Consider the following 46,123-nt stretch of genomic DNA (forward strand, 5'->3'; position numbering starts at 1 on the left):
CGCAACCCGATACGACAAGACCGCAGAGAGCTTCCTGGGCTTCGTCGACATCACGTCGATCCGCCTCTGGCTACGCCATTTGTCAACATGACCTAGTGCGGGAAAACCGCACGCGCCATGGTGCCGGAAACGCCAACACTCCACCAGGGATAAGCCCCGGACCCAAATTGCGCCTCTTGCGATTTTCCTTCGCCCCAGCATCCCCAGAAAGGCCATTGCCGGGGCAGCACCATCAATCGGAACCTGTCAACAAACACTGACATGCGCCGGTCGTCATATGTTGCGCGGATCTGACAACTCCCTTAATTCTGCGAGTATGAAAGAGTCCGGCGCCCCCATCCGTCCTTTCCCCGCATCAGGCGGAGATTGCGCGGCCATTCTCGAGGCCATCGACTGGGACGCCCACCCCCTGGGCGAGCCCGCAAACTGGCCGGTCGAGCTCAAGACCGTCGTGCGCACCTGCCTGACCTCAAAGTTCGCCAGCATGGTGCATTGGGACGACGCGCTCTTCACCTTCTACAACGATGCCTACGCGACGGCGATGGTGGCTTCTCCCTCGGCGGAGCCGTTGATTTTCTCTTCTCGATCTTCGTCGCCATCCCCCGCGGCCTCATAGACGCGGCCCCCTACCTCTTCATTGTCTTTATCGCCGGCGGGCTCTTCCACGTCATGACCAAGTCCCGCGCGATGGAGAACTCCATCGGCACCATGGTCAAGCACGTGGGCATCGAGCGGCGTGGCCTCATTATCTGGCTCGGCACCTTCCTTTACGGGCTCTTCGGCATGGCAGTCGGCTTCGAGAATAATATCGCGCTCGTCCCCGTAGCGATGATCATCTCCGCCACCCTCGGCTACGGCAACGTCGTGGGGGTCTGCATGGCCGTGGGCGGGATCGGCGTCGGCTTCGCCCTCTCGCCGATCAATCCCTATACGGTCGGCGTCTCGCAAACCATTGCCGAGCTGCCGCTCTTCTCGGGCGCATGGCTGCGGACCCTGCTCTGCCTTGCCGCCCTCTCGCTGCTGGCGCTCTACATCACGCTCTATGTAACCCGGCTTGACGATGCCAAGCCCGAGGCCAACGAGACAGACACAGGCGCCGGCCTCGATGGCAACCTCTCCGAGTACACGATGGGCAAAGGCGACAAGACCATCATCGGCGCCTTCGCGCTCGGCATCGTCGTGATTGCTGTCTGCTCCTACCTCGCCGGAACGGGCACGCTCGGGCGGCCTTGGTACATCAACGAGATCGCAGCAGTCTTCCTGGTCATCTCGGTTGTCGCGGCCGTGGCCTCGGGCATGGGCGCCAACGAGTACGTCGCAAACATGGTCGAGGGAGCTTCGAAAGTCACCGGCGGCGCACTGGTCATCGGCCTCGCGGCCTCGATCAAGATCATGCTCGAGGACGGTGGCATCATCGATACGATCATCCACGGTCTAAATGCCACAGCCCAGAACGTGAGCCTCGTGCTGCTGGCCCCCATGATGAGCATCATCCAGGGCATCATCAACTTCTTCGTGCCCTCGGGCTCGGGGCAAGCCCTGGTGACCATGCCAATCCTCGTCCCTCTCGCAGACCTCACAGGCATGTCGCGCCAGCTCATGATCCTCGCCTTTCAGACCGGCGACGGGCTGACAAACCTGATCGTCCCCACCTCCGGCGGCACGCTCGCCATGCTGGCCCTGGGGGGCGTGAGCTACCCCAAGTGGATCAAGGTTTTCATGCCCTTCATGATCATCGTCTACGTGCTCTGCTGGGCCGTCCTGATCCTCGCTCACTACATCGGCTACTAGTCGCGGCAGCACGCGGATCGGCAGCGCTCGTAGGCGGCGCCGCCGATCCCGACGAATGCTACCCGGTCCACACTCCGGCTCATTCCCACATCAGGAAAGTGACGTTTGCGAAGTGGACAACGAGAGTGGGGAAGCCCCTGTACGTCCGTCGCAAACGGGAGGGCGACACAACATTACTTCGCGACGCCGCTGCATCCGCCCCCGTCGCCGGGCCGTCCGCTCGCACGGACGGCCCCAGGGGATATCAACACCCGCACGGATCGCGCAGGCTACAGGAAGGTCAGGCCGAGAGAGATGATGACACCGCTCACGACCAGATGAAGGGTGCAGAACCCCATGATGTCCTTGGCCTTCAGCCCGGCGATACCGAGGATCGGCAGTGCCCAGAAGGGTTGAATCATGTTTGTCCAGGCATCGCCCCAGGCCACCGACATTGCCGCACGCGCGGGGTCGACGCCAAGTTCGGCGGCGGCCGGCAGGATCACCGGGGCCTGAACGGCCCACTGCCCGCCCCCGGACGGTACGAAGAAGTTCACGACGCCCGCGCTCAGGAAGGACCAGAACGGCAGGCTCGTCTCGGAGGCGAAGGAAACCATGCCGGACGAGATCGATCCGGCCAGTCCAGAGTCCACCATGATCGCCATGATCCCGGCGTAGAAGGGAAACTGGATGACGATGCCGGCGCCGCCCTTGATGCCCTCGTTCAGGCTGGCCAGCAGGTTGCGCGGCGTCCCGTGCAGAAGGATGGCGACAAACAGGAACAGGAAGTTGACGATGTTGAGCGTCAGCGCACCGCCAGAGACGAAGTAGTCGAAGAGGAAGGCCAGCCCCGAGAGGCCGATCAGCCAGGTCAGGATCCGGCTGCCCTCCATCCGCTCTGCGGGGGTGTCCCCCTTGGCAACGGGCGGTTCGGCCTCTTCCAGCTGCTTCGGATCGACATAGACGCTTTCATCGGGCGTCGGCAGCATTGCGCGGTTGAGCAGCGGCACGGCCACGAAAAGACACAGCACGATGGCAAGGTTGAAGCCCGAGAAGATCGTCTCGCCCGTGCCGATGATGCCGATCATGTCCTGGAACGGGTGCCCCTCGGTCGCGACGGCCAGTGGCACGGAGCCTGCCAGCCCGCCGTGCCAGACGATGAAGCCGGAATAGGCCGAGGCGACCAGCAGCCGGTAGTCGACCTTCACCTTGCGCGCGACTTCCTTGGCGAAGAGCGCGCCGACGACCAGACCGAAGCCCCAGTTGAGCCAGCTTGCCGCCAGCCCGACGTAGCTGACCAGCATGATCGCCGCGGCCGGCGAACTGGCAAGACCGGCCAGTTTCTGCAACCCGCTCTTCACCAGCGGCGTCGAGGCCATCATGAAGCCCGTGACCAGCACCAGCAGCATCTGCATGGAAAAGGCGAGCAGCCCCCAGAAACCGCTGCCCCACATCTCGACCACGGCGAGGGGCGTCTGGCCCTCGATCGCCATGGCGGCGATCATGACGATCAGGGTCAGGATGACGACGAAGATATAGGGGTCGGGCAACCAGCGCTCGAAGAGGCGCACGAGTGGGCGCGACACGGCATTCAGCATGGGTCTCCTCCAATCCGGTGAACACGGGGCCGCCGTGCGGCCTCCTCCTGGTAGACGAACTGTGTCTCGAACCACCGGTGGCAAGGAATCGGCGTTCGACGGGATCGCGATACCGACAAGCCGGCAATGCCGACTTCCAGAAGATCCTTCTTGGCGATTGTCTGGCCTCCGAGTTGCATCTCGTCAGGCGGCCAAACTGCTCATTTCCGAGGTAGCATCGACAGGCGCGGGACATGGGGCCGCCGGTGCGGGACTTCCTATCTCAGGCCGAATGCGCCCAGTCCCAGTAAAGCTCGCGAACCTTCCGGGTGATCGGTCCGATCTGGTAGCTGCGGTCCTCGAACCCGGTCACGGGGGTGACCTTGTTGAGGTTGCCCGAGAGGAACACCTCGTCCGCCTGCTCGAAGTCCTCGAAGGTCAGCACCGTCTCCTGCACCTCGTAGCCGTCGGCGCGCAGGTTCTCGATATGCCGGGCCCGGGTGATGCCCGCCAGGAAAGTCCCGTTCGCCACGGGCGTGAAGACCACCCCGTCGCGCACCATGAAGGCATTGGCGCTGGCGCTCTCGGCCACGTTGCCCAGGGCGTCGGCCACGAGGGCATTGCCGAAGCCGCGAGCGCGGGCCTCGGCCAACATGCGGGCGTTGTTCGGGTAGAGGCACCCCGCCTTGGCGTTGACCACGGCATCCTCCAGCACAGGCCGGCGGAAACGGGTCCGGCCGAGGGTGGTCGAGGCGTCGTCGGGGGGCATGGGCATCTCCTCGAGGCAGATGGCAAAACCCGTCTCATCGCCGGTGGGCACGATCGAGGTCTCGTCCCCGTGGATGCCCCAGTACATGGGGCGGATATAGATCGGCGCCTCGGCGGGGTAGGCCTTGAGCCCCTCGCGGACGATCTCCATCATTTCAGCCACCCCGACGGTGGGATTGAGCATCAGCGCCTTGGCGGAGCGGTTCACGCGGGCGCAGTGGGCTTCGAGGTCTGGGATGAGGCCGTTCACGTGCCGGGCGCCGTCAAAAACGGTGGTGCCCAGCCAGGCGCCGTGATCGGAGGCGCGGATCGTCGTGACCTCGCCCTCGTGCCATTTGCCGTCGAAATAGGTGCGGATATTCGTGCCCGTGGCCATGCCTGTCTCCTTGCTGCGGGCGCAGGGTATGGGCCGGGGGAGGGAAGGTCCAGACGAGGGGCCGGGATGCGCCGGGGTGCCGGGCCGAGGTGCCGTTTCAGAGAGCATCCCGAGGGTGTCTCGGGCCGGGACACCCTCGCGCCCACGCAATTTCAATGGGTTAAAGAGACGGATTCACCATTTCTTAGGTTTGTCCCCGGGACACCGCAGCAAACAAGCTGCGCCGACCACCCCCGGAAAGGCCGCTCGATACGGGCTGCCCACGAGGATCAGCCGCGACGTCACCGCCGGAAGGAGGGCGGGCCGCGTCGCCGCGGCGCGCGCAACAGCTCCGCCACCGAGCTGCCCTTCCCGACACCGGCTGCGAATGTCCGAAGCGGCCAGAGCGGCATTCAAGCCTGCACGCGTCAGACCCCGAGCCGGTCTGGCGGCTGCGCGCGGGGTGCTATTGCAGGTCGGCGAAAGCCTCGTGAAGGCGGCGACCGGCTTCCTCGACGCGGGCACGGGGCGTGGCGAAGTTGAAGCGCAGGTAGCTTTCGCCGCCCTGGCCGAAGGTGCCGCCGTGGTTCACGGCGATCCTGGCCTCCTGCTCGACCCGGCGGGTGAACTCGGCCTGCTCCATCCCCGTCCCCGAGAAGTCGACCCAGGCGAGGTAGGTGCTTTCCATGGGCATGGAGATCACGCCGGGGATGGCGTTCACCATCTCGTCGAAGATCTGCCGGTTGCCGTCGAGGTAGGCGGTCAGCTCGTCTACCCAGGCGGCGCCCTCGGGGCTGTAGCCCGCCGTCACCATGTGCAGCCCGAAGCTGTTGGGCGACATGCCCAGCGCGCCCATGCGTTTGGCAAAGCGGGCGCGCAGGGCCGCGTCGGGTATGATGACGTTGCCCGTATGGGCGCCGGCGATGTTGAAGGTCTTGGTGCAGGCGGTCATCATGACCAGCCTGTCGGTCACGCCCGCGTCGAGCGTGGCCATGGGGATGTGCCTGTTGCCGGGCATGACGAGGTCGGCATGGATCTCGTCCGAGACGAGGATCAGGTCGTGGCGCTTGGCGAAGTCGGCGACGCCGCGCAGCTCGGCCTCGGACCAGACGCGGCCGCCGGGATTGTGGGGCGAGCAGAGAACGACCATCTTCTCGCGGCCCGTCATCTGGGCGTCGTAGGCGTCGAAATCCATCCCGTAGCGGCCGTCGACGAGGCTCAGCGGGCATTCCACCACTTCGCGGCCCGCGGCTTCGATCACGCGGGCGAAGGCGTGGTAAACGGGGGTGAAGAGCACGACGCCGTCGCCGGGTTGCGTGAAGGTATCGACGCACATGCCGGTGCCGTTGACGAGGCCATGGGTGGTGAAGATCCAGTCCTCCTCGACTTTCCAGCCGTGGCGGTTCTCCATCCACCAGAGGATGGAAGCGGTATAGGCCGAAGCGTCGCCGAAGTAGCCGTAGAGACCGTGGTCGGCCATGGCCTGCACGGCGGCCTGCACCACCTCGGGCGGGCGGAAATCCATGTCCGCCACCCACATGGCCAGCCCGTCCTCGGGGGAGACGCCGTAGATGGTCTCCATCATGTCCCATTTGGCGCTGTGGGTGCCCACGCGGTCGATGATCTCGTCGAAGCGGCTGGTCATGTTCGTCCTTTCTGATCCCTGCGCGGACGCTACCGCGTGGCGCGGCAGGTGCAAGGGCACGGGCCCCGAGGGGCGCAAAACCGGTTTCCCCTGCCTGCGTTGCGGCTTAGGTTGCGGGCAACATCGCGAGGATCGCCATGACAAGCCCTTCCGGACGCCAGCGACTTGGCGTCAACATCGACCACGTCGCCACCCTGCGCAACGCCCGCGGCGGTGCCTATCCCGATCCGCTGCGCGCGGCCAAGCTGGCCGAGGAGGCGGGCTGCGACGGCATCACGGCGCACCTGCGCGAGGACCGGCGCCACATCCGCGACGCCGACATGGAGGCGCTGGCCGCCGAGCTTTCGGTGCCGCTGAACTTCGAGATGGCGGCGACGGCGGAAATGCAGGCGCTGGCGCTGAAGCTGAAGCCGCATGCCGTCTGCATCGTCCCCGAGCGGCGCGAGGAGCGCACCACGGAGGGCGGGCTCGAGGTGGCGGGCGACCAGACCAACCTCGCCGACTTCGCCGCGTCGCTGCGCGACGCGGGCTGCCGCGTTTCGCTTTTCGTCGCGCCCGACCCGAAGCAGATCGAGGCCGCGGCCCGCGTCGGCGCGGCGGTGGTCGAGCTGCACACCGGGGCCTACTGCGATTTCCACGCCGAGGGTGACTTTGCCGCGCGTGATGCCGAGTTCGAACGGCTCAAGGCGGCGGCGGCGCAGGCGCATGCGCTGGCGCTCGAGGTGCACGCGGGCCACGGACTGAATTACGACAACGTCACGCCCATCGCCGCCCTGCCCGAGGTCATGGAGCTGAACATCGGGCATTTCCTCGTGGGTGAGGCGGTGTTCCTTGGCCTTGGCCCCGCCATCGCCGAAATGCGCCGCCTGATGGACGAGGCCCGCGCATGAACGTCAACTACGTCCGCTACGGCGCGCTCTACTTCGCGGCCATGGTGGTTCTTGCCGGTGTGTCGGTGATGATGACGCGCGTGCTCGGCTTTGGCTTTCCCTCCGGCGCGGCGAGCATCATCCCGCCCATGGCGGCCGCGCTTTTCGAGGGCCAGCAGGCCGGCCGCGCCGGCGCGCGCCCCTCGGGCCGCGCGCTCTGGGCCGTGGCATTCGCCATGACCGGCGTGGCGGTGCTGATCAACGGCGCCATCGCGGCGATCTTCCTCAGCATGGCGGAAACGCGGGCGCTCCTGTCGCAGGTGCCGCTGCGCTATTTCACCGGCATCGCGGCGCTGCTGATCGCGGCGGTGTTGCTGGTGAACCGGTTCTTCTTCGGCATCGGCTTGAAAAGCGGGCTGGCGAAGGGGACGAAATGATCCTCGGCGTCGGCACGGATCTTGCCAACATCGACCGGATCGCGGGTACGCTGGAGCGTTTCGGCGACCGCTTCCGCAACCGCGTCTTCACAGACATCGAGCAGGCCAAGGCCGAACGCCGCGCCGACACGCCGGGCACCTACGCCAAGCGCTGGGCCGCGAAGGAAGCCTGTTCCAAGGCACTGGGCACCGGGCTGCGCATGGGCATCGCCTGGAAGGACATGTCGGTGACCAACCTCGCCACCGGCCAGCCGGTGATGCACGTGACGGGCTGGGCCAGGGACCGGCTGGACGCCATGACGCCTGCCGGCCACGAGGCGATCATCCACGTCACGCTGACCGACGACCACCCCTGGGCGCAGGCCTTCGTGGTGATCGAGGCGCGCCCTCTCAGCGACGATACGCCAGCCTGACAAGGGCGCAGTCGCCTTGACAGGCCTGCCGCGCCGCCGCATGTAGCCCGCAGCTAAAAAGGGGCAGGACCATGGCGAGCGACACGAAAAAGGGCGGCGGCCTGTGGGAGACGATCAAGACCATCGTCTACGCGCTGCTGATTGCCGGGGTTTTCCGGACGCTCTTCTTCCAGCCCTTCTGGATCCCCTCGGGGTCGATGAAGGACACGCTGCTGATCGGCGACTTCCTTTTCGTGAACAAGATGGCCTATGGCTATTCCTACGCCTCCTGCCCCTCGATCATCATGCCGCGCTTCGGCATCAACATCGACGCGCAGGACATCTGCGGGATCTTCGACGGCGACAACACGCGGCTGTTCGGTTCCGAGCCCGAGCGCGGCGACGTGGCCGTGTTCCGCCATCCCTCGACCGGGCGGGATTTCATCAAGCGGGTGATCGGCCTGCCCGGTGACACCGTCCAAGTGCGCAACGGGCTGCTCTACATCAACGGCGAGCCGGTGCAGGTCGAGGAAGAAGGCACCTTCGACGAGGTCGCCGCGCCGCAGGGCCCGCAGCAGCTGCGCCCGCGCTGTGCCAACGGGCCGGTCGGTCCGGGAGGCACCTGCACCAAGGAGAAATTCGTCGAGACCCTGCCCAACGGGGTGGAGCATTCGATCCTGAACATCACCAACCAGGGCTCGGACAACACCGCCGTCTATCACGTGCCCGAGGGTCACTACTTCATGATGGGCGACAACCGCGACAACTCCTCGGACAGCCGCGTGCCGAACATCGCCGGCGGCGTCGGTTTCGTGCCGCTGGAGAACTTCGTCGGCAAGGCGAACCGGGTCATCTTCTCGTCCGCCGGACGGTCCATGCTGTTCTTCTGGACCTGGCGCGCCGACCGTTTCTTCGAGAAGATCGAGTGAGCCTGTCGGCCGACCTGCGCGCGCTTCAAGACCGGCTGGGCCACGAATTCGCCCGGCCCGAGCTGCTGCGCCGGGCGGTCACCCACAGTTCCATGTCCGGCCCGGGCCGCGAGGACAACCAGCGGCTGGAGTTCCTCGGCGACCGGGTGCTTGGCCTCGTGATGTCCGAGGCGCTTCTGCGCGCCGACGGCCAGGCCCGCGAGGGGCAGCTTGCGCCACGCTTCAACGCGCTGGTGCGCAAGGAAACCTGTGCCGACGTCGCGCGCGAGATCGACCTTGGCGCCGCGCTGAAACTGGGCCGGTCCGAGCAGCTTTCGGGCGGGCGCCGCAAGATGGCGCTGCTGGGCGACGCCATGGAGGCGGTGATCGCGGCGGTCTACGTGGACGGCGGGTTCGAGGCGGCGCAGGCGATGATCCTGCGGCTCTGGGGCAAGCGCATCGCCAGCGTGGAAGAGGATTCCAAGGACGCCAAGACGGCGCTTCAGGAATGGGCGCAGGGCCGCGGGCTGCCGCCGCCCGCCTATGTCGAAACCGCGCGGTCGGGCCCGGATCACCAGCCGGTCTTCACCATCGAGGTGCGGCTCGAGACCGGCGAGACGGCTGAGGCCACCGCCGGATCCAAGCGCTCGGCCGAGCAGACCGCCGCGCAGACGCTGCTGCAGAAGCTGAACGCATGAAGCCCGATACCGCCGGGGCGCTGTTCATGGTGCTGGCCATGGTGGGCTTCGGCATCGAGGACGCGCTGTTCAAGGCGGCGACCTCTTCGGTCTCGGCCGGGGCGGGCACCGTGGTCTTCGGGCTGACGGCGCTGACGCTTTCCGCGCTCGGGGCCCGGCACGCGGGCGTCGAGATCTGGCCCCGCGCGGCCTTTCGCGGCTGGCTTCTGGTGCGCAATATCTTCGAGGTCTGCGGACGGCTCTTCTTTGCGCTGGCGCTCGCCTACACGCCGCTGTCTACCACGTCCGCCATCCTGCAGGCGGCCCCGCTGGTGGTCACGCTGGGTGCGGCGCTGGTGCTGGGCGAACGGGTCGGCCCGCGCCGCTGGGCCGCCATGGCGGTGGGCTTCGCGGGCGTTCTGATGATCCTGCGACCGGGGCTCGACAGCTTCCGCCCCGACGCGATCTTCGCGCTTCTGGGCATGGTGGGCTTTGCCGGCCGCGACCTCGCCACCCGGGCCAGCCCGCCGCATGTGCACGCGGCGCAGCTTGGCGTGCTGGGCTTTGCCGCCGTCGCGGTGGCAGGCCTCGTGATCCTCGCCTTCGAGCCCGCGCGGCAGGCGCCCGATGGGCGGGCGCTGGTCCTGCTGCTGATCACCGGATGCGTCGGCGTGCTGGCCTATACCGCCCTCACCCGCGCCATGCGCACCGGCGACGTGTCGGTCGTGGCGCCCTTCCGCTATTCGCGACTACTGGTTGCGCTGGTGCTGGCTTTCGTGCTGTTCGGCGAGCGGCCCGATGCCATGACGCTCGCGGGCGCGGCACTGATTGTTGTCTCGGGCATCTACACGCTCTGGCGGCAAGCGAAGGCTGGCGCAACGGCCCCGACTGCGCTAGATCAGCCGGTCACGGAATCAAAGGACAGGACATGAGCACACGCGCCGGCTTCGTCGCGCTGATCGGAGAGCCCAACGCGGGCAAATCCACCCTCACCAACCGCATGGTGGGGGCCAAGGTCAGCATCGTCACGCACAAGGTGCAGACCACGCGCACGCGCATCCGCGGCGTCGCCATCGACGGCGATGCGCAGATCGTGCTGGTGGACACGCCGGGCCTGTTCCAGCCGCGCCGCAGGCTCGACCGGGCCATGGTGGCGGCCGCGTGGGGCGGCGCGTCGGATGCCGACATCATTGTCCTGCTGGTCGAGGCGCACCGTGGCATCACCGACGGGGTGGAGCGCATCCTCGACGGGCTCAAGGACCAGATGCCGCGCGACGCGACCGTGGCGCTGGCGATCAACAAGATCGACCGCGTCAAGGCCGAGAGCCTGCTGGCCCTGACCAAGGAGCTCAACGAGCGCTACAAGTTCGCGCAGACCTTCATGGTTTCGGCCGAGAAGGGCCACGGCGTGGCGGACATGATGGGCTGGCTGGGCGACAACCTGCCCGAGGGCCCCTGGCTCTACCCCGAAGACCAGATCGCCGACCTGCCGCTGCGCATGATCGCCGCCGAGATGACGCGCGAGAAGCTGACCCTGCGCCTGCACCAGGAACTGCCCTACCAGCTCACGGTGGAAACCGAGAACTGGGAAGAGCGCAAGGACGGCTCGGCCCGCGTCGACCAGGTGATCTACGTCTCGCGCCCCGGTCACAAGGGGATCATCCTCGGTCACGGCGGCGAGACCATCAAGGCGATTTCCACCGCCGCGCGGCAGGAGCTTTCCGAGTTCATGGGCCGCAAGGTGCACCTTTTCCTGCAGGTGAAGGTCCGCGAGAACTGGCTCGACGAGGCGGAACGCTACAGCGAGATGGGGCTGGATTTCCGCGACGGCGGCAAATGAGCCCCCCGCGACTGACGGCCCGGTTCTGGGTGGACGCCTACCTGGCGCGGCTGCGGCTGCACGACATTCCCGCCTTCGTCACCGCCCACGGCGACGACACGGCGGGCGCGGTGCTGGTCAAGCTCGCCACGCTCGACGGCAAGGCGCGCGCCTTCACCCGCCAGATCGACCTGGCAAGCGGCGAGCGCGACTGGCAGGAACTGACCGCGGGCGCCGAACCGGAGGTCGACGCGGCCATCGCCCGCCAGCGGAGCTTCGACCCGGATCTCTGGGTGATCGAGGTCGAGGACCGGCAGGGCCGCCACCTGCTCGACGACCCCGGCCTCTGACCACCCCGCCCTTCTTCTCGCGAAAATACCTCGGGGGAGTCCCGCAGGGACGGGGGCAGAGCCCCCGCCGGTCGGCCCGCAGGGCGGACCGGCCACCCGGCGACGACCCGCCGAAGGCGGGACGGCGCAAGACCTGCGCGGCGCAGCCGCACCGCCCGGGCAAGGCCCTCCGTGAAAGGCCCTTGCCAGTGCCGCGCATCGACACGAGTGTCGCGCCATGGACTGGCGTGACACCGGCATCCTTCTGGCCACCCGCAGGCACGGCGAAAGCTCCGTCATCCTCGAGGTCTTCACCCCCGAGCGTGGCCGCCATGCCGGTGTGCTGCGCGGCGGCGCCTCGCGGCGGATGCAGCCGCACCTGCAGCCGGGCACCCAACTGCAGCTGGAATGGCACGCGCGGCTGGAAGATCACCTCGGCCAATACCGGGTCGAGCCGCTGCGCGGCCGGGCGGCCACGGCGATGTCGGACCGGGTGGCGCTGGCCGGGCTGAACGCCACCTGCGCGATGCTCGCCTTCGCCCTGCCGGAGCGCGTCGCCCACCCGCGGCTTTACGAGAGCAGCCGCAACCTGCTCGACCTGCTGCACCGGCCGGACCTCTGGCCATTGGCCTACATGCGCTGGGAACTGGCGCTGCTCAATGAGCTGGGCTTCGGGCTGGACCTGACCTCCTGCGCGGTGACCGGCGAGACCGAGGATCTGGCCTATGTCTCGCCGCGCTCGGGGCGGGCGGTGACGCGGGCGGGCGCGGGCGACTGGGCGCACCGGCTGCTGCCGCTGCCGCCGGTCCTGCGCGGCGAGGGCGAGGCCAGCGACCGCGAGGTCCATGCCGGGCTGGAGGTCACGGGGTTCTTCCTCGATTCGCACCTGAGCCCGCTGGCCGGACGCCCCCTGCCGGCCGCGCGCGCGGCCTTCCTCGACCGGCTTGCCCGGCGTGCCGAGACATGACGCAACACACGGGCGCCCCCGTGCGTTGGTTGGGCATGATCGCTTCCCTGCCACCCCAAATCCCGCTAGGAGAAGCGCGATGAGATGGAACCTGCCAAATATCCTCACCGTGCTGCGCCTGATCGCGGCGCCCGGCGTCGCGGTGATGTTTCTCTACTTCAACCGGCCCATCGCCGACTGGGCGGCCCTGCTGCTGTTCCTGTCCGCGGGCCTGACCGACTGGATCGACGGGCGCCTTGCCCGCCAGTGGGGACAGGAAACCAAGATCGGCACCATGCTCGACCCGATCGCCGACAAGGCCATGGTGGTCATCGCGCTGATGGTGATCGTGGGCTATTCCTCGATGTCGCCATGGCTTGTGCTGCCTGCCACCGTGATCCTCTTCCGCGAGGTCTTTGTCTCGGGCCTGCGCGAGTACCTCGGTGATACCGGCGGCACGCTGAAGGTCACGAATCTCGCCAAGTGGAAGACCACGGTGCAGATGATCGCCATTGCCGTGCTGTTCAGCCAGGGCGTCTTCGAGCACTACTTCGCCTCGGGCGTGGTGGGCGAGGACCCCGACATCGTCTACGGCGTTCTGGCCGGCGACTTTCCCGATGCCCCCGGCGCCGGCGCGATGATCGTCGCGGGCTGGGTCGGGCTGATCCTGCTGTGGCTCGCCGCCGCGCTGACCTTCATCACCGGCTTCGACTATTTCCGGAAGGCGCTGCCCTACCTGAAGGAGGATCGCTGATGGACGTGCTGTATTTCGCATGGGTCCGCGAGCGGATCGGCCTGCCCAAGGAAAAGGTCGAGACCTCGGCCGCCACCGTGGCCGATCTCGTCGAGGAGCTGCGCGGCCGCGAGGAGCGCTACGCGGCGGCCTTTGCCGATCTCTCGGCGGTACGCGTGGCGCTCGACCAGGAGCTGTCGGATTTCGACGCACCGCTGTCGGGCGTGCGCGAGGTGGCCTTCTTTCCGCCGATGACGGGGGGCTGAACCCATGCGCATCGCCATCCAGGAAGAGCCCTTCGATTTCGGCGCCGAGGCGGCGGGTTTTGCCGACGGGCGGCACGACATGGGCGCGGTCGTCACCTTCACCGGCGTGGTGCGCGACCTCGCCTCGGGCGATCTCGACGCGATGGAGATCGAGCATTACCCCGGCATGACCGAGAAGGCGCTGCGCAAGATCGCCGCCGAGGCGCAGACGCGCTGGGATCTCGGCGACCTGCTCATCATCCACCGCTACGGCCGCATGGCCCCGGGCGAGCGCATCATGATGGTGGGCACCGCCGCGCCGCACCGCCGCGCGGCCTTCGAGGCCGCCGAGTTCCTGATGGACTACCTCAAGTCGCGTGCGCCCTTCTGGAAGAAGGAACACCGCAAGGGCGCGACCGGCTGGGTCGAGGCGAAGGACAGCGACGAGGCGGCGCTTCGCCGCTGGTGAGCCTGCTTGTCCCGCCGCGGGCGTGGTCATAACATCTGACCAATTCGCCCGAGGACCGCGCCCGATGCCCTTTCAGCCCATACAGTCCGAGAAGCTCTCTGCCGCCGTGGTGCGCCAGATCGAGCAGCTGATCCTGCGCGGCATCCTGCGTCCGGGCGAACGCCTGCCTTCGGAGCGCGAGCTGTCGGAGCGTCTGGGCGTGTCGCGACCCTCGCTGCGCGAGGCCATCGCCGAGCTGCAGCAGACCGGGCTGCTGACCACGCGGGCGGGCGCCGGGGTCTACGTGGCAGACGTTCTGGGATCCGCCTTTTCCGAGTCGCTGCGACAGCTCTTCGCGCGGCACGACGAGGCGGTCTTCGACTACCTCTCGTTCCGCCGCGACATGGAGGGGCTTGCCGCCGAGCGCGCCGCCGAGAAGGGCACCGAAAGCGACCTTGCCGTGATCGACACGCTCTACGCGCGGATGGAAGCCGCGCACGGCAAGCGCAATCCGGCCGAGGAATCGCGTCTGGATGCGGATTTCCATCTGGCGATCATCGAGGCCAGCCACAACGTCATCATGCTGCACATGATGCGGTCGATGTACCAGCTTCTGCGCGAAGGCGTCTTCTACAACCGCCAGATCATGTTCCGTCAGCGCACCACGCGCGAGGCGCTGCTGGCGCAGCACCGCGCCATCAACACGGCCCTGCAGGCCCGCGACGGCGCGGCGGCGCGGGCGGCGGTGGAGACGCACCTGAGCTACGTGGAGGCGGCGCTTTCGGCGGATCGGCGTGCGGCGCATGACGAGGGCGTGGCGCGCCAGCGGCTGGAACGGCTGCGGGGCGGCTGACGATTGTCCCCCTCCCCGACCCTCCCCTGGCAGGGGGAGCAGCTTGTGGCGGGTGTGTTTCCGGACTTCGAAGTTTGGTGCGGGTGGCAAGGCCCCCTCACCCTGCCCTCTCCCCCGGGGGGGAGAGGGTGGCCCGGTGGCGGGTGATTGGTCGGGGCGTCAGTGGTGCGGTGCCTTTGGCGGATGTCGCCCCCTCTCCCCCCGGGGGAGAGGGTCGGGGTGAGGGGACTGCGAAGGGCCGCGGCAGTCGCCTGCCGCGGCCTTCAATGTCCCGCTGCCGGTCCGGTCAGTCGGAAGGCAGCTTGTAGGCGATGATGTAGTCGCCGATGGGCGTTTCCATGAAGTGGTGCCCGCCGGCCGAGATCAGCACGTATTGCTCGCCGTCGACCTCGTAGGCGATGGGGTTCGCCTGGCCGCCCGCGGGCAGCACGTCGGACCAGAGCACCTCGCCCGTCTCGGTCTCGATGGCGCGGAAGAGGTTGTCCGTCGCCGCCCCGATGAAGGTGAGGCCACCCGCCGTCACGACCGAGCCGCCGTTGTTGGGCGTGCCGATCTTGATCGGCAGCATCGAGGGGATGCCGAAGGGCCCGTTGCGGCGCGCGGTGCCGAGCGGCTGATCCCAGACGGTTTCACCGGTCGAGATGTCGATGGCGCGGATGCCGCCGTAGGGCGGGTTGGTGCAGGGCATGCCCGTCAGGCCCGAGCGCCAGCCGGCGTTGACCTGGATCGCGTAGGGCGCGCCGATCTGCGGGTCGCCGGCGCCCTCGGCACCGCCGCCACCGCCGCCGTCGGCGTCCTGCCGCTGGGCGATGGACTTCCACCCCTTCTCGTCAGCCACTTCGCGCGGGACGAGGTAGTTGTAGTTGGGGATGTCGTTGTAGTTGGCGATGATGAGGCCGCGGTCGCGGTCGATGGCCACCGAACCCCAGTCCGACCCGCCGTTGTAGCCGGGATACTGGATGTAGGGATCGGTCGAAGGCGGCGTGAGATAGCCCTCGTATTCCGCGCGGCGGAACTGGATGCGGCACCAGAGCTGGTCGATGGGGGTGAAGCCCCACATGTCACGCTCGGTCAGCGGGTCCTTGCGCAGGGTGTGCCACTCGGAAACCGGCTGGCTGTCGGCCACGTAGTCCGGCTCGATCTCGCCCTGCGGCAGGTCCGTGATCTCGCCCACCGGGGTCAGGGGTTCGCCCGTCTCGCGGTCGAGGATGTAGATGTCCCCCTGCTTGGAGGGCAGCAGGATGGCGGGTGTCCCCTGGTAGTCGAGCAGGGTCGCCTGGCTGCCGAGGTCGTAGTCCCAGACGTCGTTGCGCACGGTCTGGAAGTGCCAGACCTCTTCGCCCGTGGTAGCGTCGAGCGCGACCAGCGAGGTGGCGTATTCGTTTTCCACCTCGGAGCGGTTGGAGCCGTAGTAGTCCACCGCCGAGTTGCCGAGCGGCAGGTAGACGTAGCCCAGTTCCTCGTCCGCGGTGGCCGCCGTCCACATGTTGGGGGTGCCGCGGGTGTAGACCTCGCCCTCGGGCGGGCCGTCGCGCATTTCCTCGGGCGCGGCGAGATCCCAGGCCCAGACGAGTTCACCCGTGCGGGCGTCGTAGCCGCGCACCACGCCCGAGGGCGCGTCCTCGGCCTGGCCGTCCTTGACCTGCGCGCCGGTCACGACCACGCCGCGGACCACGGCGGGCTGGGCGGTCACGGCATACCAGCCGGGCACGCGTTCGCCGATGCCCTCCCACATGTCGACCATGCCGTCTTCGCCGAACTCCTCGCAGGGCTCGCCGGTGGCGGCGTCGACGGCGATCAGGCGCGCGTCGATCGTGCCCTCGATGACCCTGGTGGCGCAGGCGTCGCCCTCTGCCTTGTCGGGGTCGGTCCAGAGCGACACGCCCCGGCAGCTTGCGCCGTAGGGGATGGCCTCGTTCGGGACCTCGGGGTCGAACCGCCAGTTCTCTTCGCCGGTGGCCGCGTCGATGGAGATGAGGATGTTCATGGCCGAGCACATGAGCAGGTCGTCGCCGTATTTCACCGGGGTCATCTCGGGGGAGTATTTCCCCTCGGCCGAGCCCTCGGGCATGTCACCGGTGCGGTAGACGAAGGCGCGCTCGAGATTGCCGACGTTTTCCGGCGTGATCTGGTCGAGGGGCGTGTAGCGCTGTGCGCTCGACCCGCCGCCCCAGTAGGGCCAGTCGCTGCCGACCTCGTAGGTTTCGCCCGCCTCGAAGGGGGCGCTGGCGCTTTCCTCGACGGGGGCCCCTTCGACAGAAGCCTCATCTTCGCCTTCGGCGGCGGGATCGTCCCCATCCTCCGAGGGGGCGGCAGCGTTGTCGTCATCACCCCCGGTCGCGGTGTCATCGTCCCCGGCATCGGTGTCCGCCGCGTCGGCAGTGCCTTCGTCCCCGGCATCGGCTTCGGGCGCGGAGGTATCGGCGTCCTCTGCCGACTCGGGGGCGGTCTGCTCGGCGCCGTCCTCCTGCGCGAAGGCGGGAAGGGCCGTCATCGGGCCCGCGACAAGCGCGACGGAGGCTGCCGTCGCCATGAGCCAGCGCCGGGCGTGGGTGTTTTCTTGATTGGCAAACACTGGGTTTCTCCTTCGTTCGGCGGTTCAGATGCGGCTGCGCGTGCGGCGGAGCGCCGGGATGCAGGGCAGCACGAGAACCAGGATCACCGTGGGGGCGACGAGGCGCGGGACGAGGGCCCAGCCGTCCATGCCGACTTCCCAGAAGGCCCAGAGCAGCGTGAGGACCCAGACCACGAGGTAGACCGCCACGGCCTTCATCGAGCCGTGGTTGAGAAGGATGCCGGTGGCGATCAGCCCCGCACCGGACAGCGCGTAGTACCAGCTGCCTCCGAGCAGCAGCAGCCAGATGCCGCCGGCGCAGATGACGACGCCGAACAGGATGCAGACCCAGGCGAGCAGACGCACGGCCCAGCCGGGGCCGCTGCGGGTGCGGCCGGCGCCGTGGGTGTCTTCATATGTGGTCATGAGACGGCCTCACTAGATTGGAATTCAGGGAGTCACGCCGCCGTAAACGGACCTCACGCCAGCGTGTTTCCTCGTGAGCAAATGTCTGCCGACCGACAATTGTTCCTGAAACCTTGCCCCGCGGGCGGGAAAGGTGCGGGCTCATTGCAATTTCCGGGAGAGTTCTGGGAGGGGAAGGCTGGTCCGGGAAGTCGGGTATTCTGGGGGCAGCCGACGTCCCGGACCAGCGGTCTGTGGTGTTCGCAGCAGACCTCCTACGACTATTCCGGAAACACGGAAAGTCCAAGCGGATTGAGGGAAGGCACTCAATGCTGCGGGCAAAAAAATGCCCGGGCGATACCGCCCGGGCCAGTTTTCTCCGATGGTCGTGGCTGACAGGAAGGAGGAAATCAGCCTTTGGAGAATTCGGGGTAGGCCTCCATGCCCAGCTCGGCCATGTCGAGCCCGTTGATCTCTTCCTCTTCGGTCACACGGATGCCCATGATGGCCTTGAGGATGAACCAGACGATCAGGCTGACGATGAAGACGAAGGCGCCGATGGCCACGATGCCGATGATCTGCGTCACGAAGCTGGTGCCGTCGTTGTAGAACGGCACGGCCAAGGTGCCCCAGACGCCGGCGATCAGGTGGACCGGGATGGCGCCGACAACGTCGTCGATCTTCATGCGGTCGAGCATCGGGACAGTGAAGACCACGATGATGCCGCCGATGGCACCGATCCAGAGCGCGCCGAAGAGCGTCGGCATCAGCGGCTCGGCCGTAATGGAGACGAGGCCGGCAAGTGCGCCGTTCAGCACCATGGTGAGGTCGGGCTTCTTGTACATCACCTGCGTCAGGATCAGGGCCGCCACGGCGCCGGAGGCGGCTGCCATGTTGGTGTTCGAGAAGATCCGCGACACGTCGGTCACGTCGCCCACGGTGCCGGCCGCGAGCTGCGAGCCGCCGTTGAAGCCGAACCAGCCGAGCCACAGGATGAACGTGCCGAGGGTTGCCAGCGCGAGGTTGGAGCCCGGGATCGGCATGATCTTACCGTCAGCCGAGTACTTGCCGAGACGGGGGCCGAGCACGAGGGCACCGGCAAGGGCCGCGAAGCCACCGGCCGCGTGCACGAGGGTCGAACCCGCGAAGTCGGAGAAGCCCATCTCGGAGAGGAAGCCGCCGCCCCACTGCCAGGATGCCTCGATCGGGTAGATGAAGCCGGTCAGGACAACGACGAAGATCAGGAAGGGCCAGAGCTTGATGCGCTCGGCCAGCGTGCCCGACACGATCGAGGCGGTGGTGGCGCAGAACATCAGCTGGAAGAAGAAGTCGGAGCCGACCGACGCGTAGTCGAGCGAGGCATCCGCCGCGGCGAGGCCCACGGGCTCAAGCGAGGTGATGGCGAAGAAGGGGCCGAGCCAGCCTTCGACGAGCCATTCGCCCGGGTACATCAGGTTGAAGCCGACGAGCCAGTACATGATCGCCGCGATCGAGAAGAGCGCGATGTTCTTGGTCAGCTGCATGGTCACGTTCTTCGACCGAACCAGGCCCGCTTCGAGCATGGCAAAGCCCGCGGCCATCCAGAACACCAGGAAGCCACCGATCAGGAACAGCAGCGTGGTGAAGATGTAGGGGTTGATGTCCGGCGCGGCGGCGGCTTCGGCCTCCTGCGCCATGCCCAGACTCGGCAGCGCGAGAAGCGCGAGAGCCGGGGCAATCGTCTTGAATGCTTTCATTGTTCCGTGTCCCTTTGTTCCCAATGCGCTCAGAGCGCGTCCGCGTCGGTTTCGCCGGTGCGCACCCGCACGGCCTGCTGCACGTCGAGGACGAAAATCTTGCCGTCGCCGATCTTCCCGGTCTGCGCCGTGGTCTTGATCGTTTCGACGACCTGTTCGGCCATGGCGGCCGAAACCACGATTTCCAGCTTGATCTTGGGTACGAAGTTCACCGCGTATTCGGCACCGCGATAGATTTCCGTGTGGCCCGACTGCGAGCCGAAGCCCTTGATTTCCGTCACCATCATGCCGCGCACACCGATTCCGGTCAGCGCCTCGCGGACCTCCTCGAGCTTGAACGGCTTGATCGTCGCAATGATCAGTTTCACCTTGGTCCCTTTCGGTTGGCGGGCCTCACCCCCGCGGTCTGCCTCAGCAGGAAGGGACAGCGGGGATGCGATTTGAAGGGTTTGCGCCGGACTCCGCCGATCATTGAAGTGGCGATTGCACACAATTTAATCGCACCACTACATCTGCACAAAATATCATCACAATAAATACAGCGAAGTGAAGCGCGCTTGGTCAACATCCGGAACCGGAGTGACTATACTGTCCCGAAGCAAAGATCCGGGCAGGACAGGCAGTACAGATGAGCAGACCCCCCCGCGGCAACGGCCGCCTGGTGGCCGACCGGCGCTACCCGGCGAAAAAGAAGAAGACGCCCCCCAAGGGCCGAAAGCAGCCGACCGGGCGCCGCAGGGCGCCGGCTCGCAAGGCGCGCCCCAAACGCAACCCCATCGCGGCCTTCTTCATCGGCATCTTCGGGTGGTTCTTCCGCCTGACCTGGCGGCTGGCGCTTTCGGCAACGGTCGTGCTTGCGCTGATCCTCGGGGGCTCGGTCGCTTACGTGGCCTCCACCCTGCCGCCGGCCAGCGAGATGGTGGACGGCCGCGCCCGCGGGTCGGTCACCATGCTGGACAGGAACGACGAGGTCTTTGCCTGGCGCGGTGACCAGTTCGGCGGCGCCGTGACTGCCGAGGAAGTCTCACCCCACCTGCGCAATGCGGTGGTAGCAACCGAAGACCGGCGGTTCTACAACCACTTCGGGCTCGACCCGCGCGGCATCGCCAGCGCGATCCGGATCAACCTGCGCGAGGGCCGCGGGCCGTTGTCGGGCCACGGCGGCTCGACCATCTCGCAGCAGACGGCCAAGCTGCTCTGCCTCGGCATCCGGTTCGATCCCGATGAATGGGAGTCCGAATCCGAGTACGTGGCCGACTGCCGCCGCACATCGCTGGGCCGCAAGGCGCGCGAGGCGATCTACGCCATGGCGATGGAGCTGAAGTACGACAAGAACGAGATCCTGACGATCTACCTCAACCGCGCCTACATGGGTGGCGGTGCCTACGGGGCCGAGGCCGCGGCGAGCCGCTATTTCAGCAAGCCGGCCGCGGCGCTGAACCCCGCCGAGGCGGCGATGCTCGCGGGTCTGCTGACCGCGCCGACGACGCTTGCCCCCACCAACGATCTCGAACGCTCGCAGGAGAGGGCCTCGACCGTGCTGCGTCTGATGGCGGATCAGGGCTACCTGACCGATGCCGAGGCCGCGCACTGGCAGCAGACGCCGGCCACCCTTTCGCAGGAAGCCGAAAGCCAGAGCGGCGGGTATTTCGCGGACTGGGTCATGCAGACGGGTCCCGACTTCTTCACCCGCGACACGACCGAGGACGTGATCGTGCGCACAACGATGGACCAGCGGATCCAGGCGGCGATCGAGGACGCCGTGAACAAGGTCTTCGAGGAGAAGGTCCGCGAAGGGTCTGACGCGCAGGTCGCGGTGGTCGTGATGTCGGCGGACGGCGCGGTGCGCGGAATGGTGGGCGGCCGGCGCACCAATGCCTCGGGCGTGTTCAACCGCGCGACCCAGGCGGTGCGGCAAACCGGATCGGCCTTCAAGCCCTTCGTCTACGCGACCGCACTCGAACTGGGCTATTCGCCCAACGACACCATCGTGGACGAGCCCTTCTGCATGAACATCGCCGGCTCCGGACAGTGGTGCCCCGAAAACTATAGCCGCCAGCACTACGGCCGGGTCACGCTGACCACGGCGCTGGAGCGCAGCCTGAACATTCCGGCGGTCAAGCTCTCCGAGGCGGTGGGGCGTGACAACGTGCACCGCGTGGCCTCGGACTTCGGCATCCGCAGCGATCTTGCCGACGGGCCTGCGTTGGCACTCGGCGCCTCGGAGGCCTCGCTGCTCGAGATGACCGGCGCCTATGCCGGTATTCTGAACGGCGGGTCGTCGGTGGGGCCCTACGGCGTGCGGGACCTGAGCCTTCAGGGCCAGGACCAGCCGTTGATGGGCACGAGCGGCGGCATTGGCGAACGGGTGATCCGCGAGGACGCCGCCGGGCAGCTTGTCTGGATGATGCAGCAGGTCGTCGAGGAAGGCACCGGCACCCGTGCCTCGCTGCCCGGCCGCCAGGTGGCAGGCAAGACCGGCACCAGCCAGTCGGCGCGCGACGCCTGGTTCATGGGCTTCACGGCCGACTACGTGGCCGGCGTCTGGATGGGCTACGACGACAACACGCCGCTGACCGGCGTGACGGGCAGCGGACTGCCGGCCGAGATCTGGCACGAAACGATGCTGCGGGTGCACGAGGGCATGGACGCGCGTCCCCTGCCCGCCATCGCCCCGCCCCAGCCCGAGCCGGCCCCCGAACCCGCGCCCCGGACATCGCAGCAACAGCAGCAACCCCGGCAGAACGGCGGCGACAACCTGGTGCAGCAGATCATCCGCGATCTTCTGGGCGGCGGCTGAGGCCGGGAAGATCGGAGCGAAAAAAGGCGCCGGGCCCCTGTCGAGGCCCGGCGCCTTTGCCGTTCAGCGTGGCGATTTGCGCTCAGGAGGCCGAGCGCAGGGCTGCGATCATGGCGTCGATGTTGCCGCCGTTGGCATCAAGCAGCGCGCCGACCTCGGTCCGTTCGGTCAGCAGCATGTTCACGCCCTCGATGTAGAGGTTGAAGAACTGGTCGCGCCCGGAGCGGTCCGAGACGTTGAAGGTGATCCGGAAGGGCGCCTGGCCGCGCAGTTCCGCGGTGCAGTAGACCTCGTAGTAGTTGTTGACCGGCTTCACGCCCGTGACGATGATCCGTCCGCCGATGAACTCGCGGAAGCGGCGCCCGTACTTGCGCGACACATAGGTGATGAAGGCGTCCGAGAAGGCGCGCTTTTGTGCGGCGGTCGCGCGGCGGCCGTCGACGCCCATGGCGTAGGCCGCCACGTAGGAGGTGTCGGCGTACTGGCGGAAGATCCGCTCGAATTCGCGCAGCATCGCCTCTTCGGAGCGGCCCGAGGAGATGACCGCGTTGACCTCGGCCACGAGCCGGTCGATCAGGTTGCGCGCCTCGGGCTCGGTCAGGGCGAAGGCCGCCCCGGCAGGCAGCAGCGCGGCGGTTGCCGCAAGGCCACCACAGACGGCGCGGCGGGTGAAAGAAAGAGGCATCAGAAGCCCTCCGTGTCCAGTGCGAGCGGATCCTCGGGCGCGCCCTCCGCTTCGGGAGCGGGCTCGCCCAGTTCGAACCGCCTGTTCTGGAGATATATGAGCCGAAGCTGCGCGTAGGAGTCCGCACTTTCGTAAAGTACCGAATTCACGCTGTCGGAATATTGCGCGCGCTCCATGACATCGGCGCCGACGCGGACACCCTTGGTCGCAAGCGCCTCGCCCGGTTCAAGCACCCAGACGAAGGGATCGAGGAAGACATCCACGGCCATGCCGACGGTATCGCGCTGGGTCGAGGGGCCGAGCACGGGCAGCATCTGGAAGGCGCCTTCGGGCGCGCCCCAGACGGCCAGCGTCTCGCCGAAGTCGCTGTCATCCTCGGGGATGTTCATCAGGTCTTGGGCCACGTCGAACATGCCACCGAAGCCGAGGGTCGCGTTCACCCCGAAGCGCAGCGTGTTGCGCGAGGCATCGAGCAGCCGCCCCTGCAGCACCTGGTTCACCACCGTGCCCGGCAGCGAGAGCGTATCGGCGACATTGGCGACGACGGGGCGGAAATCCTCGACCACCTGGTTGGGCTCGTCCTCCGTCGTGCCGGTGTCCTCGCCGAAGAAGACGCGATCCACCGAGCGGTTGAACTCGTGCACCTTGCGGTTGCGCGCCTCGTAGGGATCGTGGATGCCGTCGGGGGCCTCGCCGGGCCCAGGCACCGAGCAGGCGGTGAGCAGCGCAAATGCGGGGACCGCAAGGATCGCGCGTCGAAAAGCCTTCATTCGCGGCATTCCTTTCGTCGAAAAAGCTTGGGTAACGGAGGGGTGTTCCGTAAAGATGCATTCAAATTTCACGGGTAAATTCCAGAAATCCGCGCTCCGATTGAACCTATTGTGGCACATCCCCGACCTCACCTACCAGAGCAACCGATCATCCGCCTTTCAAGACCCCGAGTAGGAAAGCCATGAAACCGCCCTCCAGCGCAGGTCCCGACGCATTTCAACGGGGACGCGAGGAACTTCGCGCCGCACGGCGCCCCAACCGACCGTATTTCTGGTTCGTCGGGATATTCAGCTTCTTCGTCAACCTCCTGATGCTCACCGGGCCGCTTTACATGCTGCAGGTCTACGACCGTGTGCTCGGTTCGCGGTCAGAGGCGACGCTGGTGGCGCTTTCGGTGCTGGTGGTCTTTCTCTACGGGATGATGGGCATCCTCGACTACGTGCGGGGCCGGGTGATGGGCCGGGTCGCCGCGCGCTTCCAGTCGGCGCTCGACATGCGCGTTTTCGACGCGGTGGTCCGCCGCTCGACCGTGCAGCCGGACGAGCTGTCCCAAAGCGGGCTGCGCGATCTCGAATCGGTGCAGCGGCTGATGTCCTCGCCGGTGCTGATGGCGATCTTCGACATTCCCTGGACCCCCTTCTTCCTCGTGGGAATCGCGATCTTTCATCCCTGGCTCGGCTACCTCGCCATCGCGGGGGGCAGCTTCCTGATTGTCGTCACGATCATCAACCAGCTGGTGACGCGCAATCCCACGCTGAAGTCGAACCAGGCCGTGATGGCCGCCGAGAAGACCTCCGAGCAGATCCGCAGCGAGGCCGAGATGGTGCAGGCGCTCGGCATGCGCCGGGACGCCTTCCGGCGCTGGTACAAGGCCCGGTCGGAGGCGCTGCGGGGCCAGATCGGCACATCGGACCTCACGGGCGGTTTCACGACGCTCACGCGCAGCTTCCGGCTGTTCCTGCAGTCGGCCATGCTGGGCCTCGGCGCCTACCTCGTGCTGCAGGGCGAGCTGACGGCGGGCGCGATGATCGCCGGGTCGATCCTGATGGGCCGCGCGCTGGCGCCCATCGAGCTGGCCATCGGCCAGTGGGCGCTGGTTCAGCGGGCGCGCAAGGGCTGGAGCAACCTTGAACAGTTGCTGACCGAGATGCCGCCCGAACCCGAGCGCACCGCCCTGCCGAAGCCGCGCGCGAAGATCGACGCGCAGCAGCTCACCGTCATCCCCCCGGGCGAAAGCCAGGCCGCGCTGCGGCTGGTCTCCTTCACGCTCGAGCCGGGACAGGCGCTCGGCGTGATCGGGCCCTCGGGCTCCGGCAAGTCGACGCTGGCGCGCGCCCTGACCGGGATCTGGCGCCCGGCGGGCGGCAAGATCCGGCTCGACGGGGCCTCGCTCGACCAGTACGGGCCCGATGTGCTGGGCACGCACCTGGGCTACCTGCCGCAGCGGGTGACGCTGTTCGACGGCACGATTGCCGAGAACATCGCGAGGCTGGCCCCCGAACCCGACGATGCCGCCGTGGTCGAGGCCGCCAAGAAGGCCGACGCGCACGAGATGATCCTGAAGCTGCCGCATGGCTACGACACGCGCGTCTCTGCCGCCGGCGGGCGTCTGTCCGGTGGTCAGGTGCAGCGCATCGGGCTGGCGCGTGCGCTTTACGGCGATCCCGTCGTGCTGGTGCTGGACGAGCCCAACTCCAACCTCGACAACGAGGGGTCCGAGGCCGTGAACCGCGCCATCCGCAGCTTCAAGGAACAGGGCAAGTCGGTGCTGATCATGGCCCACCGGCCCGCCGCGATCCGCGAGTGCGACGTGCTCCTGATGCTTGAAGGTGGCAGCCGGACGGCCTTTGGCCCGCGGGACGAGGTGCTCAAATCCGTCGTCCAGAACCACCAGCAGATTGCCCGCAGCACCACCGCAGGAGGTGTCCGATGAGTGCCCCGCAAGACAACAGCTACAGCCTGCGCACGCCGATGATCGTGGGAATCCTCGCCCTCGTCACGCTTGTCGGCGGTTTCGGGACATGGGCCGCGACCACGAACATCGCGGGCGCCATTGTCGCCGGCGGCTCGATCGAGGTCGACCAGAACCGTCAGGTCGTGCAGCACCCCGACGGCGGTGTCGTGTCCGAGATCCTGGTCGAGGAAGGCGACGAGGTCGAGGCCGGCGACGTGCTGATCCGCCTCGACCCGACGCTGCTGCGCTCCGAACTGGCGATCACCGAGGGCCAGCTTTTCGAGCTGATGGCCCGGCGCGCGCGGCTCCAGGCCGAAAGGGACGGCGAGGACGAGATCGTCTTTCCCGACGACCTGCTGGCCGAGGCCGAGACCAACGAGGAGGTGCGGGAACTGGTCGAGGGGCAGCGCAACCTGTTCCAGGCCCGCCGCGCGAGCGTCAGCCGCGAGATCGAGCAGCTTGGCAAGCGCAGCGAGCAGATCGACGAGCAGGTCAACGGCATCGATTCCCAGCGCGAGGCGCTTGGCGAACAGCTGGCCCTGATCGAGGAGGAACTGACCGACCAGCAGTCGCTGCTCGACCGCGGGCTGGCTCAGGCGAGCCGCGTGCTGGCACTTCAACGCGAACGCGCGCGGATGGCAGGCACCATGGGCGAACTGACCGCCCAGCGGGCCCAGTCGCTGGGCCAGAGCACCGAGATCGAGATCGAGATCCTCAAGCTCGACACCGCGCGGCGCGAAGAGGCGATCACCACCCTGCGCGACCTGCAGCTGCGCGAACGCGAGCTGGCCGAGGAACGCCGCGCCATCCGCGAGCGGCTGAACCGGCTCGACATCACCGCGCCGGTCTCGGGCGTGGTCTACGGCATGACGGTCTTCACCCCGCGCTCGGTCATCCGGGCCGCCGACCCTGTGCTTTACCTCGTGCCCCAGGACCGCCCGCTGGTGATCGCCGCGCAGGTGGAGCCGATCCACATCGACAAGCTCTTCGTCGATCAGGAGGTGAGCCTGCGGTTCTCCTCGCTCGACCAGCGCGCGACGCCCGAGCTGTTCGGCGAGGTCACGCAGATCTCGGCCGACGCCTTCGAGGACGAAGGCTCTCGCATTCGGTACTACCGGGCCGAGATCGTCCTGAAGGAGGGCGAGATCGACCGCCTGCCCGAGGGTTCGACCCTGATCCCCGGCATGCCGGTCGAGGCCTTCATCCGGACCGAGGACCGCACACCGCTGGCCTATCTGGTGAAACCCTTCACCGACTACTTCGCCAAGGCCTTCCGCGAAAGCTGATGAAGCCCTGCCGCCGCCGGGGGACGGGCCTTCCCCCCGGCGGCGCGCCCCGCTAGCGTGCGCGCGAATCCGCAAGGGAGTGCGCCATGACCAATTCCATCGAAACCCGCCTGTCCGAACTGGACATCACCCTGCCCGACGCACCCGCGCCGGCGGCCAACTACGTGCCCTTCGTGCAGGTGGGTCAGACGCTCTACGTCTCCGGCCAGATCAGCGCCGACGAAAACGGCCTCATCACCGGAAAGCTGGGCGCCGAGCTCGACGTCGAGGCCGGTGCCGCCGCCGCGCGGCGCTGCGCGCTGAGCCTGCTGGCGCAAGTCAAGGCGGCCTGCGGCGGCGATCTGGGCAAGCTCAAGCGCGTGGTAAAGCTCACCGGCTTCGTCAACTCCACCCCCGAGTTCACCGACCAGCCCAAGGTCGTGAACGGCGCCTCGGACCTGCTGGCCGAGGTCTGCGGCGATGCCGGGCGGCACGCGCGCTCGGCCGTCTCCGCGGGCTCCCTGCCCATGGGCGTGTCGGTCGAGATCGAGGGCATCTTCGAGATCGACGCATGACACCCCTGCCCCGCGCCTTCGTGACCCGTCCGATCGCGCACCGCGCCTACCACGCGGAGGGCCGGCCCGAGAATTCCCGGGCCGCCATCCGCGCGGCGATCGAGGCCGGCTACGGGATCGAGATCGACCTCCAGCTCAGCGCCGACGGGCAGGCCATGGTCTTTCACGACTACGACCTCGGGCGCCTGACCGGCGACAGCGGCCCGGTCCGCCAGCGCAGCGCCGAAGAGCTGTCGCAGATCACCCTCACCGGCAACGGCGAGGGCATCCCGACGCTGTCCGAGGTGCTCGACATCGTCGCGGGGCAGGTTCCCCTCCTGATCGAGGTGAAGGACCAGGACGGCGCCTTCGGGCCGGACGTGGGCCCGCTCGAGGCCGCCACCGCCGCGGCGCTGGAAAATTACAACGGCCCCGTGGCGGTCATGTCCTTCAACCCGCATTCCGTGGCCGAGATGGCCCGCCGCGCGCCGCAGGTGCCGCGCGGGCTGACGACCTGCGCCTACCGGGCGGCGGATTTTCCCACGATCCCGGCGGCGCGGCTCACGGAACTGGGAACGCTGGGCGAGGTGGAACTGCTTGCGGCGGGCTTCATCAGCCATCAGGTGGACGATCTCGACAACCCGCGCGTGGCCGAGCTGAAGGCGGCGGGGCTGGCGGTGCTGTGCTGGACCGTCCGGTCGCCCGAAGTGGAGGCAGAGGCCCGGCGCGTGGCCGATAACGTGACCTTCGAGGGCTACCCGGCTTGACCCCTGCCCTCGCGGGGCCAGATCCTGTTCCGCGAGGAAGCCCATGACCGACCAGAGCGCCACCCCCACCGTCACCGTCTCCACCCTGTCGAGCCTGAGCCAGATCTCGGAACAGGAATGGGATGCCTGCGCCTGCCCCGAGGCGGCGGACGGCGGACGCCCCTACGACCCCTTCACCACGCACCGGTTCCTGAACGCACTGGAGGAGTCCGGCTCGACCGGGCGCACCACGGGCTGGGAGCCGCATCACCTTGTCGCCCGCGACGGCGAGACGGTGATCGGCGTCGCGCCGCTTTACGCCAAGAACCACAGCCAGGGCGAATACATCTTCGACCACAACTGGGCTCATGCCTACGAGTGCGCGGGCGGCGACTACTATCCCAAGCTGCAGATCGCGGTGCCCTTCACCCCCGCCACCGGGCGGCGCTTCCTGACGCGGCCCGGCTACGAGGTGGCGGGCATGTCGGCGCTGGTCCAAGGCGCGGTGCAGATCGCGGCGGACAACGACCTGAGTTCCGTGCACGCCACCTTCTGTACCGAGGCCGAGGCGCTGGCGGGTGCGGAAATGGGCCTCATGCACCGGGTCACGCAGCAGTATCACTGGCTGAACCGGGGCTACGCCGATTTCGACGCCTTCCTTGCCGACCTGAGTTCCCGCAAGCGCAAGAACATCCGCAAGGAGCGGCGGCAGGCGCAGGATTTCGGCGGCGAGATCCGGATGCTCACCGGCGACGATCTGAAGCCCGAGCACTGGGATGCCTTCTGGCGCTTCTACCAGGACACCGGATCGCGCAAATGGGGCATGCCCTACCTGACGCGTGCCTTCTTCGACCTCGCGCAGGAGCGGCTGCGCGACGACATCGCGCTGGTCATGGCCGAGCGCGAGGGCCGTTACGTGGCAGGTGCGCTGAACTTCATCGGCCGGCGGGCGTTGTATGGGCGGTACTGGGGCTGCGTCGAGGACCATCCCTGCCTGCACTTCGAGGCCTGCTACTATCAGGCGATCGACTTTGCCATCGCCCGGGGGCTCGACCGTGTCGAAGCGGGGGCCCAGGGCGAACACAAGCTGGCCCGCGGCTACATGCCGGCGCAGACACATTCGCTGCACTGGGTGGCCGACCAGGGCTTTGCCGAGGCGATCGCGCGCTACCTCGAGGCCGAGCGGCAGGCGGTGGGCGAGGATATCGAGATCCTCACCTCCTACGGGCCCTTCCGCAAGGAACACAGAGAGGAACAGGAATGAGCGACAAACTGACCGGAGCCGCCCGCGAAGACGCCCTCAAGCCGCTTCTGGACAACGGCTGGGCCGTGGCCGAGGGCCGCGAGGCGATCACCAAGAGTTACAAGTTCAAGGATTTCGTGGAGGCCTTCGGCTTCATGACGCGCGCCGCCATGACCGCCGAGAAGATGGACCACCACCCCGAGTGGTCGAACACCTACAACGGCGTCGAGGTCACGCTGACCAGCCACGACGTCGAGGGCCTGTCGCCCCGTGACGTGAAGCTCGCCAAGGCGATGGACGGCTTCGCGGAGTAAGCGTCGCCAGAAGGTGACGGGCGGGCGCCGGACCGTGGTTTGGCGCTCGCAACCATTGTTCTGAGCGATTTATGCCCGCAGCCCCGCAGAACCTCCGAGCGGAGGGCGCGGGTTGCAAAAGCGCCGAACCGGGGGACGGTCCGGCGCTCGCCCGGCACCTTCGGTGCTGTTCGGGCGGGTGGGCGCCTGTGGGCAGACGCCCGATCCCTCACATCGCGGCCAGCAGGCCCTCACCGGCGGAGGTTTCGCAGGTGCCGGGGCTGTCCTCGACGTGCAGCAGGCTTAGCGTGCCGTCCTCGACCAGCATCGCGTAGCGCTTGGAGCGCGTCACGAGGCCCGCGGGCGGCGCGGTGAAGTCCATGCCGATGGCCTGCGTGAAGGCGGATTCCGGATCGCCCAGCATGGTGATGCCCGCCTCGGCCGCACCGGTGGCCTCGCCCCAGGCCTTCATCACGAAGGGATCGTTGACCGAGATGCAGATGATCTCGTCCACGCCCTTGGCTTCGAAGTCGCCCTTGGTGCGCATGAAGCTAGGCACGTGGGCCGAGTGGCAGGTGGGCGTGAAGGCGCCCGGCACGGCGAAGATCACGACCTTGCGGCCCTCGAGCTTTGCGCCCAGGTCGACCTGTTCCGGCCCCTCTGCCCCCATCGCGATCAGCGTGGCCCCGGGCAGCTTGTCCCCTTGTTGGATCGGCATCTTGTTCCATCCCTCCGGATTTGCGTTTCCTGTCACCGGGAGTATAGGGGCAGACGGGCAAAGACAAAGGGGACGCGCATGACCGACGTGGTGGTGATCGGGGCCGGACAGGCAGCGGCCTCCTGCGTGGCGCGCCTGCGCGCCAAGGGGTTCGAGGGCACAATCACCCTGATCGGGCGCGAGGACGTGCCGCCCTACCAGCGCCCGCCCCTGTCGAAGGCCTATCTTCTGGGCGATATGGCGCGCGAACGCCTCTTCCTGCGGCCCGAGAGCTTCTACGCCGACAACGACGTCTCCCTGAAACTGTCGCAGGAGGCCGCCTCCATCGACCGCGCGGCGGGCACGGTCATCGCCGACGGCGTGGCCTATCCCTACGATCACGCGGTGATCTGCACCGGCGCCGTCCCGCGCCGCCTGCCCGACACGCTGGGCGGTGATCTCGACGGGGTCTTCACGATCCGCACGCTGGCCGACATCGACGCGCTTGAACCCCGCGTGCGCGCGGGCGGCCGCGCGCTTGTGGTGGGCGGCGGCTACATCGGGCTCGAGGCGGCGGCGGTGGCCCGCAAGCTGGGGCTCGAGGTCACGCTGATCGAGGCCGCCGACCGCATCCTGCAACGCGTCGCCGCGCCCGAAACCTCGGCATGGTTCGCCGACCTGCACCGCGCCCACGGCGTCGACCTGCGCGAGGGCGTGGGCCTGAAGACGCTTACCGGCGAGGATGACCGTGTGACCGGCGCGGTGCTGACCGACGGCACGGAGCTGCCCGTCGACGTGGTGATCGCCGGCATCGGCATCATGCCCGACACCACGCTGGCCGAGCAGGCGGGGCTGGAGATCGACAACGGCATCGCGGTGGACGCGCAGGGCCACACCTCGGACCCGGCGATCTGGGCGGCGGGGGACTGCGCCTCCTTCCCGCTGGGCGACACGCGGATGCGGCTGGAAAGCGTCGGCAATGCCGTCGAGATGGGCGAACTGGTGGCCGACAACATCATGGGCGCGGGCCGCGACTACGTGGCGAAGCCGTGGTTCTGGTCCGACCAGTACGACGTGAAGCTGCAGATCGCGGGCATCGGCGCGGGCTGCGACCGCGTCGTGGTGCGCGAGGGCGAAGGCGGCGCGCGGTCCCACTGGTATTACGCGGGTGACAGGCTGATCGCGCTCGACGCGATGAACGACGGGCGCGCCTACATGGTCGGCAAGCGGCTGATCGAGGCGGGCAAGTCCCCCGATCCACAGGCCGTGGGCGACCCGGCCAGCGACCTCAAGGCGCTGCTCAAGGCATGAGGATCGTCGGCGGGGACTGGCGCGGGCGGCGGCTGGCGGCGCTCGGCAAGGGCGATCCGGGGGCGCACCTGCGCCCCACCTCGGACCGCGTGCGCGAGGCGCTGTTCAGCATGCTCGACGGCGGGCGCTTCGGCGATCCCATCGACGGCGCGCGGGTGCTGGACCTTTTTGCCGGGACCGGCGCGCTGGGGCTCGAGGCGCTGTCGCGCGGCGCGGATCACGTGACCTTCGTCGAGACCGGTCGCGTGGGCCAGCGGCTGCTGGCCGAGAACATCCGGACGCTCGATTGCGCCGAGGCCTGCCGCGTGATGAAGGCCGACGCCACCCGCCTGCCCCCGGCCGAGGCGGCCTGTTCGCTGGTCTTCCTCGATCCGCCCTACGGCAAGGGCGTGGGGGAAAAGGCGCTGGCCGCGGCCCTGCGCGCGGGCTGGATCGCGCCCGGCGCGCTTGTCGTGTGGGAAGAGGCCGCGCCGCAGGACGCGCCCGGGGGCTTTGCCCCGCTCGACGCCCGGCGCTGGGGCGACACGCACGTGACGCTGCTGCGGGCGACCTGAGCCTCGACTTTCCGCTGCGGCATGCTACCCTTCATGGCATGTTTGCTTCTGCCGCAAGCCTCTTCCTGAGCGCGCCCTCCGTGCAGGAGGACGACACCGGGACGGGACCGAAGCCCCCGCCGGTGCCCGGCCCGCTGCTGATGACCGATTGCATGACGCCCGCCGCCGACGGGACGCTGCTTCTCGCGCTCTGGCGCCGGTGGCACGGCCCGGAGGACTGAGGCGCGGCTGGGCATTCCTATCCCGACCTCGAGGTGCTACCATCTCATTCAAATACGTGAATGAGACAGGGAGCCCCCATGCCGATCTTCACCCCGACCCGCCGCGACCTTCTGCGCGTGGCCGCCGCCATGCCCGCGCTGTCCCTTCCCGCCGTCGCACGCGGCCAGACGCTCGGCCCCGCGCCCAAAGCGGGGCACTTCCGCTTCACGCTGGGCGACATGGCGCTGACGGTGGTGTCCGACGGGCACCTGGAGCTCGACGCGGGCGGGCTTGGCGTGAATGCCGACCCCGAGGAAGTGCAGGCCTTCCTCGCCAGGCACTACCTGTCCACAGACATCCATTATTCCCACACCAACCACCTCGTCATCGAAAGCGGCGACCGCGTGGTGCTGGTCGACATCGGCTCGGGCGACCGCTTCCTGCCCACCGCCGGGCGGCTGCTGGCCAACCTCGAGGCGGCGGGCATCGATCCCTATGCCATCACCGACGTGGTCATCACCCACGCCCACCCCGATCACATCTGGGGCGTGCGCGACGGCTTCGACGAGGTCATCCTGCCCGACGCCACCTGGCACCTCGGCCGGCAGGAGCATGATTTTTGGATGCAGGAAAACCTCGTCCACGAGGTGCCCGCCGAGATGCAGCAGTTCGTGCTGGGGGCGCAGAACTCGATCAACGTGGACGGCGGCGACTGGGCGCTCTTCGAGGAGGGCGAAGAGATCGCGCCCGGCATGCGCATCATCGCCACGCCGGGGCACACGCCCGGGCACGTCTCGGTGGTGCTGGAATCGCAGGGAAAGCAGCTGATCGCCCTTGGCGACAGCATGAACCACGCCTGGACCAACTTTGCCCACCCCGGCTGGTACAACAACTTCGACTGGAACGGCGAACAGACGGTCGCCACGCGCAAGCGGCTGCTCGACATGGCCGCGGCGGACGGGATGGCCGTGCTGGGCTACCACTTCCCCTTCCCGGGCGTCGGCCATGTCATGGCCGAGGGCGAGGCCTACAGGTTCGTGCCCGCCCTCTGGCGCTGGGAATGATCAGTAGGTCGGGTGGAAGCGCCCGGCCGGCGACAGGGTGAAGACCTCGCAACCATCGGCGGTCACGCCGATGGAATGCTCGAACTGGGCCGACAGCGACTTGTCCCGCGTCACGGCGGTCCAGTCGTCGGAGAGCACCTTGGTCTCGGCCCGGCCGAGGTTCACCATGGGCTCGATGGTGAAGAACATGCCCTCTTCCAACACCGGCCCGGTGCCCGGGCGCCCGTAGTGCAGCACATTCGGCGGCGCGTGGAAGACGCGGCCGAGGCCATGACCGCAGAAATCGCGGACAACCGACATGCGGTGGCCTTCGACGAAGGTCTGGATGGCGTGGCCGATGTCGCCGAAGGTGTTGCCGGGCTTCACCACGTCGATGCCCTTCATCAGGGAATCGTGCGTCACCTGGATCAGCCGCTCGGCCTTGCGCGACAGCTTGCCCGCCACGTACATGCGCGAGCTGTCGCCATACCATCCGTCGACGATCACGGTGACGTCGATGTTGAGGATATCGCCGTCCTTCAGCTTCTTCTCGCCGGGAATGCCGTGGCAGACCACGTGGTTGATGCTGATGCAGCTGGCGTGCTGATAGCCCTTGTAGCCGATGGTGGCCGAGGTGGCGCCCGCCTCTTCGACGCGGTTCCGGATATAGTCGTCGAGTTCGCCGGTGGTCACACCGACGTCGACGCGCTCGGCCAGCTCGTCGAGGATCCGCGCGGCCAGTTCGCCCGCGGCATGCATGCCGGCGAAATCCGACTGCTGGTGAATCCTGATGCCGTCGCGTGTCAGACGGCCGTCTGCATCCTGTCTCACGGTGCGGCGCTCCATTCTGTGTCGCAAACTACCTAGTCGCATTCGCCGGATTTTGCCAGAGGCACACCCGGAACGCGGCGTCGCGCCCCGGCGTTGTCGCACGTTGCGCCTATCAGCCATGCGACGATAGGAATGACCAAACGCGAAACGCAAGAATACGGACGGGACATGGACAGCCTCACGACCCTGCTACAGACCGAGATATACAACGGCACGTCGATTTCCGACGTGCTGACCCTCGAATTCCTCGCCGGCATCGTGGGCAACGTGCTCGCCGCCATCGTGATCCTGATCGCGGGCTTCATCGTCGCGGGCTGGGTGCGCCGCCGGATCGAGGCGATCTCGAAGCGCAGCGCGCGGCTCGACGACACGCTCTTTGGCTTCCTCGGGAATATCGCCCGCTACACGGTGCTGCTGTTCACCGCGCTCTTCGTGCTCAACACCTTCGGGGTGCAGACGACCTCCTTCGTGGCCGCCATCGGTGCCGCCGGTCTTGCCATCGGTCTGGCGCTGCAGGGCACGCTGTCGAACGTCGCGGCGGGCGTGATGATCATCCTCTTCCGGCCCTTCAAGCTTGGCGACTTTGTCGAGGTGGCGGGCGCCATGGGCACGGTCAAGGACATCACGCTCAACACGACCGAGCTTGCCAGCATCACCAACGTGCAGATCATCGGCGCAACGGACAGGCGCGAAGCTCTTGATATGTCTTGCTTTTTATATTTTTCAGCCACTTACAGGCACCTACAGTTCGTCTCGTTTCCGCTCATCATGGACCAAACCCGTCGATTTTGACACTGGATTTGGTCCCGTGGACCAAATACAATTTCGTGGACCAAATGGGGAGACCATCATGGGCTCGATCACCACACGCAAACGCAAGGATGGAAGTCACAGCTACAGGGCACGTGTACGAGTGATGCGCGAGGGCACCGTCTATCACGAGACGAAGACTTTTGACAGACGCCCAGCTGCGGCCGCCTGGATAAAGAAACGCGAGAAAGAGCTAGCAAAACCTGGTGCGCTGGAAGAGTTGAACGTATGCGACCCTCCGCTGTCCAAAGCGATCGAGCGCTATACTGAAGAAGCCGTGAAGGACATCGGTCGCACAAAAGCCCAGGTCCTCAGGACCATCGTCACCTACCCGATCGCCGATCTGCCCTGCTCCACCATCAAGTCGAAGGATGTCATCGAGTTCCTTCAGTCTCTGCCCGGACAACCGCAAACCGTCGGGAACTACGCGAGCCATCTCGCCTCGATATTCGCCATAGCTCGACCGATGTGGGATTTCCGACTGGATGACCGGGAGATGAGAGACGCGATCACCGTCGCGCGCCGTATGGGGATCATCTCCCGTTCCGCGCAGCGTAACCGCAGGCCCACCCTCGATGAACTCGACCGGCTGCTGGCCCATTTCATTGATCGGCGCCAGAGAACACCTCAAGCCATGCCCATGCACAAGGTGATCGTTTTCGCTCTCTTCTCGACGCGCCGACAGGCAGAGATCACCCGGCTCACCTGGGATGACTTCCAGAACGAGCACAAGCGCATCCTGGTCCGTGACATGAAGCATCCCGGCGAAAAGCTCGGAAACGATACCTGGGTCGATTTGCCCGAGGAGGCCATTCGGATCATCGACAGCATGCGCAAGAGCAAAGCTGAGATCTTCCCCTACTCTCCGGACGCAATCACGGCCAACTTTACCCGCGCTTGCAAGCTGCTCGGGATCGACGATCTGCATTTCCACGATCTACGCCATGAGGGCATCTCGCGCTTGTTTGAGATGGGTTGGAACATTCCCCACGTCGCAGCTGTCAGTGGGCACAGGTCATGGGTCAGCCTCAAACGCTATACACACATCCGCGAAACCGGCGACAAGTATGCAAGCTGGCCTGGAATTCAACTCGCCATCGGCAACGAATGATCCACCGACCAGTCCTTAGCTCTCGCCCAGAACTTCGCGATTACGGTCTATGACCTAGACTCCGATCCGAATTATCGGAACTGACGCCCAACGATCCCGACAAGCTTTCTAAGCCTTCATCACAAGCCGGATTTGAGCCGTTCAAAGACCAACTTCGTCGTGCTCGGTGAGGCATTCGGAGTGGTCACGCAACACCTCAAGGACACGGCAATCGGCGGTTCGTCCACCACTGCACTCATGAACCATTCGTTCCAGCTCGGTACGGAGCGCCTCTAGTCGGCTCAACCGTTGCTCCACTTGCTTAAGCTGCCGACGCGCAATGGCATCAGCGTCGGCGCAGGATGTCCCAGGATTGTCGCTCAAATTCAGAAGTTCACGAATAGCGTCAAGCGAGAAACCCAGTTGCCGAGCGTGTCGAACAAATGACAGCCTATCTAGTTCAGCATCTCCGTAGCGGCGTTGACCGCCTTCGGTTCTGCCTGGCTCGGGCATCAACCCTATCTGCTCGTAGTAGCGGATCGTCTGGACCTTTGTCCCGGTTTTTCTCGCCATCGCTCCAATTGTCAGCATCTTACCCGACCTCATACCTACAGCCAGTGTAGCTTCGCGCCAGATCGAAGACAAGTCTGAACCGTCATTCACAGTTCAGTGAAGCTGATCCTTTCGACGTCATCTTGGCTTGAAGCTATAGCTGCTAGAGGTCGTACACGAAGCCCGAGCAAACAATCGGAATCGGGCGAAGCAGTGTGAATCTTTCCAACTTCCAGAAAATACTGTGGGCGATGGCGGCCACGGCAGCACTTCTGTACATCGGTTTGCTACTGCGGCCTGACGCTGTCTCCGAAAACGAGCGGACTGCCAACGATAGCCCGTTTTTCGCGGAATTCGAGCTGACGGATCATCGTGGCATGGCCCAAACACAGCGTGACTTTTCCGGCCGCTGGATGCTGATTTTCTTCGGATTCACAAATTGCCCGGACATTTGTCCGACAACACTCTCCGAGGTCGCCGCCGTAATGGAGGGACTGGGCGGCGAGGCAGAAAAGGTCCAGCCCATTTTCATTACAATAGACCCCGAACGTGATAGTCCGATGGCACTCTCCCAATACGTGGAGCAATTCGAAGCAGGTATAATTGGTCTGACTGGCACGGCTAACCAGATGGCTGCGATATCTGATAGCTTCCCCATATTTTTTGAAAGGAACGAGGAGGCATCCGCTCCGGGGGGCTACACAATGAGCCATACCTCGAACTTGTTCTTATTTGACCCACAGGCGGGTTACTCAACCTCGTGGCCCTACGGCACGTCCGCTGAAGAGATCCTTGCTGATCTGCAGGAAAGGATCTGACCGACATGAAACGCATTCCCGGAGACATGGCCATCGGGCTGGCCTGGACCGTCGCCACGTCCGCCTCGTTGGCGGTTCTTTTCATCGGCGAAGTGCTCGGCCAATCGCCCTGTCTGCTCTGCTGGTTTCAACGCGCCTTCATGTTTCCGCTGGCGATCATCCTCGGGCTCGGGCTGTGGTGGAGTGACCATGGCGTCGGGCGCTACGGGATCGCGCTCGCCTTAGGCGGCGCGGCCGTGGCGGTCTGGCATTTGGGCCTCTATGCGGGCCTGGTCCCCGAGCAAATTCAGCCCTGCACCGCGACCGGCCCCTCCTGCACCGACGACAACCAGCTGGTCTTCGGAATTCCGATTCCGCTGATGGCTTTGGTCGCCTTCACCGTGATTGGAGCGCTCTCCGCCCTCTCCCTGAAGGAACCGCAAGAATGAACAGACGTGCCCTGATCCTCTCCGTGCTCACCTTTGGTCTAGCAGGGTTTGGCGCAGCATCCTGGTATGTGACCCGCCCTTCTCCGGCCCCCATGGGAGAGGCCGTTGCGCCGGAACTGTCCGATGCGCTGATCCGGTCCTACTCGCCGATCCTCGGGTCGGAAACCGCACCTGTAACGATTGTCGAATTCTTCGACCCGGCCTGCGAGGCTTGTCGGGCCTTTTATCCGGTGGTCAAGAACATCATGTCCGAACACGGCGACACCGTGCGCGTGGTGATCCGTTACACGCCATTCCATGGTGAGGCGTCAGAAGAGGCCATCCGGGTGCTCGAGGCGGCTCGCATGCAGGACGTCTTCGAACCCGTGCTCGAAGCCGTCCTGCGCGAGCAGCCGCGTTGGGCCTCTCATGGGGCGCCAGAACCGGGTCTGATCCTCGATATCGCCGCCTCCGCCGGACTGGCCGTCGAGGAGGCGCGCGACCAGTTGCTCTTTCCAGGGACGACGGCCGTTCTCAACCAAGATCGCGCGGATGTCGAAGCCATGGGCGTAAGCCAGACACCAACCTTCTTCGTGAACGGCCGCCCGCTGAACCCGTTCGGGGAGGCCGAACTGCGACGCGTTGTTGCGGCCGAAGTCGCCGCGGCGCGGAGCTGAGTACATATGACGATCGGAAAACGCTTATGAAAAGACGAACCATCATTGCAGCAATGCTTCCTATCGTGGTTTTTCCAGGTTTCTCAGCGCCCAGCCAAGCAGATTCCCAAGAGCTTCTGGTTGATGATGTCTGGGCACGAGCGTCAATCGGCATAAGCCGGCCTGGGGCCGCCTACCTCACCATCAGAAATACGGGGGGCAAGGCCGTCACCTTGGTTGGGATCGAAACCCAGATAGCGGATAGAGCGGAAGTCCACCGCACCGAAACCGACGCAAATGGCGTGTCGTCGATGGCCTACGTCGGTGACCTTTCCATTGCGCCAGGTCGCGAGGTCGAACTGAAACCGGGTGGCTTGCACATCATGCTGATGGGATTGAAAGAGCCGATGCTGGAAGGCAGCAGAATAAAGCTCGAGTTAATCTTCGACGACGGTGGTCGGATTCCGGTCGCTGTAAGTGTAAGAGGTATCGCGGCCACCGGTCCTCGAAGCTGATGCGGCGACGGGCAATCTTGAGTTATTGTACTGCGGGCGTTGGGGCACTTGCTCTCGCGCTTTTCGTAGGTTGGTGGCGCGTGGACGGGCCAGGCGCACCAGAGCCCGAGGGTCAGCTTCCCCTGCCGCTGTCCGCTATGAGCTTCCGCCTAACCGACCACGAGGGCAACGAGGTCGGGCCGGAAACCCTGATCGGGCGCCCGTCCATGGTGTTCTTCGGCTTCACCTACTGCCCGGACGTCTGCCCGACCACGCTTTCGGACATCTCAGGCTGGCTGGACGACCTGGGCGACGACGCCACGGAGATGAATGTGGTCTTTATCACCGTCGATCCTGCGCGAGACACTGTCGAAACGATGGAAGAGTATGTCAGCTATTTCCATTCAGCTATCCGCGGATGGACCGGGTCCGAACAGCAGATCGCACAAGTCGTGCGTGGCTTCCGTGCAAGTTACGAGCGCGTACCGACCGAAAGCGGCGATTACACGATGAACCACACCGCGAGTGTCTACCTGTTCGGTCGTTCGGGCCGGTTCGTCTCCATGATCGACTATCACGAACCAAGAGAATTCGCCGTGCCGAAGATTCGGCGTGCACTTGAAGAAGAAACTTAGGGGGACAACATGAAGTTTGGAACATTCGCGGCGGGTTTCACAGGCTTAGCGGCATTGTCCGCTGGGGGACTTGCACTATCCTGGGAATGGTCGAGCGATCCGGTCCCTCCGGCGCTCGCCGCAGCAAGCGCGTGGTCTCCGGCGGCGTTGCAAGTTCCCAGGGTGGTGGAAACCGCCTTCCCGACACAGGGACAGCCAGGTACCGAAAGAATTCCCGTATTCAAACCCTTGCCGCTCCTGCAGGAGATCGCGGACAGCGACAATGCATTGCCGGAGATTGAACCCGTTCTGACGAGATGGTCGCGCGAAATCGCGCCTGGCGAAACCCTCGATGCCGTCCTGGAGGAGGCCGGCCTCGCGGCAAACACCCGGGCAGAAGTCGCCCTGGCAATCGGTGCGGAATATGACCTGCGGCGCCTCCGGCCGGGACATTCGATCACTCTCATCAAGACTACAGATGGTGCTGCACGCTCGGTATCGCTTACCGTCGGCGACGGTGTTCGGATTGAGGCTATCTTCGGTGAAGAGCCGTCTACATCAGTCGTGTCACCCGAGCCCGAAATCGTAACCCTCGCGGGTGAGGCGGTGATCGGCAGTTCACTCTTCGCCGCCCTCGAAGAGGCCGACATGCCCGCTCGGTTTGCAGTGGACCTTGCGCAAATGCTCGGCGGAACTGTGGATTTCCGTCGTGACATGTCGGGCGGCGAAAAACTGCAGCTTCTATGGAGAGAGGCCCGGCTTGGAAACGAAAGAATCGGGCAGCCTGACCTGGCATTCGCTGCTCTGGAGATCGGCGGAGCCCTCTACGAAATCGTCTGGCCGGATAGCGGAAGCGGTCAGGCGACGATCTATGTGGATGGTGAGGTCTTGCGGGTCTTTGCACAACCGGTCGAAGGTGCGCGCCTCAGTTCTGTGTTTGGACGTCGCACACACCCGGTCTATGGCAATGTTCGAATGCACACTGGAGTCGACTTCGCGGCGGCGGGTGGAACTCCGGTCCATGCGACAGCCCCCGGTCAAGTCAGCTTCATCGGCTGGCGGAATGGGTACGGCCGCGTCGTCGAACTCTCTCACGGCTCGGACACCATGACGAGATACGCACATCTCAGCTCGACCCCCGACGAGCTAACTCAAGGCCAGCGCGTGGCGGCGGGGGACATGATTGGTCGCGTCGGCGCCACGGGTACGGCAACTGGGCCCAATCTTCACTACGAGGTTCTCGTCGAAGGTCGCCCAACAGATCCTCTCACCGATGAACGTCTCGCCAGTGCAACAGAGCGCCAGACGGATGACACCGCGTTGTCGCGACTTGCTGAGGCACGCGCCCTTATGGCCGCCAGCCTGGACCGCGAGATCGCCCTGCAAACAACTGAAAGCCTATGATCCATGAAACGACTGAAACATACACTTGTTCCCGCAATCTCACTGCTTCCGGCTGCCCAGGCGATCGCGGAAGTTACACCAATCGAGGTTCGCAAGACGAACGGCTGCGGTTGCTGCCTGTCGTGGATGAACCATCTCAAAGAGAACGGTTTTGCGCCCACCGGCGAGGACGTGTTTGGCGGGCTGCTTGTTCGTTTCAAGCTCGAGATGGGTGTGCCGCAGCGCATGGTCTCCTGCCATACTGGCCTAGTGGACGGTTATGTGATCGAAGGGCATGTACCGGCCTCCGACATCCGTCGTCTTCTCGATGAACGCCCTGATGCAATCGGTCTTGCGGTGCCCGGCATGCCTTACGGTTCACCGGGCATGGGCCCCGAGGAAGACCGGGAAGCCTACGATGTCTTTCTCATCCGGCAGGACGGATCGACCGAGATCTATGCGAGTTACCCAGAAGGGTGAGCAAGCTCCGAAATGGAAACGTCTCCCCCGGTAGTGCTCAGCTTTCTCGGAAGCTTTGCCACCTGTATGCTGACAGCCCTTGGGGCGGCTCCAGTCCTGTTCGGACATATTCCTTCCAGATCGATGCGCGACTCCGTTCTCTGCGTTTCAGTAGGCGTAATGCTCGCGACCCTACTAGTATCCATGACTTTTCTGGCCCTAGACGGAGCCAAAGGATTGTTCGAATATGGCGCTGCCCCTGCCGCTATAGTCTGCTTCGCCGTCTTTCTTGGCTTGAGTGAAGTAGCCCAGATAAACCAAAGGATACCCAGCGAGCGGCTAAATCCGCACTCCAAAACATCTGATGGCGCAACGCTTTGCCGTGTCTGGATCTTTATCTTCGCGATCACAGTCCATAATTTCCCCGAAGGGTTTGCATTGGGAATTGGGATTGCGGCCGATGGGATGTCGGGCGGTATACCGCTCGGTATTGGAATTGGATTGCAGAACGCGGCTGAAGGGCTAGCGGTGGCAGCCGCACTCCTCGGAGAGGGGTATTCTAAGCATCACGCTTGGTTAATCGCTGCTTTGACCGGCCTCATCGAACCGGTTGGCGGCCTTTTTGGTGCTGCCATGATTAATTCTTCGGTAGGCTATCTTCAATGGGGCGTGGCTCTCGCGGCGGGCGCAACACTCTTTGTTAGCAGCCATGAGATCATCCCTAGTAGCCACCGAAAAGGGCGCCAAAACAGAGCAGTCCTCGGCCTGGCAATTGGCTTGGTCATAATGCTTTTTCTCGACGCTAGGCTAAGGTGAGGCGATGTCTGCCGAAATGAAAACGTTAGCAATCGGCACGCTTGCCATATTCATTTCTTTCGCCGTAGATCAGATCACAAAAGCCATCGTGGTTGCCAATGCGGAAGCCCTGCGCAATGGCTTCCCGATCGTACCTGGGTTCAATCTCACGTACTTTCGTAATGACGGCGTGACCTTCGGCCTTCTCAGCGGCACACCATGGTGGGTCCTGGCGGCGCTGGCCATTGCCGTCTGCGTCTGGTTCACGTTCATGATGTGTCAAGCTGCCAACAGAGTCGAAGCCGTCGCATACGGCGCGATCATAGGAGGCGCTTTCGGCAACGTAACGGATCGCCTGCGTTTTCAGGGGGTCACGGATTTCCTCGATTTCTATGTGAGCACCGCCCATTGGCCCGCCTTCAACATAGCCGATGTGTTTGTGGTATGTGGCGTCGGATTGCTCCTCGTTGGGCCGAAGATCCAGCAAGCACACCGGACTGGTCCATGAGGTCGCCTTTGCCTTTTTACAGAGGCTGGGTGACTTCCTTGCCGTCTCGCGCCATTGTCGCGACCGCAGCAGGAGCGATGACCGTTCTGTCGCTTCCGCCCTTCTCGATCATTCTGCTCGTGCCCGTATCCTTTTCAGTGCTGCTTCTTCTGCTGCGCGCTGGCTCCGTCGGGGCAGCCGCACTGGTCGGGTGGGCCTTTGGTCTCGGTCAGTTCGGCTTTGGCCTCTCATGGATCTCCGAGAGCTTCTATGTGGACCCCGATAAATTTGGGGCGCTGGCGATCCCGGCCGTTGCGGCACTGGCCGCCGGTCTGGCCACCTTTCCGGCCTTGGCGGCGGCGCTGTTTTCCAGCACTAAGTCCCGCTTTGCGGTCACCGGCGTAACGACCTGCCTGCTATTCGCAACCTCCTGGACGGCGGCAGAGTGGCTGCGCGGGCACGTCTTCACGGGATTTCCCTGGAACCTCACCGCCTACGCCCTTGTCGACTACCCGACACTGAGGCAGCCGGCCGCATGGATCGGCAGCTATGGGCTGGGCTTTCTTTTAGTCCTGGCCGGAACGCTGCCGGCCGCGGCCCTGGTGACGGAGAGACGGCGGCGCTGGGTCCCCGCTAGTCTGTTCGCGGCCGTGATCGCGACGACATGGACCGTAGGCCAAGGCCGACTCGGGTTAGAGCCGAGACCTGCGCCCGGAGTCGATGTGCGCATAGTTCAAGGCAACGTGCCGCAAAGGGAGAAGTGGGCGCCCGAACAGCGAGACGAAACCTTAACGCGCTATCTGGACCTCTCGAGCGGTCCCGGCGAGGTGGATGTGCTCCTGTGGCCGGAAACCGCCTTTCCGGGCTTTCTCGATGAGGATCTGCGGGCGCGATCTCGCATTGCCGCCATCTTGCAGGACGGCGCTTTGCTTCTGACCGGCGTCCCGGACCGCACGCGAAAGGACCAAGAAACGCTCTATTTCAACACCGTCCAAGCTTACAATCAAACCGGAGACATTCTGACCGGCTATGCAAAGCACCATCTCGTTCCATTCGGCGAGTATGTCCCCTTCCGCGGCTGGCTTAAGCTCGACCGGATCACCCAAGGCCTGGGAGACTTTACGCCCGGTGCAGGACCGCGAACGCTGACCCTGCCCGGCGCTCCCCCGCTGGCCGTGGCCATCTGCTACGAGATCATCTTTCCAGGCGACGTCATCGACGATCAGCATCGGCCCGACTGGATATTCAACGCCACCAACGATGCCTGGTTCGGCACCAGTATTGGACCCGAGCAGCACCTTGCTGCGGTCCGCATGCGTGCCGTCGAAGAAGGACTTCCGATTGTGAGGGCCGCGAACACCGGCATCTCAGCGGTAATCGACGCGAAGGGCGAGCTCATTGTGAAGCTTGGCATCGAAGAGACCGGTGTCATCGATGCCGAACTTCCCGGCGCCCTCGAACCCACGCCATATGCACGGTTCGGCGACTGGATGCTCCTAGCGTTAACAGCCGTCACTTGGATCGTGTTTCTTGGCTCACGGTTGTCAGGCATGCATCGGGCAAGAAATCAAAAGGCATCAGCGGAGGCAAAGTCATGTTGACGATCGCGGGTATCCTCGCAGGAGCAATTTGGGGTGGGTATCTGGCGCGTCGCCGTAAGGGAAACCGGCTGGATATCATGCAATATGCGGTCAGCTCGGGTATCGCTTTCGGCCTTCTCGCATTCATCGTGTCGCTGTTCATAATGCGTATTACTTCATAAGAGACCTCCCCTTTCTGATGCGAACTGGAACGTCAGATAAACTTACAGCCACGGGCTTTCCCTGCCATTTTCATATTGGAATTGGCTGTTTCTGGCTTGGCCCAGCAGCCGATAAGCGCGTCGAACTCCGCTGTTGGGGGCTTCAAGGCAGCAGACACAGCGCGACCATTGAATACACTGCCGCGGCGGAGAGCCACATTCAGGGGGCGGTAAGGCGATGCGTTCTTCCAACTCGGTGCCAACCTTTTTCTGTTTGGGTAGCGAGGAACTCCGGCCGATTTGGCAGGCCTAGGGTTGAGAGGGCGGGATGTGCCTACTCAGGTCGGACGCATCTGGCACCAAACCAATGACAAGGAGTGAGCAGTTGTTCAACGGTCTGATCTTTTACGATCCATTCGGCTATATGATTTCGCCGATCTCATTCGCATTCATCGGCCTTGCAACATCTTTGTATCTTCGTGGCCTCAAGACAACCGCTCGCTTTGTCGGAAAGATAACGATCTGGCGTCGTGCTCTCTTCTTTGCCGGCCTTGCCATCGTCCTCGTCGCGACAAATGCGCCTCTTGCCCCTTTGGGACACAGCCAATTTTCGGCACACCAGGTCGAGCATCTTTTGTTGCGCTTAGTGGGACCACTTGTCATCGCAGTGTCCCAGCCGTGGCATGTCTTGAAAGCCGGGTCGAGCAGGCAATGGCGAAAAAGTCTCAGAAAGCTTGGCGGCGGGCACATTGCAAGGTTCATGACGCGCCCTGGTATTGCCACCGCTTGTCTTGTCGGATCGCTCTTCATTTGGCAGGTGCCGCAGCTATTCGCTCTCGCGCAGAAGATTGCGCTCTTAGAGATACTGGCTCATCTGTCGATGACTCTGGCGGGACTTTGGTATTTTTCAATGATGTTCGATCACCGCGACCCGCCGGAAGGAGCCCGGCGCGGGGCGCGGCTAATCTCGGGTTTCGTGGTCATCGTTTCAAACATTTTCCTGGGTTCTTTGACAACGTTCAAGGAGGTTAGCTTATATGTTTTGCGATCTTCGCCATATCATAGTGGCAGACTTGGCTCCCTGGTGGACGAGACGGTCGGCGGATACATGATTTGGATTCCCTCCTCGATGGTCTTGATTGTGGCGATCATTCTCGTGATGAATGGCTGGAACGCAGCGGAAGAGCGGCGTTGGAACTCCCGCGGCGACTTGATGCGTAATTCGAATTCTGCGGCACTGGAGTTTCCAGAAACCGCCGCAGAGTTGCGTTTGAAAGTGAATGGGCCGAACAGAGACATGGGTCGGACGTAACCGACCGATTGGGGCCGCCTGCCTGAGGCTGGGGTTCCGAGGTAAGACACGTGCATAACGACGTCGTTATGCACGTGTCTTATTCGGAGGA

General features: G+C 65.4%; 51 protein-coding genes and 2 pseudogenes. 41 read left to right on the top strand and 12 right to left on the bottom strand.

What is annotated here, in order from left to right; translation table 11 throughout:
* The 3 genes and pseudogenes from C8N44_RS19635 to C8N44_RS19640 form a co-directional block, all read left to right on the top strand.
* Positions 1-91, top strand: a pseudogene (locus tag C8N44_RS19635) (IS5/IS1182 family transposase); the annotation flags it as partial.
* A gap of 225 nt (positions 92-316) precedes the next feature.
* Complete coding sequence (locus C8N44_RS23885; protein ID WP_244641143.1) at positions 317-616, top strand: hypothetical protein; 300 nt, start codon at positions 317-319, stop codon at positions 614-616.
* Positions 617-669: 53 nt separating this feature from the next.
* A complete protein-coding gene (locus tag C8N44_RS19640) occupies positions 670-1,791 on the top strand; it encodes a Na+/H+ antiporter NhaC family protein (protein WP_244641142.1) in 1,122 nt (373 codons plus the stop codon).
* A 269-nt stretch (positions 1,792-2,060) separates the two neighbouring features.
* Here the strand turns inward: C8N44_RS19640 and C8N44_RS19645 are convergent, their stop codons facing one another.
* The 3 genes from C8N44_RS19645 to C8N44_RS19655 all read right to left on the bottom strand — a co-directional run bounded on the left by C8N44_RS19645 (position 2,061) and on the right by C8N44_RS19655 (position 6,115).
* Positions 2,061-3,368, bottom strand: a complete 1,308-nt coding sequence (locus C8N44_RS19645) for a short-chain fatty acid transporter (RefSeq protein WP_107978467.1) — start codon at positions 3,366-3,368, stop codon at positions 2,061-2,063.
* Positions 3,369-3,630: 262 nt separating this feature from the next.
* Positions 3,631-4,491 carry a branched-chain amino acid aminotransferase gene (locus tag C8N44_RS19650; protein ID WP_107978468.1) on the bottom strand — a complete coding sequence of 287 codons (861 nt, stop codon included), beginning with the start codon at positions 4,489-4,491 and terminating at the stop codon, positions 3,631-3,633.
* 445 nt (positions 4,492-4,936) lie between these two features.
* Positions 4,937-6,115, bottom strand: a complete 1,179-nt coding sequence (locus tag C8N44_RS19655; RefSeq protein ID WP_107978469.1) for a MalY/PatB family protein — start codon at positions 6,113-6,115, stop codon at positions 4,937-4,939.
* A 137-nt stretch (positions 6,116-6,252) separates the two neighbouring features.
* Here C8N44_RS19655 and C8N44_RS19660 point away from each other — a divergent pair, with 137 nt between their 5' ends.
* The 13 genes from C8N44_RS19660 to C8N44_RS19720 all read left to right on the top strand — a co-directional run bounded on the left by C8N44_RS19660 (position 6,253) and on the right by C8N44_RS19720 (position 14,771).
* On the top strand, positions 6,253-7,005 hold the full coding sequence (locus C8N44_RS19660) for a pyridoxine 5'-phosphate synthase (RefSeq protein ID WP_107978470.1): 753 nt from the start codon (positions 6,253-6,255) through the stop codon (positions 7,003-7,005).
* The gene (locus tag C8N44_RS19665) at positions 7,002-7,421 is read left to right on the top strand and encodes an ABZJ_00895 family protein (RefSeq protein ID WP_107978471.1); all 420 of its coding nucleotides are present in this window, start codon (positions 7,002-7,004) and stop codon (positions 7,419-7,421) included. Before C8N44_RS19660 ends, C8N44_RS19665 begins: the two co-directional genes overlap by 4 nt.
* Positions 7,418-7,834, top strand: a complete 417-nt coding sequence (gene acpS, locus C8N44_RS19670; RefSeq protein WP_107978472.1) for a holo-ACP synthase — start codon at positions 7,418-7,420, stop codon at positions 7,832-7,834. The genes C8N44_RS19665 and acpS overlap by 4 nt, the downstream gene beginning before the upstream one ends.
* Before the next feature lie 71 nt (positions 7,835-7,905).
* On the top strand, positions 7,906-8,742 hold the full coding sequence (gene lepB, locus C8N44_RS19675) for a signal peptidase I (RefSeq protein ID WP_107978473.1): 837 nt from the start codon (positions 7,906-7,908) through the stop codon (positions 8,740-8,742).
* Positions 8,739-9,419, top strand: coding sequence for a ribonuclease III (rnc, locus tag C8N44_RS19680; protein WP_107978474.1), 681 nt, complete (start codon positions 8,739-8,741; stop codon positions 9,417-9,419). The genes lepB and rnc overlap by 4 nt, the downstream gene beginning before the upstream one ends.
* Positions 9,416-10,330 carry a DMT family transporter gene (locus C8N44_RS19685; RefSeq protein WP_107978475.1) on the top strand — a complete coding sequence of 305 codons (915 nt, stop codon included), beginning with the start codon at positions 9,416-9,418 and terminating at the stop codon, positions 10,328-10,330. Before rnc ends, C8N44_RS19685 begins: the two co-directional genes overlap by 4 nt.
* Entirely contained in the window at positions 10,327-11,238 is a 912-nt protein-coding gene (era, locus tag C8N44_RS19690; protein WP_107978476.1) for a GTPase Era, read from the top strand. The genes C8N44_RS19685 and era overlap by 4 nt, the downstream gene beginning before the upstream one ends.
* Positions 11,235-11,567 carry a DUF1491 family protein gene (locus tag C8N44_RS19695; RefSeq protein ID WP_107978477.1) on the top strand — a complete coding sequence of 111 codons (333 nt, stop codon included), beginning with the start codon at positions 11,235-11,237 and terminating at the stop codon, positions 11,565-11,567. The genes era and C8N44_RS19695 overlap by 4 nt, the downstream gene beginning before the upstream one ends.
* Before the next feature lie 217 nt (positions 11,568-11,784).
* Positions 11,785-12,513: a DNA repair protein RecO gene (gene recO / locus C8N44_RS19700; protein WP_107978478.1), complete on the top strand. Its 729-nt coding sequence runs from the start codon at positions 11,785-11,787 to the stop codon at positions 12,511-12,513.
* Positions 12,514-12,592: 79 nt separating this feature from the next.
* Positions 12,593-13,246, top strand: a complete 654-nt coding sequence (pgsA, locus tag C8N44_RS19705; protein ID WP_107978479.1) for a CDP-diacylglycerol--glycerol-3-phosphate 3-phosphatidyltransferase — start codon at positions 12,593-12,595, stop codon at positions 13,244-13,246.
* Entirely contained in the window at positions 13,246-13,491 is a 246-nt protein-coding gene (gene moaD, locus C8N44_RS19710; RefSeq protein WP_107978480.1) for a molybdopterin converting factor subunit 1, read from the top strand. Before pgsA ends, moaD begins: the two co-directional genes overlap by 1 nt.
* Positions 13,492-13,495: 4 nt before the next feature.
* The gene (locus C8N44_RS19715; RefSeq protein ID WP_107978481.1) at positions 13,496-13,939 is read left to right on the top strand and encodes a molybdenum cofactor biosynthesis protein MoaE; all 444 of its coding nucleotides are present in this window, start codon (positions 13,496-13,498) and stop codon (positions 13,937-13,939) included.
* Positions 13,940-14,003: 64 nt separating this feature from the next.
* Positions 14,004-14,771, top strand: coding sequence for a FadR/GntR family transcriptional regulator (locus C8N44_RS19720; RefSeq protein ID WP_107978482.1), 768 nt, complete (start codon positions 14,004-14,006; stop codon positions 14,769-14,771).
* 286 nt (positions 14,772-15,057) lie between these two features.
* On the opposite strand, the gene C8N44_RS19725 is transcribed toward C8N44_RS19720, so the two are convergent.
* The 4 genes from C8N44_RS19725 to C8N44_RS19740 all read right to left on the bottom strand — a co-directional run bounded on the left by C8N44_RS19725 (position 15,058) and on the right by C8N44_RS19740 (position 19,834).
* Complete coding sequence (locus C8N44_RS19725) at positions 15,058-17,304, bottom strand: pyrroloquinoline quinone-dependent dehydrogenase (RefSeq protein WP_107978512.1); 2,247 nt, start codon at positions 17,302-17,304, stop codon at positions 15,058-15,060.
* Positions 17,305-17,370: 66 nt separating this feature from the next.
* Positions 17,371-17,751, bottom strand: a complete 381-nt coding sequence (locus tag C8N44_RS19730; RefSeq protein ID WP_107978483.1) for a glucose dehydrogenase — start codon at positions 17,749-17,751, stop codon at positions 17,371-17,373.
* A 389-nt stretch (positions 17,752-18,140) separates the two neighbouring features.
* Entirely contained in the window at positions 18,141-19,466 is a 1,326-nt protein-coding gene (locus tag C8N44_RS19735; protein ID WP_107978484.1) for an ammonium transporter, read from the bottom strand.
* Positions 19,467-19,495: 29 nt separating this feature from the next.
* Positions 19,496-19,834, bottom strand: coding sequence for a P-II family nitrogen regulator (locus C8N44_RS19740; protein ID WP_107978485.1), 339 nt, complete (start codon positions 19,832-19,834; stop codon positions 19,496-19,498).
* A gap of 260 nt (positions 19,835-20,094) precedes the next feature.
* Here C8N44_RS19740 and C8N44_RS19745 point away from each other — a divergent pair, with 260 nt between their 5' ends.
* Positions 20,095-22,266: a transglycosylase domain-containing protein gene (locus C8N44_RS19745; RefSeq protein WP_107978486.1), complete on the top strand. Its 2,172-nt coding sequence runs from the start codon at positions 20,095-20,097 to the stop codon at positions 22,264-22,266.
* A gap of 82 nt (positions 22,267-22,348) precedes the next feature.
* On the opposite strand, the gene C8N44_RS19750 is transcribed toward C8N44_RS19745, so the two are convergent.
* Both C8N44_RS19750 and C8N44_RS19755 read right to left on the bottom strand, forming a co-directional pair.
* The gene (locus C8N44_RS19750; protein ID WP_107978487.1) at positions 22,349-22,951 is read right to left on the bottom strand and encodes an MlaC/ttg2D family ABC transporter substrate-binding protein; all 603 of its coding nucleotides are present in this window, start codon (positions 22,949-22,951) and stop codon (positions 22,349-22,351) included.
* The gene (locus tag C8N44_RS19755) at positions 22,951-23,721 is read right to left on the bottom strand and encodes an MlaA family lipoprotein (RefSeq protein ID WP_107978488.1); all 771 of its coding nucleotides are present in this window, start codon (positions 23,719-23,721) and stop codon (positions 22,951-22,953) included. The genes C8N44_RS19750 and C8N44_RS19755 overlap by 1 nt, the downstream gene beginning before the upstream one ends.
* Positions 23,722-23,903: 182 nt before the next feature.
* Here C8N44_RS19755 and C8N44_RS19760 point away from each other — a divergent pair, with 182 nt between their 5' ends.
* From C8N44_RS19760 to C8N44_RS19785, 6 genes are all read left to right on the top strand, one after another.
* Positions 23,904-25,655, top strand: a complete 1,752-nt coding sequence (locus C8N44_RS19760) for a type I secretion system permease/ATPase (protein ID WP_107978489.1) — start codon at positions 23,904-23,906, stop codon at positions 25,653-25,655.
* A complete protein-coding gene (locus tag C8N44_RS19765) occupies positions 25,652-26,962 on the top strand; it encodes an HlyD family type I secretion periplasmic adaptor subunit (protein ID WP_107978490.1) in 1,311 nt (436 codons plus the stop codon). The genes C8N44_RS19760 and C8N44_RS19765 overlap by 4 nt, the downstream gene beginning before the upstream one ends.
* A gap of 86 nt (positions 26,963-27,048) precedes the next feature.
* Complete coding sequence (locus C8N44_RS19770; RefSeq protein ID WP_107978491.1) at positions 27,049-27,516, top strand: RidA family protein; 468 nt, start codon at positions 27,049-27,051, stop codon at positions 27,514-27,516.
* Positions 27,513-28,262, top strand: coding sequence for a glycerophosphodiester phosphodiesterase family protein (locus C8N44_RS19775; RefSeq protein WP_107978492.1), 750 nt, complete (start codon positions 27,513-27,515; stop codon positions 28,260-28,262). Before C8N44_RS19770 ends, C8N44_RS19775 begins: the two co-directional genes overlap by 4 nt.
* A gap of 43 nt (positions 28,263-28,305) precedes the next feature.
* Positions 28,306-29,505, top strand: coding sequence for a GNAT family N-acetyltransferase (locus C8N44_RS19780; protein ID WP_107978493.1), 1,200 nt, complete (start codon positions 28,306-28,308; stop codon positions 29,503-29,505).
* Positions 29,502-29,798 carry a 4a-hydroxytetrahydrobiopterin dehydratase gene (locus tag C8N44_RS19785; protein WP_107978494.1) on the top strand — a complete coding sequence of 99 codons (297 nt, stop codon included), beginning with the start codon at positions 29,502-29,504 and terminating at the stop codon, positions 29,796-29,798. The genes C8N44_RS19780 and C8N44_RS19785 overlap by 4 nt, the downstream gene beginning before the upstream one ends.
* 208 nt (positions 29,799-30,006) lie before the next feature.
* On the opposite strand, the gene C8N44_RS19790 is transcribed toward C8N44_RS19785, so the two are convergent.
* Positions 30,007-30,495, bottom strand: coding sequence for a peroxiredoxin (locus C8N44_RS19790; protein ID WP_107978495.1), 489 nt, complete (start codon positions 30,493-30,495; stop codon positions 30,007-30,009).
* Between the two features lie 78 nt (positions 30,496-30,573).
* Here C8N44_RS19790 and C8N44_RS19795 point away from each other — a divergent pair, with 78 nt between their 5' ends.
* The 4 genes from C8N44_RS19795 to C8N44_RS19810 all read left to right on the top strand — a co-directional run bounded on the left by C8N44_RS19795 (position 30,574) and on the right by C8N44_RS19810 (position 33,604).
* Positions 30,574-31,785 (top strand): NAD(P)/FAD-dependent oxidoreductase, encoded by a 1,212-nt coding sequence (locus C8N44_RS19795; protein WP_107978496.1) that lies wholly within the window; start codon positions 30,574-30,576, stop codon positions 31,783-31,785.
* Entirely contained in the window at positions 31,782-32,339 is a 558-nt protein-coding gene (gene rsmD, locus C8N44_RS19800) for a 16S rRNA (guanine(966)-N(2))-methyltransferase RsmD (protein WP_107978497.1), read from the top strand. Before C8N44_RS19795 ends, rsmD begins: the two co-directional genes overlap by 4 nt.
* Positions 32,340-32,377: 38 nt before the next feature.
* Positions 32,378-32,560 (top strand): hypothetical protein, encoded by a 183-nt coding sequence (locus C8N44_RS19805; RefSeq protein ID WP_107978498.1) that lies wholly within the window; start codon positions 32,378-32,380, stop codon positions 32,558-32,560.
* 78 nt (positions 32,561-32,638) lie between these two features.
* Positions 32,639-33,604, top strand: a complete 966-nt coding sequence (locus tag C8N44_RS19810) for an MBL fold metallo-hydrolase (protein ID WP_107978499.1) — start codon at positions 32,639-32,641, stop codon at positions 33,602-33,604.
* On the opposite strand, the gene map is transcribed toward C8N44_RS19810, so the two are convergent.
* A complete protein-coding gene (gene map, locus C8N44_RS19815; protein ID WP_107978500.1) occupies positions 33,605-34,429 on the bottom strand; it encodes a type I methionyl aminopeptidase in 825 nt (274 codons plus the stop codon).
* 153 nt (positions 34,430-34,582) lie between these two features.
* On the opposite strand from map, the pseudogene C8N44_RS19820 reads away from it, so the two are divergent.
* A pseudogene (locus tag C8N44_RS19820) lies at positions 34,583-35,086 on the top strand (mechanosensitive ion channel family protein); the annotation flags it as partial.
* Positions 35,087-35,264: 178 nt separating this feature from the next.
* Positions 35,265-36,335 (top strand): site-specific integrase, encoded by a 1,071-nt coding sequence (locus C8N44_RS19825; RefSeq protein WP_170121107.1) that lies wholly within the window; start codon positions 35,265-35,267, stop codon positions 36,333-36,335.
* Between the two features lie 141 nt (positions 36,336-36,476).
* Here C8N44_RS19825 and C8N44_RS19830 read toward each other — a convergent pair whose 3' ends face one another.
* A complete protein-coding gene (locus C8N44_RS19830) occupies positions 36,477-36,905 on the bottom strand; it encodes a MerR family transcriptional regulator (RefSeq protein WP_076625383.1) in 429 nt (142 codons plus the stop codon).
* 212 nt (positions 36,906-37,117) lie between these two features.
* Between C8N44_RS19830 and C8N44_RS19835 the strand changes: the two genes are divergently transcribed.
* The 12 genes from C8N44_RS19835 to C8N44_RS19885 all read left to right on the top strand — a co-directional run bounded on the left by C8N44_RS19835 (position 37,118) and on the right by C8N44_RS19885 (position 46,032).
* A complete protein-coding gene (locus C8N44_RS19835; RefSeq protein WP_107978503.1) occupies positions 37,118-37,684 on the top strand; it encodes an SCO family protein in 567 nt (188 codons plus the stop codon).
* Positions 37,685-37,689: 5 nt separating this feature from the next.
* Positions 37,690-38,112 carry a disulfide bond formation protein B gene (locus C8N44_RS19840; protein WP_076623856.1) on the top strand — a complete coding sequence of 141 codons (423 nt, stop codon included), beginning with the start codon at positions 37,690-37,692 and terminating at the stop codon, positions 38,110-38,112.
* Complete coding sequence (locus C8N44_RS19845) at positions 38,109-38,768, top strand: DsbA family protein (RefSeq protein WP_107978504.1); 660 nt, start codon at positions 38,109-38,111, stop codon at positions 38,766-38,768. The genes C8N44_RS19840 and C8N44_RS19845 overlap by 4 nt, the downstream gene beginning before the upstream one ends.
* A 26-nt stretch (positions 38,769-38,794) precedes the next feature.
* Positions 38,795-39,262: a copper chaperone PCu(A)C gene (locus C8N44_RS19850; RefSeq protein ID WP_107978505.1), complete on the top strand. Its 468-nt coding sequence runs from the start codon at positions 38,795-38,797 to the stop codon at positions 39,260-39,262.
* Positions 39,262-39,876 (top strand): SCO family protein, encoded by a 615-nt coding sequence (locus C8N44_RS19855; RefSeq protein WP_107978506.1) that lies wholly within the window; start codon positions 39,262-39,264, stop codon positions 39,874-39,876. The genes C8N44_RS19850 and C8N44_RS19855 overlap by 1 nt, the downstream gene beginning before the upstream one ends.
* A 9-nt stretch (positions 39,877-39,885) precedes the next feature.
* Complete coding sequence (locus tag C8N44_RS19860) at positions 39,886-41,259, top strand: M23 family metallopeptidase (protein ID WP_107978507.1); 1,374 nt, start codon at positions 39,886-39,888, stop codon at positions 41,257-41,259.
* A 3-nt stretch (positions 41,260-41,262) separates the two neighbouring features.
* Complete coding sequence (locus C8N44_RS19865) at positions 41,263-41,718, top strand: DUF411 domain-containing protein (RefSeq protein ID WP_107978508.1); 456 nt, start codon at positions 41,263-41,265, stop codon at positions 41,716-41,718.
* Positions 41,719-41,730: 12 nt separating this feature from the next.
* Positions 41,731-42,513, top strand: a complete 783-nt coding sequence (locus tag C8N44_RS19870; RefSeq protein ID WP_107978509.1) for a ZIP family metal transporter — start codon at positions 41,731-41,733, stop codon at positions 42,511-42,513.
* Between the two features lie 4 nt (positions 42,514-42,517).
* The gene (gene lspA / locus C8N44_RS19875; RefSeq protein WP_244641141.1) at positions 42,518-43,000 is read left to right on the top strand and encodes a signal peptidase II; all 483 of its coding nucleotides are present in this window, start codon (positions 42,518-42,520) and stop codon (positions 42,998-43,000) included.
* Positions 42,997-44,580 carry an apolipoprotein N-acyltransferase gene (gene lnt, locus C8N44_RS19880; RefSeq protein ID WP_107978510.1) on the top strand — a complete coding sequence of 528 codons (1,584 nt, stop codon included), beginning with the start codon at positions 42,997-42,999 and terminating at the stop codon, positions 44,578-44,580. Before lspA ends, lnt begins: the two co-directional genes overlap by 4 nt.
* The gene (locus C8N44_RS23590) at positions 44,574-44,741 is read left to right on the top strand and encodes a hypothetical protein (RefSeq protein WP_093411676.1); all 168 of its coding nucleotides are present in this window, start codon (positions 44,574-44,576) and stop codon (positions 44,739-44,741) included. The genes lnt and C8N44_RS23590 overlap by 7 nt, the downstream gene beginning before the upstream one ends.
* A 364-nt stretch (positions 44,742-45,105) precedes the next feature.
* Positions 45,106-46,032, top strand: coding sequence for a cytochrome c oxidase assembly protein (locus C8N44_RS19885; protein WP_244641139.1), 927 nt, complete (start codon positions 45,106-45,108; stop codon positions 46,030-46,032).
* Positions 46,033-46,123: the final 91 nt, after the last annotated feature.

Source organism: Allosediminivita pacifica (assembly GCF_003054175.1).
Classification (GTDB): Bacteria; Pseudomonadota; Alphaproteobacteria; order Rhodobacterales; family Rhodobacteraceae; genus Allosediminivita; species Allosediminivita pacifica.

Coding starts and splice junctions, on each gene's coding strand:
- C8N44_RS23885 (WP_244641143.1), top strand. CDS start 317: ATGAAAGAGTCCGGCGCCCCCATCCGTCCTTTCCCCGCATCAGGCGGA.
- C8N44_RS19640 (WP_244641142.1), top strand. CDS start 670: ATGACCAAGTCCCGCGCGATGGAGAACTCCATCGGCACCATGGTCAAG.
- C8N44_RS19645 (WP_107978467.1), bottom strand. CDS start 3,368: ATGCTGAATGCCGTGTCGCGCCCACTCGTGCGCCTCTTCGAGCGCTGG.
- C8N44_RS19650 (WP_107978468.1), bottom strand. CDS start 4,491: ATGGCCACGGGCACGAATATCCGCACCTATTTCGACGGCAAATGGCAC.
- C8N44_RS19655 (WP_107978469.1), bottom strand. CDS start 6,115: ATGACCAGCCGCTTCGACGAGATCATCGACCGCGTGGGCACCCACAGC.
- C8N44_RS19660 (WP_107978470.1), top strand. CDS start 6,253: ATGACAAGCCCTTCCGGACGCCAGCGACTTGGCGTCAACATCGACCAC.
- C8N44_RS19665 (WP_107978471.1), top strand. CDS start 7,002: ATGAACGTCAACTACGTCCGCTACGGCGCGCTCTACTTCGCGGCCATG.
- acpS (WP_107978472.1), top strand. CDS start 7,418: ATGATCCTCGGCGTCGGCACGGATCTTGCCAACATCGACCGGATCGCG.
- lepB (WP_107978473.1), top strand. CDS start 7,906: ATGGCGAGCGACACGAAAAAGGGCGGCGGCCTGTGGGAGACGATCAAG.
- C8N44_RS19685 (WP_107978475.1), top strand. CDS start 9,416: ATGAAGCCCGATACCGCCGGGGCGCTGTTCATGGTGCTGGCCATGGTG.
- era (WP_107978476.1), top strand. CDS start 10,327: ATGAGCACACGCGCCGGCTTCGTCGCGCTGATCGGAGAGCCCAACGCG.
- C8N44_RS19695 (WP_107978477.1), top strand. CDS start 11,235: ATGAGCCCCCCGCGACTGACGGCCCGGTTCTGGGTGGACGCCTACCTG.
- recO (WP_107978478.1), top strand. CDS start 11,785: ATGGACTGGCGTGACACCGGCATCCTTCTGGCCACCCGCAGGCACGGC.
- pgsA (WP_107978479.1), top strand. CDS start 12,593: ATGAGATGGAACCTGCCAAATATCCTCACCGTGCTGCGCCTGATCGCG.
- moaD (WP_107978480.1), top strand. CDS start 13,246: ATGGACGTGCTGTATTTCGCATGGGTCCGCGAGCGGATCGGCCTGCCC.
- C8N44_RS19715 (WP_107978481.1), top strand. CDS start 13,496: ATGCGCATCGCCATCCAGGAAGAGCCCTTCGATTTCGGCGCCGAGGCG.
- C8N44_RS19720 (WP_107978482.1), top strand. CDS start 14,004: ATGCCCTTTCAGCCCATACAGTCCGAGAAGCTCTCTGCCGCCGTGGTG.
- C8N44_RS19725 (WP_107978512.1), bottom strand. CDS start 17,304: ATGGCGACGGCAGCCTCCGTCGCGCTTGTCGCGGGCCCGATGACGGCC.
- C8N44_RS19730 (WP_107978483.1), bottom strand. CDS start 17,751: ATGACCACATATGAAGACACCCACGGCGCCGGCCGCACCCGCAGCGGC.
- C8N44_RS19735 (WP_107978484.1), bottom strand. CDS start 19,466: ATGAAAGCATTCAAGACGATTGCCCCGGCTCTCGCGCTTCTCGCGCTG.
- C8N44_RS19745 (WP_107978486.1), top strand. CDS start 20,095: ATGAGCAGACCCCCCCGCGGCAACGGCCGCCTGGTGGCCGACCGGCGC.
- C8N44_RS19750 (WP_107978487.1), bottom strand. CDS start 22,951: ATGCCTCTTTCTTTCACCCGCCGCGCCGTCTGTGGTGGCCTTGCGGCA.
- C8N44_RS19755 (WP_107978488.1), bottom strand. CDS start 23,721: ATGAAGGCTTTTCGACGCGCGATCCTTGCGGTCCCCGCATTTGCGCTG.
- C8N44_RS19760 (WP_107978489.1), top strand. CDS start 23,904: ATGAAACCGCCCTCCAGCGCAGGTCCCGACGCATTTCAACGGGGACGC.
- C8N44_RS19765 (WP_107978490.1), top strand. CDS start 25,652: ATGAGTGCCCCGCAAGACAACAGCTACAGCCTGCGCACGCCGATGATC.
- C8N44_RS19770 (WP_107978491.1), top strand. CDS start 27,049: ATGACCAATTCCATCGAAACCCGCCTGTCCGAACTGGACATCACCCTG.
- C8N44_RS19775 (WP_107978492.1), top strand. CDS start 27,513: ATGACACCCCTGCCCCGCGCCTTCGTGACCCGTCCGATCGCGCACCGC.
- C8N44_RS19780 (WP_107978493.1), top strand. CDS start 28,306: ATGACCGACCAGAGCGCCACCCCCACCGTCACCGTCTCCACCCTGTCG.
- C8N44_RS19785 (WP_107978494.1), top strand. CDS start 29,502: ATGAGCGACAAACTGACCGGAGCCGCCCGCGAAGACGCCCTCAAGCCG.
- C8N44_RS19790 (WP_107978495.1), bottom strand. CDS start 30,495: ATGCCGATCCAACAAGGGGACAAGCTGCCCGGGGCCACGCTGATCGCG.
- C8N44_RS19795 (WP_107978496.1), top strand. CDS start 30,574: ATGACCGACGTGGTGGTGATCGGGGCCGGACAGGCAGCGGCCTCCTGC.
- rsmD (WP_107978497.1), top strand. CDS start 31,782: ATGAGGATCGTCGGCGGGGACTGGCGCGGGCGGCGGCTGGCGGCGCTC.
- C8N44_RS19805 (WP_107978498.1), top strand. CDS start 32,378: ATGTTTGCTTCTGCCGCAAGCCTCTTCCTGAGCGCGCCCTCCGTGCAG.
- C8N44_RS19810 (WP_107978499.1), top strand. CDS start 32,639: ATGCCGATCTTCACCCCGACCCGCCGCGACCTTCTGCGCGTGGCCGCC.
- map (WP_107978500.1), bottom strand. CDS start 34,429: ATGGAGCGCCGCACCGTGAGACAGGATGCAGACGGCCGTCTGACACGC.
- C8N44_RS19825 (WP_170121107.1), top strand. CDS start 35,265: ATGGGCTCGATCACCACACGCAAACGCAAGGATGGAAGTCACAGCTAC.
- C8N44_RS19830 (WP_076625383.1), bottom strand. CDS start 36,905: ATGCTGACAATTGGAGCGATGGCGAGAAAAACCGGGACAAAGGTCCAG.
- C8N44_RS19835 (WP_107978503.1), top strand. CDS start 37,118: ATGGCGGCCACGGCAGCACTTCTGTACATCGGTTTGCTACTGCGGCCT.
- C8N44_RS19840 (WP_076623856.1), top strand. CDS start 37,690: ATGAAACGCATTCCCGGAGACATGGCCATCGGGCTGGCCTGGACCGTC.
- C8N44_RS19845 (WP_107978504.1), top strand. CDS start 38,109: ATGAACAGACGTGCCCTGATCCTCTCCGTGCTCACCTTTGGTCTAGCA.
- C8N44_RS19850 (WP_107978505.1), top strand. CDS start 38,795: ATGAAAAGACGAACCATCATTGCAGCAATGCTTCCTATCGTGGTTTTT.
- C8N44_RS19855 (WP_107978506.1), top strand. CDS start 39,262: ATGCGGCGACGGGCAATCTTGAGTTATTGTACTGCGGGCGTTGGGGCA.
- C8N44_RS19860 (WP_107978507.1), top strand. CDS start 39,886: ATGAAGTTTGGAACATTCGCGGCGGGTTTCACAGGCTTAGCGGCATTG.
- C8N44_RS19865 (WP_107978508.1), top strand. CDS start 41,263: ATGAAACGACTGAAACATACACTTGTTCCCGCAATCTCACTGCTTCCG.
- C8N44_RS19870 (WP_107978509.1), top strand. CDS start 41,731: ATGGAAACGTCTCCCCCGGTAGTGCTCAGCTTTCTCGGAAGCTTTGCC.
- lspA (WP_244641141.1), top strand. CDS start 42,518: ATGTCTGCCGAAATGAAAACGTTAGCAATCGGCACGCTTGCCATATTC.
- lnt (WP_107978510.1), top strand. CDS start 42,997: ATGAGGTCGCCTTTGCCTTTTTACAGAGGCTGGGTGACTTCCTTGCCG.
- C8N44_RS23590 (WP_093411676.1), top strand. CDS start 44,574: ATGTTGACGATCGCGGGTATCCTCGCAGGAGCAATTTGGGGTGGGTAT.